This is a genomic window from Bradyrhizobium sp. CAR08 (assembly GCF_052871955.1).
The window spans coordinates 1-55,890 of the sequence record NZ_JBIXJX010000018.1; the positions used below are offsets into that span (position 1 = coordinate 1).

Annotated in this window: 52 protein-coding genes and 2 pseudogenes (1 of these 54 only partly in view); 22 read left to right on the forward strand and 32 right to left on the reverse strand. The window is 64.4% G+C overall.

The features are described 5' to 3' along the window. Positions 1 to 124, forward strand: a pseudogene (locus ACIPUD_RS30595) (IS481 family transposase); the annotation flags it as partial. A 162-nt stretch (positions 125 to 286) separates the two neighbouring features. Here the strand turns inward: ACIPUD_RS30595 and ACIPUD_RS30600 are convergent. Both ACIPUD_RS30600 and ACIPUD_RS30605 read right to left on the reverse strand, forming a co-directional pair. Continuing rightward, entirely contained in the window at positions 287 to 1,963 is a 1,677-nt protein-coding gene (locus ACIPUD_RS30600; RefSeq protein ID WP_446482167.1) for a mucoidy inhibitor MuiA family protein, read from the reverse strand. A gap of 167 nt (positions 1,964 to 2,130) precedes the next feature. Continuing rightward, positions 2,131 to 2,751, reverse strand: coding sequence for a response regulator transcription factor (locus tag ACIPUD_RS30605; RefSeq protein WP_085349165.1), 621 nt, complete (start codon positions 2,749 to 2,751; stop codon positions 2,131 to 2,133). 202 nt (positions 2,752 to 2,953) lie between these two features. Between ACIPUD_RS30605 and ACIPUD_RS30610 the strand changes: the two genes are divergently transcribed. Beyond that, positions 2,954 to 3,970, forward strand: a complete 1,017-nt coding sequence (locus tag ACIPUD_RS30610; protein WP_377829365.1) for an AraC family transcriptional regulator — start codon at positions 2,954 to 2,956, stop codon at positions 3,968 to 3,970. A gap of 13 nt (positions 3,971 to 3,983) precedes the next feature. On the opposite strand, the gene ACIPUD_RS30615 is transcribed toward ACIPUD_RS30610, so the two are convergent. Genes ACIPUD_RS30615 through ACIPUD_RS30625 form a run of 3 tightly spaced genes read right to left on the reverse strand, consistent with a single transcriptional unit; the run spans position 3,984 to position 6,015 of the window. Beyond that, a complete protein-coding gene (locus ACIPUD_RS30615; protein ID WP_446482168.1) occupies positions 3,984 to 4,619 on the reverse strand; it encodes a GNAT family N-acetyltransferase in 636 nt (211 codons plus the stop codon). A 22-nt stretch (positions 4,620 to 4,641) separates the two neighbouring features. Beyond that, entirely contained in the window at positions 4,642 to 5,292 is a 651-nt protein-coding gene (locus ACIPUD_RS30620) for a CoA transferase subunit B (RefSeq protein ID WP_007596236.1), read from the reverse strand. Between the two features lie 15 nt (positions 5,293 to 5,307). Then, a complete protein-coding gene (locus tag ACIPUD_RS30625; protein WP_085349162.1) occupies positions 5,308 to 6,015 on the reverse strand; it encodes a CoA transferase subunit A in 708 nt (235 codons plus the stop codon). 289 nt (positions 6,016 to 6,304) lie between these two features. Between ACIPUD_RS30625 and ACIPUD_RS30630 the strand changes: the two genes are divergently transcribed. The 4 genes from ACIPUD_RS30630 (at position 6,305) to ACIPUD_RS30645 (ending at position 11,624) form a co-directional block, all read left to right on the forward strand. Continuing rightward, positions 6,305 to 8,233 carry an AsmA family protein gene (locus ACIPUD_RS30630; protein ID WP_162496341.1) on the forward strand — a complete coding sequence of 643 codons (1,929 nt, stop codon included), beginning with the start codon at positions 6,305 to 6,307 and terminating at the stop codon, positions 8,231 to 8,233. Between the two features lie 208 nt (positions 8,234 to 8,441). Further along, positions 8,442 to 9,827, forward strand: a complete 1,386-nt coding sequence (locus ACIPUD_RS30635; protein ID WP_018453835.1) for an ABC transporter substrate-binding protein — start codon at positions 8,442 to 8,444, stop codon at positions 9,825 to 9,827. Between the two features lie 76 nt (positions 9,828 to 9,903). Further along, positions 9,904 to 10,776 (forward strand): carbohydrate ABC transporter permease, encoded by an 873-nt coding sequence (locus ACIPUD_RS30640; RefSeq protein WP_018453834.1) that lies wholly within the window; start codon positions 9,904 to 9,906, stop codon positions 10,774 to 10,776. After that, the gene (locus ACIPUD_RS30645; protein ID WP_018453833.1) at positions 10,773 to 11,624 is read left to right on the forward strand and encodes a carbohydrate ABC transporter permease; all 852 of its coding nucleotides are present in this window, start codon (positions 10,773 to 10,775) and stop codon (positions 11,622 to 11,624) included. The genes ACIPUD_RS30640 and ACIPUD_RS30645 overlap by 4 nt, the downstream gene beginning before the upstream one ends. Here the strand turns inward: ACIPUD_RS30645 and ACIPUD_RS30650 are convergent. The 6 genes from ACIPUD_RS30650 to ACIPUD_RS30675 all read right to left on the reverse strand — a co-directional run bounded on the left by ACIPUD_RS30650 (position 11,599) and on the right by ACIPUD_RS30675 (position 19,380). Continuing rightward, a complete protein-coding gene (locus ACIPUD_RS30650) occupies positions 11,599 to 12,033 on the reverse strand; it encodes a DUF6622 family protein (protein WP_446482169.1) in 435 nt (144 codons plus the stop codon). The two genes, ACIPUD_RS30645 and ACIPUD_RS30650, sit on opposite strands and share 26 nt — an antisense overlap. Positions 12,034 to 12,124: 91 nt before the next feature. Continuing rightward, positions 12,125 to 12,937 (reverse strand): ABC transporter permease, encoded by an 813-nt coding sequence (locus ACIPUD_RS30655; protein ID WP_018453831.1) that lies wholly within the window; start codon positions 12,935 to 12,937, stop codon positions 12,125 to 12,127. Between the two features lie 4 nt (positions 12,938 to 12,941). Next, positions 12,942 to 13,856, reverse strand: coding sequence for an ABC transporter permease (locus ACIPUD_RS30660; RefSeq protein WP_018453830.1), 915 nt, complete (start codon positions 13,854 to 13,856; stop codon positions 12,942 to 12,944). Beyond that, complete coding sequence (locus tag ACIPUD_RS30665) at positions 13,853 to 15,022, reverse strand: ABC transporter ATP-binding protein (RefSeq protein ID WP_204512207.1); 1,170 nt, start codon at positions 15,020 to 15,022, stop codon at positions 13,853 to 13,855. The genes ACIPUD_RS30660 and ACIPUD_RS30665 overlap by 4 nt, the downstream gene beginning before the upstream one ends. A gap of 75 nt (positions 15,023 to 15,097) precedes the next feature. Next, positions 15,098 to 16,555 carry a glycerol-3-phosphate dehydrogenase gene (locus ACIPUD_RS30670; RefSeq protein ID WP_446482194.1) on the reverse strand — a complete coding sequence of 486 codons (1,458 nt, stop codon included), beginning with the start codon at positions 16,553 to 16,555 and terminating at the stop codon, positions 15,098 to 15,100. 137 nt (positions 16,556 to 16,692) lie between these two features. Beyond that, complete coding sequence (locus tag ACIPUD_RS30675; RefSeq protein WP_085395158.1) at positions 16,693 to 19,380, reverse strand: sensor domain-containing protein; 2,688 nt, start codon at positions 19,378 to 19,380, stop codon at positions 16,693 to 16,695. Positions 19,381 to 19,582: 202 nt separating this feature from the next. On the opposite strand from ACIPUD_RS30675, the gene ACIPUD_RS30680 reads away from it, so the two are divergent. Then, positions 19,583 to 20,686 (forward strand): NAD(P)/FAD-dependent oxidoreductase, encoded by a 1,104-nt coding sequence (locus ACIPUD_RS30680; protein ID WP_018453826.1) that lies wholly within the window; start codon positions 19,583 to 19,585, stop codon positions 20,684 to 20,686. Between the two features lie 167 nt (positions 20,687 to 20,853). Here the strand turns inward: ACIPUD_RS30680 and ACIPUD_RS30685 are convergent, their stop codons facing one another. Both ACIPUD_RS30685 and ACIPUD_RS30690 read right to left on the reverse strand, forming a co-directional pair. Further along, positions 20,854 to 21,033 carry a YdcH family protein gene (locus ACIPUD_RS30685; protein ID WP_007596254.1) on the reverse strand — a complete coding sequence of 60 codons (180 nt, stop codon included), beginning with the start codon at positions 21,031 to 21,033 and terminating at the stop codon, positions 20,854 to 20,856. A gap of 111 nt (positions 21,034 to 21,144) precedes the next feature. Further along, on the reverse strand, positions 21,145 to 21,291 hold the full coding sequence (locus tag ACIPUD_RS30690; RefSeq protein WP_240543946.1) for a hypothetical protein: 147 nt from the start codon (positions 21,289 to 21,291) through the stop codon (positions 21,145 to 21,147). A gap of 69 nt (positions 21,292 to 21,360) precedes the next feature. On the opposite strand from ACIPUD_RS30690, the gene ACIPUD_RS30695 reads away from it, so the two are divergent. From ACIPUD_RS30695 to ACIPUD_RS30705, 3 genes are all read left to right on the forward strand, one after another. Next, complete coding sequence (locus tag ACIPUD_RS30695) at positions 21,361 to 21,567, forward strand: YdcH family protein (protein WP_007596255.1); 207 nt, start codon at positions 21,361 to 21,363, stop codon at positions 21,565 to 21,567. 119 nt (positions 21,568 to 21,686) lie between these two features. Beyond that, a complete protein-coding gene (locus tag ACIPUD_RS30700) occupies positions 21,687 to 21,905 on the forward strand; it encodes a hypothetical protein (RefSeq protein WP_007614210.1) in 219 nt (72 codons plus the stop codon). 22 nt (positions 21,906 to 21,927) lie between these two features. Further along, a complete protein-coding gene (locus ACIPUD_RS30705) occupies positions 21,928 to 22,179 on the forward strand; it encodes a hypothetical protein (RefSeq protein ID WP_007614211.1) in 252 nt (83 codons plus the stop codon). Here ACIPUD_RS30705 and ACIPUD_RS30710 read toward each other — a convergent pair whose 3' ends face one another. Beyond that, a complete protein-coding gene (locus ACIPUD_RS30710) occupies positions 22,180 to 22,941 on the reverse strand; it encodes a GGDEF domain-containing protein (RefSeq protein ID WP_085384897.1) in 762 nt (253 codons plus the stop codon). 141 nt (positions 22,942 to 23,082) lie between these two features. Here ACIPUD_RS30710 and purE point away from each other — a divergent pair, with 141 nt between their 5' ends. Together purE and ACIPUD_RS30720 are read left to right on the forward strand one after the other, a co-directional pair. Next, complete coding sequence (gene purE, locus ACIPUD_RS30715; RefSeq protein WP_007614214.1) at positions 23,083 to 23,571, forward strand: 5-(carboxyamino)imidazole ribonucleotide mutase; 489 nt, start codon at positions 23,083 to 23,085, stop codon at positions 23,569 to 23,571. Next, the gene (locus ACIPUD_RS30720) at positions 23,568 to 24,674 is read left to right on the forward strand and encodes a 5-(carboxyamino)imidazole ribonucleotide synthase (RefSeq protein WP_018453821.1); all 1,107 of its coding nucleotides are present in this window, start codon (positions 23,568 to 23,570) and stop codon (positions 24,672 to 24,674) included. The genes purE and ACIPUD_RS30720 overlap by 4 nt, the downstream gene beginning before the upstream one ends. A gap of 36 nt (positions 24,675 to 24,710) precedes the next feature. Here the strand turns inward: ACIPUD_RS30720 and aqpZ are convergent, their stop codons facing one another. Further along, positions 24,711 to 25,433, reverse strand: coding sequence for an aquaporin Z (aqpZ, locus tag ACIPUD_RS30725; RefSeq protein ID WP_018453820.1), 723 nt, complete (start codon positions 25,431 to 25,433; stop codon positions 24,711 to 24,713). A gap of 260 nt (positions 25,434 to 25,693) precedes the next feature. Here aqpZ and rpsU point away from each other — a divergent pair, with 260 nt between their 5' ends. Together rpsU and ACIPUD_RS30735 are read left to right on the forward strand one after the other, a co-directional pair. Continuing rightward, complete coding sequence (rpsU, locus tag ACIPUD_RS30730; protein ID WP_007614218.1) at positions 25,694 to 26,008, forward strand: 30S ribosomal protein S21; 315 nt, start codon at positions 25,694 to 25,696, stop codon at positions 26,006 to 26,008. A gap of 125 nt (positions 26,009 to 26,133) precedes the next feature. Beyond that, positions 26,134 to 26,784, forward strand: coding sequence for a tetratricopeptide repeat protein (locus ACIPUD_RS30735; RefSeq protein ID WP_026232602.1), 651 nt, complete (start codon positions 26,134 to 26,136; stop codon positions 26,782 to 26,784). 27 nt (positions 26,785 to 26,811) lie between these two features. On the opposite strand, the gene ACIPUD_RS30740 is transcribed toward ACIPUD_RS30735, so the two are convergent. The 11 genes and pseudogenes from ACIPUD_RS30740 to ACIPUD_RS30790 form a co-directional block, all read right to left on the reverse strand. Next, positions 26,812 to 27,774 carry a hypothetical protein gene (locus ACIPUD_RS30740; RefSeq protein ID WP_085349150.1) on the reverse strand — a complete coding sequence of 321 codons (963 nt, stop codon included), beginning with the start codon at positions 27,772 to 27,774 and terminating at the stop codon, positions 26,812 to 26,814. A 92-nt stretch (positions 27,775 to 27,866) separates the two neighbouring features. Continuing rightward, on the reverse strand, positions 27,867 to 28,151 hold the full coding sequence (locus tag ACIPUD_RS30745) for a cupin domain-containing protein (RefSeq protein ID WP_018453817.1): 285 nt from the start codon (positions 28,149 to 28,151) through the stop codon (positions 27,867 to 27,869). Between the two features lie 34 nt (positions 28,152 to 28,185). After that, positions 28,186 to 28,441, reverse strand: a pseudogene (locus ACIPUD_RS30750) (ionic transporter y4hA); the annotation flags it as partial. A 110-nt stretch (positions 28,442 to 28,551) separates the two neighbouring features. Further along, positions 28,552 to 30,033, reverse strand: coding sequence for a sodium:proton antiporter (locus tag ACIPUD_RS30755; RefSeq protein ID WP_204512213.1), 1,482 nt, complete (start codon positions 30,031 to 30,033; stop codon positions 28,552 to 28,554). Continuing rightward, the gene (locus ACIPUD_RS30760; RefSeq protein ID WP_018453814.1) at positions 29,987 to 30,784 is read right to left on the reverse strand and encodes an alpha/beta hydrolase; all 798 of its coding nucleotides are present in this window, start codon (positions 30,782 to 30,784) and stop codon (positions 29,987 to 29,989) included. The genes ACIPUD_RS30755 and ACIPUD_RS30760 overlap by 47 nt, the downstream gene beginning before the upstream one ends. A gap of 170 nt (positions 30,785 to 30,954) precedes the next feature. After that, entirely contained in the window at positions 30,955 to 32,352 is a 1,398-nt protein-coding gene (locus ACIPUD_RS30765) for an NAD(P)(+) transhydrogenase (Re/Si-specific) subunit beta (RefSeq protein WP_446482170.1), read from the reverse strand. A 42-nt stretch (positions 32,353 to 32,394) separates the two neighbouring features. Then, positions 32,395 to 32,712 (reverse strand): proton-translocating transhydrogenase family protein, encoded by a 318-nt coding sequence (locus ACIPUD_RS30770; protein ID WP_018453812.1) that lies wholly within the window; start codon positions 32,710 to 32,712, stop codon positions 32,395 to 32,397. A gap of 11 nt (positions 32,713 to 32,723) precedes the next feature. Continuing rightward, the gene (locus ACIPUD_RS30775; RefSeq protein WP_007596279.1) at positions 32,724 to 33,851 is read right to left on the reverse strand and encodes a Re/Si-specific NAD(P)(+) transhydrogenase subunit alpha; all 1,128 of its coding nucleotides are present in this window, start codon (positions 33,849 to 33,851) and stop codon (positions 32,724 to 32,726) included. Positions 33,852 to 33,988: 137 nt separating this feature from the next. Beyond that, positions 33,989 to 34,141 carry an aa3-type cytochrome c oxidase subunit IV gene (locus tag ACIPUD_RS30780; RefSeq protein ID WP_007596280.1) on the reverse strand — a complete coding sequence of 51 codons (153 nt, stop codon included), beginning with the start codon at positions 34,139 to 34,141 and terminating at the stop codon, positions 33,989 to 33,991. 185 nt (positions 34,142 to 34,326) lie between these two features. After that, on the reverse strand, positions 34,327 to 37,212 hold the full coding sequence (locus ACIPUD_RS30785) for a cell division protein (protein ID WP_026232600.1): 2,886 nt from the start codon (positions 37,210 to 37,212) through the stop codon (positions 34,327 to 34,329). 211 nt (positions 37,213 to 37,423) lie between these two features. Then, the gene (locus tag ACIPUD_RS30790; protein ID WP_085395165.1) at positions 37,424 to 39,331 is read right to left on the reverse strand and encodes a M3 family oligoendopeptidase; all 1,908 of its coding nucleotides are present in this window, start codon (positions 39,329 to 39,331) and stop codon (positions 37,424 to 37,426) included. Positions 39,332 to 39,458: 127 nt separating this feature from the next. Here ACIPUD_RS30790 and ACIPUD_RS30795 point away from each other — a divergent pair, with 127 nt between their 5' ends. The 3 genes from ACIPUD_RS30795 (at position 39,459) to ACIPUD_RS30805 (ending at position 45,404) form a co-directional block, all read left to right on the forward strand. Next, positions 39,459 to 40,952, forward strand: coding sequence for a sigma-54-dependent transcriptional regulator (locus tag ACIPUD_RS30795; RefSeq protein ID WP_085359452.1), 1,494 nt, complete (start codon positions 39,459 to 39,461; stop codon positions 40,950 to 40,952). A gap of 361 nt (positions 40,953 to 41,313) precedes the next feature. After that, positions 41,314 to 43,494, forward strand: a complete 2,181-nt coding sequence (locus ACIPUD_RS30800; protein WP_446482171.1) for a L,D-transpeptidase family protein — start codon at positions 41,314 to 41,316, stop codon at positions 43,492 to 43,494. A gap of 287 nt (positions 43,495 to 43,781) precedes the next feature. Then, a complete protein-coding gene (locus ACIPUD_RS30805) occupies positions 43,782 to 45,404 on the forward strand; it encodes a DUF882 domain-containing protein (protein WP_446482172.1) in 1,623 nt (540 codons plus the stop codon). 15 nt (positions 45,405 to 45,419) lie between these two features. On the opposite strand, the gene ACIPUD_RS30810 is transcribed toward ACIPUD_RS30805, so the two are convergent. The 3 genes from ACIPUD_RS30810 to ACIPUD_RS30820 form a co-directional block, all read right to left on the reverse strand. After that, a complete protein-coding gene (locus ACIPUD_RS30810) occupies positions 45,420 to 45,839 on the reverse strand; it encodes a hypothetical protein (RefSeq protein WP_085395168.1) in 420 nt (139 codons plus the stop codon). 60 nt (positions 45,840 to 45,899) lie between these two features. Beyond that, a complete protein-coding gene (locus ACIPUD_RS30815) occupies positions 45,900 to 46,172 on the reverse strand; it encodes a DUF2312 domain-containing protein (RefSeq protein ID WP_007596286.1) in 273 nt (90 codons plus the stop codon). A gap of 209 nt (positions 46,173 to 46,381) precedes the next feature. After that, a complete protein-coding gene (locus ACIPUD_RS30820; RefSeq protein ID WP_007596287.1) occupies positions 46,382 to 46,684 on the reverse strand; it encodes a DUF1244 domain-containing protein in 303 nt (100 codons plus the stop codon). A 178-nt stretch (positions 46,685 to 46,862) separates the two neighbouring features. Here ACIPUD_RS30820 and ACIPUD_RS30825 point away from each other — a divergent pair, with 178 nt between their 5' ends. Together ACIPUD_RS30825 and pyk are read left to right on the forward strand one after the other, a co-directional pair. Next, entirely contained in the window at positions 46,863 to 47,456 is a 594-nt protein-coding gene (locus ACIPUD_RS30825; protein WP_085359459.1) for a DUF1036 domain-containing protein, read from the forward strand. Then, on the forward strand, positions 47,453 to 48,889 hold the full coding sequence (gene pyk / locus ACIPUD_RS30830; protein ID WP_027570348.1) for a pyruvate kinase: 1,437 nt from the start codon (positions 47,453 to 47,455) through the stop codon (positions 48,887 to 48,889). The genes ACIPUD_RS30825 and pyk overlap by 4 nt, the downstream gene beginning before the upstream one ends. 151 nt (positions 48,890 to 49,040) lie before the next feature. Here pyk and ACIPUD_RS30835 read toward each other — a convergent pair whose 3' ends face one another. After that, positions 49,041 to 49,721: a helix-turn-helix domain-containing protein gene (locus ACIPUD_RS30835; RefSeq protein WP_026232596.1), complete on the reverse strand. Its 681-nt coding sequence runs from the start codon at positions 49,719 to 49,721 to the stop codon at positions 49,041 to 49,043. A 268-nt stretch (positions 49,722 to 49,989) separates the two neighbouring features. Here ACIPUD_RS30835 and ACIPUD_RS30840 point away from each other — a divergent pair, with 268 nt between their 5' ends. Beyond that, entirely contained in the window at positions 49,990 to 50,973 is a 984-nt protein-coding gene (locus ACIPUD_RS30840; protein ID WP_085359461.1) for a phosphatase PAP2 family protein, read from the forward strand. Between the two features lie 229 nt (positions 50,974 to 51,202). On the opposite strand, the gene ACIPUD_RS30845 is transcribed toward ACIPUD_RS30840, so the two are convergent. Further along, positions 51,203 to 51,367, reverse strand: coding sequence for a Flp family type IVb pilin (locus ACIPUD_RS30845; protein ID WP_007614256.1), 165 nt, complete (start codon positions 51,365 to 51,367; stop codon positions 51,203 to 51,205). A gap of 298 nt (positions 51,368 to 51,665) precedes the next feature. Between ACIPUD_RS30845 and ACIPUD_RS30850 the strand changes: the two genes are divergently transcribed. Further along, on the forward strand, positions 51,666 to 53,180 hold the full coding sequence (locus ACIPUD_RS30850) for a hypothetical protein (protein WP_085394682.1): 1,515 nt from the start codon (positions 51,666 to 51,668) through the stop codon (positions 53,178 to 53,180). 62 nt (positions 53,181 to 53,242) lie between these two features. Further along, entirely contained in the window at positions 53,243 to 54,427 is a 1,185-nt protein-coding gene (locus ACIPUD_RS30855) for a glycosyltransferase family 87 protein (protein WP_085394683.1), read from the forward strand. A 330-nt stretch (positions 54,428 to 54,757) separates the two neighbouring features. Here ACIPUD_RS30855 and ftsH read toward each other — a convergent pair whose 3' ends face one another. Then, positions 54,758 to 55,890, reverse strand: the 3' portion of a protein-coding gene (ftsH, locus tag ACIPUD_RS30860; protein ID WP_007596301.1) for an ATP-dependent zinc metalloprotease FtsH. Its footprint extends 790 nt past the window's final position; 1,133 of the gene's 1,923 nt are visible here — the last part of the coding sequence; the start codon falls outside the window, past its right edge; its stop codon occupies positions 54,758 to 54,760.

Sequence of the window (55,890 nt, forward strand, 5' to 3'; positions counted from 1 at the left end):
GCTCGACCGCGACGGCCGCTACGGAATCTTCTTTGCCAGTTGGCAGGTCGGATCAATCGACTTGACGCGCAGCCAAACTGTCAGTGATGTGTCCGAACAGGCGTCAGCTATGTCTCCGGTCTAAACACTCGACCGGGCGATCCAGTACGCCGCGGCGCCAGCGATCAAATCGTGAGGCCGCGGCGTACTAGATGCCCCGCCCTCGTGCGTAACTGCGCACTAGGCGGGACATGACGGACAGTGAGCGAGCACGAGGTAAAGACAACTCGCACCTCGGCGCCGCACATCAACCCGCCGGCACGATCACCATGCTCTTGTCCTTCGGCCAGCGAACGCGCCAGGCGAAATTGATGTCGCGGACCTCACCGGGCTTGGCGTCGAACGACCATTCCAGCACGCCGCGCCGGTCGCGAATGTTGCTTGCGGTCGGCGGCGTGGTCGCAGGCAGCATCTCGACGAGGATGTCCTCGTTCTCGCTGACCGGCAACTGATCCTCGATCGCGACCTTGATCGGGAAGTCGTGACCATTGCGGATCGTCGTCTTGAATGCGCGCTCGTCGGTCTTCGACGTCGTGACCAGGAGACCGGCCGAACCTTCGTTGCGCTTGAGCACCGCGCGCTCGATCCTGACCTTGTCGTCGGCGCCGAAGCCGAGCCGCACGATATCGTCCTTGGCCGAAGCCGAGAGTTTGCCGCGGCCGACGAAGGTTCCATCGCGATAGATTGCGACCTTGCCCGGCAACAGACTCGTGTCGTCGCTCTGCTTGAAGCTGGCTTCGAGGAAGGCGGTTGGATCCATCACCGGTGCCGCGCGCACCATGAGATCGGCGGGCACTGTCATCGAGGCGATGCGCAGGCTCTTGGCGCCCTCGGCAGCACCGAGGCTGACGCGGCCGGGAATTTTGTAGGTGGCCTGGAAGTCGCCGATCTCGGCGACCGCCTGCTGTTCTTCGGCGCGCTCGCGGATATCGTCGGCCGCCTTGGCCGCGGAAATTTCCATCTTTCGCTGCTGCATGGGCGCCGCCGCAGGCACTGCCGAATCCGAAAGCGAACCCAGCGCCCGCGGCTTCGGCACTTGCGGATACTGCGCGACCAGCGAGTTCAGCTCCGGCGCGCTGCCGCCGCGGCCGATGCGGACCGTGGAGACGCCGAGCGTGACATTGGACCAGTCCTCGCCGGTCGATTGCGTGACTTCGGCACGGCGGACAAGCTCGAGCTGTGGTTTGCGATCCTTCGCGCCGGTGTCGAGGCGGGCGTCGTAGAGCGGCAGCCAGCGCGCATTGCGCACATTGTAGGTGACCCTCAACGTCGCCTTGGTAGCCGCCGGCGCGGCGATGTCCATGCGGACTTCGAGCTTGCTCGGCGGCTTGGCCTTCCGCTCGACTTCGAGCTGGGCGATCTGCCGATCGATCTCGCGCATCTTGCGCGTGGCGTCGCGAACGGCGGTATCGGCGCTTGCAATTTCCTCGCCGACGGTGGCAAATGCCGTGCGCCATTCGGCAATCGGCCGCGCCTCGCCCTTGTCGCCGATGCCCGCAGGCGACGCTTCCGCAAAGTGCTCCGCGAATTTGCGCCGCGCATTGGCCGAGTCGATCGCGCCTTGCAGGTCGGCGCGTTGGTCGTTCAGCGCCTCGATGCGCTTGTCCAGCTCCGGCAGATTGACCGGCGCCGCACGCGGCGTTCGCGCATCGATCGTGCCGATGGTGAGCTTCGCTCCCCCCTCACCCTCCACCCGGATCGAGGAGGTGTCGAGACCAAGCGGGAAGTCCTTGGCAATGAGCGTCGAGTCACCAGACGGCAGGTCCACCGCGATGACGCGGGTGACGGTCGCGCCATCGGGGTAAACCGTGACGGTATCGATCGCCGATGTGGCGTCCAATTCGGCGGCCCATGACGACGACGCGAATGCCGTAGTCACCAGAACCAGGCTCGTCGTTGCCAAACATTTTGCGGTGATGCGCATCAAGTCCCTCCTCCAAGTCATCGCCGCCACCAGCCGGACGCGCGATCCAATGCCTCGCCAACATGGTTGGACGCGGCAGGGAAGGAACTGGTTCGATTGGGGTTTCCGTGGGGCCCGCCGCGGCGGCAGCAAGGCCCGGAACGTGTCGTCAGCCCGCGACGGAGCGCTTAATCCTGAGCGGACGAACCCTGCCCGAAGATGCGGCGGAGCAGATCGGTGACGTTCTTGGCGCCCGCCTTCCTCAGGATGCCGGCGCGATAGCCCTCGACCGTGCGTGCGCTCAGATGCATGCGCCGGGCGATCTCCTTGTTGGTCAGGCCGGCGGCGAGATGCTCGAGCACGTCGCCCTCTCGCGTGGTCAGGGGTTCGCAGCCGGGCAGCCAGCGCTGCCGGCTGGAGCCGGGCTGTGCGAACTCGTCGATGGCGGCATCGATCCGGTCGATGATGTCGCGGGTGCGGAACGGCTTCTCGATGAAGTCGGCCGCACCGCTCCTGATGGCATCCACCGCCATGGCGATGCTGCCGTTTGTCGCGGTCACCAGCACCGGCGCCATGCAGTTTTCCTCGCGCAGGCGCTTGAGCACGTCGAGACCGGAGCGATCGGCCGGCATCTCCAGCAGCACGCAGGCCGGCATCCGCGCCTTGGCCTCCGAGAGCAGAGACGCGCCGTCGGCGAAGCAGATCACGTTGTATGCGCTTTGTTGAAGCGCGGTGGAAAGTTGTTCGCGGGAGGCGGCATCGGTGTCGATGACGAATACCTCACCCTTGGAAAGCATGTCCCCCGGCATAATTCCGATCCAGCAATGTCTTGGGTCAAATGGTCCGAGACGGCAGCGGGGCCTCGTCGCGCCGCGCCGTCATATGCACGGCATTCACGCCCGTGCTTCGGTTTTACTTATGTATGTTCCACCCAGTTCCCGGATTTGACGGATCGGGACAGAAACTTTACATTTCGGGACATCTGCGGGATGTCAGGCAGGAACGGGTCGCATGACCGACCTCATTCGCAGCGCGGGCTTGAGCTATTACCCGGAGGTCGCCCGGTCGGTCGGGCTCGACCCCAAACACATGATGCGCAAGGTCAGGCTGCCGCTGGCCTGCCTCGACAAGCCCGACACGCCCATTGCCGTCACCGGTCTCCGCCGTCTGCTCGAATTGTCGGCCGAGGCGTCCGGCGCCGAAGATTTCGGCTTGCGGCTTGCTGAACGCGGCGGGCTGACCAATTTCGGCGCGGTCGGCCTGATCGTGCGCGAACAGGCGACCGTTGGTGAAGCCATCGAAGCCTTCTCGCGCTTCATCCCGATCCATCACGACGGCATGAAGCTGGACGTCACCCGCGACAAGCAGACCGTCAGCGTCACGCTGCACCTGCGCGGCCGGCAGCCGGCCGCGCCGCGCCAGTCGATCGACATGGCGCTCGGCAGCGTCCACCGCATCATCCAGTCGCTGTTCGGCAGCGATTGGCGGCCGCAGGAAGTGCACCTGCATTATCCGCCGCCACGCGACCGCAAGCGCTACCGCGAGTTCTACGGCTGCCGTGTGACCTTCAATGCGGAGGACGATTCGATCCTGTTGTCGGCACACGACATGGAGCGCCGGATCCCGAGCGCGCATCCGCTGATCGCGAGCTATCTGCGCAAGCGGATCGAGGCGATCGAGACGCGGCCGGCAAGCTGGGAGGAGAAGGTCGACGAGGTCGTGCGTCTCCTGCTCGCCGGCGGCGACTGCACGGTCGAGCGCGTCGCCGAACACCTCGCCTGCACCCGGCGCACCATCCACCGCCACCTCGCCGAAGCCGGCACCAGCTTCTCGGCCATTCTCGACGCGCAGCGCGCCGATCTCGTGGTCCAGCTCATCGAGGACCCCGGCCGGCCGCTGGCCGACATCGCCGTGCAGCTCGGCTTCTCCGCACAGAGCGCCATGGCCCGCTGGTTTCGCGGCCATTTCGGCTGCACCATCACCGCATGGCGCAAAGGCGCCCGGCCATTGGCGGCAACCGCGGCTTGATTTTCAAGACCGATCACATCGCCCGCGCGAACATGCGAAAGCCCGGCGCACCGATGATCGCCTCGAAGGCAGGATCGCGCTTCTCCTCGGCAAGGACAAAGCCGGCCTTGGTATAAGCGCGCTCGGCGGGCTCGTTGCCGATCAGGAACGATATTGTCGCCCGTGCACATCCAGCCGCTCGCCCCTTCTCCAGCGCATGCGCGATCAGTGACTGCACCAGGCCGCGGCCGCGATAGGCGGGATCGGTCGCGACATGCTCGATCATCCAATCGCCCTCGCCGCCCTGAACCCAGCAGGCGCGGGTGTAGCCGCCGCGTTGACGGATGGCCTCCAGCTCTGCCGCGGCGATTCCGGACGCGGCTGCGACTTCCTCGATCGCACGCCAAGCCGCTGGTCCCGTGCCGGCCGCCGGTAGCGCACACAAGGCGGCAGCAGGCTTGCCATCGATCTCGGCGACCAGAAATTGCGAGACGTGCCACATCGACACCGCGCGAGCGGCTGCGACGTGCGCGATGAATTCGCGGCACTGTGTTTCAGGCCAACCGAGCGCAACGTCGAACCAGCCGCGCGGCCGGTAGCCGCGCTGCGATGAAAGGATGGTTTGTGCGATGAAATCGGCGTCTTCGGGACGCGCAGACCGTATCGTCATGCGCGCCCCCTTCGCGAAAACCTTACGTGTTCTTCAGTGCGACGCGAAATTCGGCCTCGGTCTTGGCCTTGACCTCGTCAAGCGAGACGCCGTCGGCGAGCTCGATCAGCGCCATGCCGCCGCTGCCGTGCTTGTCGATGGTGAAGACGGCCAGGTCAGTCACGACCATGTCGACCACGCGCTCGCCGGTCAGCGGCAAATTGCACTGCTTCAGGAGCTTTGGACCGTCCTTGGCCGAATGCTCCATCACCACGACCACGCGCTTGACGCCGGCGACGAGATCCATCGCGCCGCCCATGCCCTTGACCATCTTGCCGGGGATCATCCAGTTGGCGAGATCGCCGTTCTGGGCCACCTGCATGGCGCCGAGGATCGACAGATCCATGTGGCCGCCACGGATCATGCCGAAGGAATCCGCGCTCGAGAAATACGAGGTCGACGGCAGTTCGCTCACGGTCTGCTTGCCGGCGTTGATGAGATCGGCGTCCTCTTCGCCCTCGTACGGGAACGGGCCCATGCCGAGCATGCCGTTCTCGCTCTGAAGGCTGACGTCCATGCCGTCCGGGATGTAGTTCGAGACCAGCGTCGGGATGCCGATGCCGAGATTGACGTAATAGCCGTCACGCAGTTCCTTCGCGGCGCGCGCAGCCATCTGTTCACGGGTCCAGGCCATCTTAGTCTCCTGATCTCAAGCTGCCGTGCGCGGGCGGGTGTTGCGGAATTCGATGCGCTTCTTGGCCGTTCCGACCTCGACGATGCGCTTGACGAAAAGACCGGGCGTGTGGATGTGGTCGGGATTGAGTTCGCCGGCCGGAACCAGATGCTCGACCTCGGCCACCGTGACCTTGGCGGCGGTCGCCATCATCGGGTTAAAGTTGCGCGCGGTCTTGCGATAGATGAGGTTACCTGCGGTGTCGCCCTTCCAGGCATGGACGATGGCGAGGTCGGCGAACAGGCCGCGCTCCATCAGGTATTTCTGTCCGTCGAATTCTTTCACTTCCTTGCCTTCGGCGATCAGCGTGCCGACGCCGGTCTTGGTGTAGAAGGCCGGAATGCCGGCGCCGCCCGCGCGGATGCGCTCGGCCAGCGTGCCCTGCGGATTGAATTCGAGTTCCAGCTCGCCGGCGAGGAATTGCTGGGCGAACAGCTTGTTCTCCCCGACATAGGACGAGATCATCTTCTTGATCTGGCGGGTTTCGAGCAGGCGGCTGAGGCCAATGCCGTCGACGCCGGCATTGTTTGAGACCACCGTCAGGTCCTTGACGCCGGAGTCGCGGATCGCGTCCGACAGCGTCTCGGCGATGCCGCAGAGGCCGAAGCCGCCCGACATGATCATCATGCCGTCTTTCAGAACGCCCTCGAGAGCCGACTTGGCGTCGGGATAGACCTTGTTCATGCAAATTACCTTCGAGTGAACCTTCGGCTTGCAGGCGTCGCGCCTTAGTGGCGGCGATTATTAGGCGAAATCGTCCGAAGCCGTCAATGATACGGGGTTCTCCGCTCCGCCCCTGGGTGATAGAAGCTGCCCAAGCCGTGGGAGCAACCGTTCCCGCGGCCTTGAAAGCGACAAGAAAACCCATCAAGTTGGGGCACTTAACACAATAGGTCTTGGGCGTGGGGCGCGCAGGTTTCCCGGCCCGCCTTCTGGCTCCAGCGACCAACTCGATCAGGACATGCCATTGACCATGGCCCAAGGAATGAAGCGCCTCGGGACGCCGATCGCGGCGCTGCTCGGCGTGGCGCTGATCGCCCTGATCGCGACCTCATGGCTCATCAACCGCGACGCACTGCGCAAGGCCGTGGAAACGCAGATCCGCGACGTCACCGGACTCGAGGTCAACGTCGCAGGCGCGATCGACATTTCGGTGCTGCCGGCAAGCTACATCTCCTTCCATGACGTCGGGCTGAAGGGCGGCGGCACCAGCGATCCCGCGCTCCATGTCGACGTTCTCACCGCGAACCTGCGGCTGCTGCCGCTGCTGCTGCAACGGTTCGAGATCGCCGACCTGACGCTGCTGCGGCCGCGCATCCATGTCAGCCTGAAGCCGGACGGTGAAAGCAACTGGACACCGTTCATCCAGACCATCGCGCGCACCATGAAGCCCGGCGCCGAGAATCAAGTGTCGTTCTCTGAGATCCGGATCCAGGACGGCGTGCTCAATTACGAGGACGCTGCCACGCACGGCACCGAGAAGCTCGAGGACATCGACCTGTCGCTGGCCTGGCCCTCGATCTCGCGCTCCTTCGCCGCGACCGGACAGTTCGACTGGCGCGGCGAACGGGTCGACGGCTCGATCAGCTTTTCCGATTTCGTCGCCGCCCTCTCCGGCGAGCGCTCGGGGTTGAAGGCGCGGATCGCGAGCGCGCCGCTCAAGCTCGCCTTCGACGGCAGCGTCGCCAACCGCACCAGCCCGATGATGGAGGGCACGCTCACCATCGACAGCCCGTCCCTGCGCAACGCGCTACGCTGGACCGGCCAACCGCAGCCCGCCAGCGGCGGCTTCGGCCGCTTCGCGCTGAAGGCGCGGGCCAATGTTGTCGGCGCGTCCATCGCGCTCACCAATGTCAATGTCGAGCTCGACGGCAACACCGCCGAGGGCGTGATGACCTACGCCAATAACGGCCGGCAGACGCTGCAGGCGACGCTCGCAGCCGACGCGCTCGACTTCACCCCCTATATCTCGACTTTCCGCCTGCTCGCGAGCGGCGCGCGCGACTGGAACAGGCAGCTGTTCGATCTCAACGCCTTGTCGACCACCGACCTCGACATGCGCCTGTCGGCCGCCAAGCTGACGGTCGGGACATCGAAACTCGGCCGCACCGCGATCGGCGCGAATCTCCGCAACGGCACGCTGGCGCTCTCGGTCGGCGAGGCCCAGGTCTATGGCGGCATCGCCAAGGGCTCGTTCGGCATCGCGCGCTCCGACACCGTCGCCGACATCAAGGCGCAATTCCAGTTCACCGACGTCGACCTTCAGGCCTGCGCCTCCGAGCTGTTCGGCATCAACAAGCTGTCCGGGCGCGGCAACATCAACGTCTCGCTCCTCGCGTCCGGCTCGAGCCCGTTCGGCCTCGTGCAGTCGCTCGACGGCAGCGCCACAGTGACCGGGCATGACGGCGCGATCGCGGGCTTCAATGCCGAGCAGCTCCTGAAGCGGCTCGAGCGGCGGCCGCTGTCCGGCGGCGGCAATTTCCGCAACGGCTCTACCCCTTACGACAATCTCACCATCGCGGTGAAGTTCTCCGACGGCGTCGCCACCGCCGAGGACATCCGCGTCGAAGGACCGGCGGCGAAGATCACCATGACCGGTACCGCCTCGGTGCCGACGCGCGAATACGACATGAAGGGCGTGGCCAGCCTCAACAGCGCGTCGGGGTTCGAATTGCCCTTCGTGGTGCAGGGCCCCTGGGACGACCCCCTCGTCTTCCCCGATCCGGAAAGCCTGATCCGCCGTTCGCCGGCCTCTGCGCCCCTGCTCGACATGCTGAAAGACCGCAAGCCGGGCGACGCGGTGCGCTCCGCGATCGAGCGCATCACCGGCACCGGAAAACGTCCCGCACCGGCCGAAGCGCCGACGGCGGAGAACGCCAAGGAAGGCGCGAAGTCCAATTAAGGACGGCGATCAAGCGGCGCCAGCAGATCGGCGCGAATTGATCAGGGCGAATTGATGCGGCGATTGGATCGATGCGCACGTTAAGCATCCCTCTCGCCCGACACCCCCACGACCTATGTCTGACAACAAGCCGCTAGATCGTATCACGGCCATGCGCTAGTGTTTTATACGACCGGTTAAAAACACCGGCCGTTTGAGGGAGAAAAACGTGAAATCCAAGGTTATTGGCGCAGTATCACTGGCGGTCGCTGCGGCCGGGCTGTTTGCAGCCGCTGCACCCGCATTTGCGCAGCAGAAGACGATTACGGTCTGGTGGGGCAAGGGCTTCTACCGCTCCGAAGACGACGCGCTGCTCGAGACAATCAAGAAGTTCGAAGCCAAGACCGGCATCAAGGTCGAATTGTCGCAGTACGCGATCCAGGACATGATTCCGAAGACGGTCGCCGCACTCGATTCAGGCACCGTGCCCGATGTTGCCTATTCCGACACCTACGACGTGCAGGTCCAGGGCAAGTGGGCCTACGAAGGCAGGCTCGAGGACCTCTCAGACATCATGGAGCCGATCAAGGATCGGTTCGTGCAGAACACGCTGGATGCGTCGATCCTCTATAACGACGTCACCAAGAAGAAGGCCTATTACGGCTTCCCGCTGAAGCAGCAGAGCATGCATGTCGAGATCTGGAACGACATGCTTGAGAAGGCCGGCTTCAAGCTCGCCGACATCCCGACCGACTGGGAAGGCTACTGGACATTCTGGTGCGACAAGGTGCAACCGGGGATCCGCAAGGCGACCGGCCAGCGCGTCTACGGCGTCGGCCAGCCGATGGGCGTGGAATCCACCGACGCTTTCCAGTCGTTCTACACCTTCATGGATGCCTATCACGTCAAGCTGGTCGACGACGACGGCAAGCTCACGGTCGACGATCCCAAGGTCCGCGAGAACCTGATCAAGGCGATGAAGGACTACACCGACACCTACATCAAGGGCTGCACCCCGCCGTCCTCGACGACCTGGAAGGATCCCGACAACAACGTCGCCTTCCACAACAAGACCATCGTGATGACCCACAACTTCACGATCTCGATCGCGGCGAAATGGTTCGAGGACTCCCAGAACCAGACGCTCACGCCCGAGCAGCGCGAAGCCGGCAAGAAGGCCTATGGCGAGGACATCATCACCGCGTCCTTCCCGAAGGCTCCGGACGGTTCGACGATCCGCTACCGCTCGGACGTCAAGACCGGGCTGGTCTTCTCCGTGGCCAAGAACAAGGCCGAGGCCAAGCAGTTCATCGCCTTCCTGCTCCAGGAGGAGAACGTCCGGCCCTATATCGAGGGTGCGCTCGGCCGCTGGTTCCCGGTGACGAAGGAAAGCCAAGAGAGCCCGTTCTGGCAGGCTGACCGGCATCGCAAGGCGGTCTACTCGCAGTTCAAGGGCGGCACCGCCGCGTTCGACTTCACCAAGAACTGGAAGTTCACCATCCTGAACAACGAGAACGTCTGGGCCAAGGCGATGAACCGCGTGGTCAGCGAGAAGGTGCCGGTGGACAAGGCGGTCGACGAGCTGATCGCCCGCATCAAGGCGGTCGCGGGCTGATCTCGGACTGCAATAAGGTATATGCTAATACCGGTCGCGGCTCTCCGCGACCGGTTGCTTTCGGTGGGTATGCGATATGGCGATCACACTTTCCGGCTCAGACACAATTCCGGCCCCTCCCCTGTCGGCGCGCCTGACCACGCAGCAGGTCTGGGGCATCTTGCTGCTTGTGCCCTATCTACTCGTCTTCCTGGCCTTCGTCGTCTATCCCGTCGGCTACGGCCTGTGGCTGGCGCGCAGTCCGGCGAACTATGTCGCGCTGTACAACGACCCGATCTTCGCGCGCGCCGCGGTCAACACGCTGATCTTCCTGGTCATCGGCATCAACGTGAAGATGCTGATCGCGCTGTTCCTGTCCGGCTTCTTCGCCCAGCAGCGCCCCTGGATCAAATGGCTGTCGGTGATCTTCATCCTGCCCTGGGCGGTGCCGTCGATCCCGACCATCCTGTCGGTCCGCTTCATGCTCAATCCCGAATGGGGCATGGTCAACCATTTCATCTTCTCTCTCACCGGCGATGACGGGCCGAACTGGCTGAACGATCCGACGGTCGCGCTGACCATGGCGATCGCCGTGCATATCTGGAAGTCGCTGCCGTTCTGGACGCTGATCCTGCTGACCGGGCGGCTCGCGATCCCGCAGGATCTGTACGAGGCGTCCGAGGTCGACGGCGCCAGTCCGTGGCAGAAATTCCGCTTCATCACCTGGCCGTCGATGCAGATGCTCTACGTCACCTGCACGCTGCTCTCGATGATCTGGACGCTCGGCGACTTCAACAGCGTCTATCTGCTCACTGGCGGCGGGCCGGCCGACCTCACGCACGTGCTGTCGACACTCGGCATCCGCTATCTCCGGCTCGACCAGCTCTCGCTTGCGATGGCCTCTATCGTCTGCGCGATACCGCTCGTGCTGCCGCTGATATACTTCATGATGAAACGGTTGTCGCGATGAAGCTTCCCACCCTCCGCGAAGTTGGCACCGAAGCCAAGCTCCTGCTGATCGGCATCCCGGTCTTCATCTGGACCATGATTCCGATCTACCACATGTTCCTGTTCGCGATCTCGCCCAAGGAGGACGCGTTCTCGGGCAAGCTGTGGCCGGATCATCCGACGCTGCACAACTTTCACATCGTGTTCTACCAAGAGCACTATTTCCTGCGAGACTTCTGGATCCAGTTCTGGAACTCGACGGTGATCGCGCTGGCCGCAGGCGCGCTGACCTTGTTCGTCGCGACCGCCGCCGCATTCTCGATCTCGCGGCTTAAGGCGCCGGGCGGCCGCTGGGTGATGAATCTCGCGCTGTTCACCTACTTCATCCCGGCGGCGTTCCTCGCCGTGCCGATGTACCGCACCATGGGCAACTACGGCCTGCTCAACAATCACTGGTCGCTGATCCTGGCGATGGTGACGATCGCTTCGCCTTACGCGATCTGGGTGCTGAAGCAGGCGTCCGACAAGCTGCCGGTCGAGCTCGACGAGGCCGCCGTGATGGACGGCGCGACCACGCTGCAGCTGTTCCGCCTGGTCTATGTGCCGCTGATGATGCCCTCGCTGGTCGCGATCGGCACCTATGCCGTGCTGCTGGCCTGGAACGAATATCTCTACGCGTTCCTGCTCTTGTCCAAGGACACCGATATCACGCTGCCGGTCGCGCTCGGCAACTTCCTCGCCGCCGACGACTCGCCGTGGGAGCTGTTGATGACCACCGGCTTCATCTACGCGCTGCCGCCGGCCGCGGTCTATTACGCCTTCAAGCGCTACATGGTGGGCGGGCTCACGGCCGGTGCGGTGAAGTCCTGAGATCCACGGCGCGCTTTCTTTGGTAGGCAACCAGCAGCGCGATCGTCGAGCCGATGAAATAGCCCGCGGTCGCGCCCGAAATCGCGCGGCCGACGACGAGTGCGAGTGCACGGTCGCTCGCATCGACCGTCGAGATCACGCCGACCGCATACTGCAGAGAGAATATGACGAGGTTGCGGATCAGCGCAAAGGCGCCACCCGCGCGGATGATCTCGCCTGTCTTGTGATCGACGTCGAACGGACGCGACGTTAATACGCCGATCGGCAACAACACCAATGCGGCCCCGCCCCAGACAACCAGCGGCCACGCGCTATCCTGCTGTCCGAAGCCAATCCGCGAAATGCCCCAGACGATGAATACGATCGGAACGATCAGCGCACGCCAGACCGGCGTCTTGCGCGGCTGCATCGCCTTGATGCCCTGCCTAGGCGAGCAAGGTCCAGACCCAGAGCGGCGTATGCACCAGGACCTGATAGGCAAACGTCATCATCGCCTCCCGTTATAGCGGCGCCGCGCTCTCGCCCTGCGAGCTCGACAGTTTCGAGGCGAGCGAGGCGATGACGATGACAACAGCAATCAAGGCGATCACCAGCGTGCAGATCGCGTTGATCTCGGGCTTCACTCCGAGCCGCACTTCCGAATAGATCCGGATCGGCAGCGTCGCCGAGCCGGGGCCGGTGGTGAAGCTCGCGATCACGAGATCGTCCAGCGACAGCGTGAAGGCGAGCATCCAGCCCGCGACGATCGCAGGCGCGATCAGCGGCAGCGTTACGGCCACGAACGCGCGCAGGGGGTCGTAGCCGAGATCCATCGCGGCCTCTTCCAAGGAGCGGTCGAGCGAGCCGAGGCGGGACTGCACGACGACGGCGACGAAGCACATCGTCAGCGTGGTATGGGCGATCGTCACCGTCCAGAAGCCGCGCTCCGCGTTTAGCGCCACGAACAGCAGCAGCAGCGACAGTCCGGTGATCACCTCCGGCATCACCAGCGGCGCATAGAGCATGCCGGAGAACAGGGTGCGGCCGCGAAACCGCTCGCCGCGCGACAGCGCCACGGCGGCGAGCGTGCCGATCAGGGTCGCAATGGTTGCCGACGAAACCGCGACGCGCAGGCTCATCCAGGCCGCCTCGATCATGGCGCGGTCATTGAAGAACTCGTGATACCAGCGCAGCGACCAGCCACCCCACACCGTCACCAGCCGCGAGGCATTGAAGGAATAGATCACGAGGATCAGGATCGGCAGATAGAGGAAGGCCAGACCCAGCGAAAGCGAGGCGACGTTGAAGCGGGACAGACGGGAGACCTTGCGCATCGCCTCACCGCCCCTGTTCCAGCTGCCGCTTCTGCAGCCGTTCGTACAGCAGCAGCGGGACCAGCAGCACCACCAACAACACGATGGCCGCGGCGGAGGCGACCGGCCAGTCCTTGTTAGTGAAGAATTCGAGCCACAAGGTCTGGCCGATCATCAGCGCATTGGAGCCGGCCAGGAGATCCGGAATGACGAACTCGCCGACGATGGGGATGAAGCACAGCAGCACGCCGGCGCCGACGCCGGGCAGCGACAGCGGGAAGGTGACGAGCCAGAACACCTGCCAGCGCGGCGCGCCGAGATCGGAGGCGGCCTCCTCCAGCACCGGCTCCATTTTGGCCAGCGTGGCGTAGAGCGGCAGGATCATGAACGGCAGGTAGGAATAGACGATGCCGATATACATCGCGCTGTCGGTGGAGAGCCACACCACGGGCTGACTAACCAGATGCAGCGCCAGCAGGATCTGGTTGAGCAGGCCGTCGTGCTGGAGGATGTTGATCCAGGCATAGATCCGGATCAGGAACGAGGTCCAGAACGGCACGATCACCAGCACCATCGCCACGGCCTGCCAGCGCGCCGGCAGCCGCGCCATGCCGTAGGCGATGGGATAGCCGATCAGGAGCAACAGCGCGGTCGCGGTGACGGCGACGGTGAGGCTACGCACATAGGCGAACACGTAGATATCGTCGGAGACGAGCAGCCTGAAATTGTCGATCGACAGCGCGGCAAAGGCGGCCTTCAGCGCCCCCCATCCCGCCATCAGGTCGAACACCGGCTCGTAAGGCGGCTGCGCGATCGCCGTCTGCGACAGGCTGATCTTCAGCACGAAGCCGAACGGCACCAGGAAGAACAGCACCATCCAGACATAGGGCGCGATCGCGGCAAAGTGAGCCGGTCGCGCAAAAATGCGGCGCCCGCTCATGACGGCAGCACCACGCAGTCGTCGGGCGTGAACCAGGCGACGACAGGCTGGCCCACGCTGTAGGCGTCGACGTCAAGGCGCGCGCTGTTGGCGACCGACGCCTGCACCGTCCCGCCGGCCTCGAGCTTCACCTTGTAAGTGGTGGTGCCGCCGAGATAGCAGATGTCGGCGATCACGCCGTCCAGCTGGTTGATCGCCGTCTCATGACCGGCCTCCCTCGCCGGCCCACGGCGCGACAGCTTGACCTTCTCGGGGCGGATCGCAACCGATAATCTGACCTCACCGAACGGCTCGCGCGGCTCCGCCACCACCAGCGGTCCCGCATCGCGCGTGCCTATGACCAGACGATGACCGTCGCGCAATTTGGACTTGGCGTCGAACAGGTTGATGTCGCCGACAAACTCCGCGATCCAGCGCGAGCGTGGCGCCTCGTAGAGTTCGCGGGGACTCGCGACCTGCGCCAGCCTGCCGTCCCTCATCACGCCGATCCGGCTCGCCATCGTCATCGCCTCTTCCTGGTCGTGGGTGACGATGATGAAGGTCATGCCGAGCCGGCGCTGAAGCTCCATCAGTTCGCCTTGGGTGCTTTCGCGCAGCTTCTTGTCCAGCGCTGCGAGCGGCTCATCGAGCAGAAGGAGCTGCGGGCGTCGCGCCAGTGCACGCGCCAACGCCACGCGCTGGCGCTGTCCCCCGGAGAGCTGGTCGGGCTTGCGCTTCTCGAGTCCGTCGAGCTTCACCAGCGCAACCATCTCCGCCACACGCGTGGCGATGTCTGCGCGCGCCATACCGGCGCGCTTCAGGCCGAAGGCGATGTTGTCGCGCACCGACAGGTGCGGAAACAGCGCGTAGTTCTGGAACATCATGTTGATCGGCCGCTCATGCGGCAGCGCCTGCGCGATGTCCTTGCCGCCGAGCAGAATGCGCCCTTGATCCGGCGCTTCGAAACCGGCGAGCATGCGCAGAAGCGTGGTCTTGCCGCAGCCGCTGGGCCCGAGCAGCGCAAAGAACTCGCCGGCCTTGATGTCGAGCGAGACGCCATCGACGGCCCGGAACGTCCCGAACGTCTTGGCGACGCCCTCGATGCGCAGCAACGGCTCGCCGGCCGCGAACTGCGTCTCTCCGACCGCAGCCGCAGCCGCGTCTGTTCTGGGCAACTCGTCAGTCATGGTTCCTGCCAACCCCAATCAAGCCGCACGCTAGCGGCCGATCGTCCCTCACTCAACCGGTTAGAGGCCGTTCGTTCACGCATTCGCCATGAACGCAGCCAGCGCATCGCATTCCCCCGCTGACATCGTCAGGCCGAGCTTGGAGCGGCGCCACAGGATGTCCTCGGGAAAACGCGCCCATTCGTGGGTCATGAGATAGCGCACCTCGGCCCCGGTCAGTTCGGGACCGAAGGCGGGGCCGAGATCGTCCCGGGTCTTCGCCTCGGCAAGCACAGCCGATAGCCGCGAGCCATAGGCCGCGACGAGGCGTTGGGCCTGCGCCTCCGAGAGAAAGCGCCAGCGGTCACGCGCAAGATCGGCCTCGGTGTCGAAACGATCCCAGGCAAAATCTCCGCCCGGCAGCGCCGCGCCTGCGGTCCAGGGCGGCGACATCGGATAGAACGGCGTCAACTTCGTCACCGCGCGCTCCGCCCGCAGGCGCGAGGTGGTGACGTCACCGCCAAACATCGTGATCAGCGGCGCCTTGCGCCGTCGCGCGTCGAACAGCGTCGTGCCATCACGCCCGCGCGCGGACGCCAGCGTCAGGTTGACGCCGGAGACCGCGCGCACCACGTCGGTCGGGGCAACGCGCTCGCGGAAATAGCGACTGGCCGCTTCGCAGAGATAGCTGACGTCGGCCCCCCGCATCGCGACGATCGCAGGATCGCCGGTGAAATCGTGCGTGACTGTTCCAATCAGGGTGAAATCGCGCGCGATAGGACTCGCCAAGATCAGCCGGCCATCGCTGTTCTGGAAGACGTAGACGTTATCGGAATCGAACAATCGCGGGACGATGATCTGGCTCATCTGCATCGCCGCCACGGCGGGTTGCGGCTGCCGCAGCACGGTCTCGGCGACCATCGACGTCCAGCCGCCGGTGGCGTTGGCCAGTGCCCGGGCCGTGATCGTGCGACGATGGCCGCGGTCGACCACCGCGAGCCGCCATGTGTCGGTTCGATCGGCGCGCACACAGCGCGCTCCAGTCCGAATCACGGCGCCGCGCTCGGCCGCATCCAGTGCCGTGAGCACCACCAGTCGGGAATCGTCGACGACGCAATCCGAATATTCGAAGGCCGTGCCGAATGGTCGTTTCAGCGCGTTGCCGACCGGATGATGCGTGATGTCGAGGGTCGCCGTTGCAGGCAGGCCGCTCCGGCTGGTGAGGCTGTCGTAGAGGAGCAGGCCGACGCGCAGCAGCCATGGTGGGCGCTCGTCGGAATGCGCCGGGATCACGAAGCGCATCGGCCGAACCAGATGCGGCGCGATCCGGAGCCAGATCCGGCGCTCAGCGAGCGCCCGGCGCACCCGGCGGAAGCCGCGCCGTTCCAGAACCGACAGGTCGCCGTGGATCAGCCGCGGCGTTGCCGACGACGCCGCGCCGCCCAGATCGCCCTGCTCCAACAGGATGACCCGCAGGCCGCGGCCGGCGGCATCGCGGGCGAGGCTGACGCCGTTCAGGCCGCCGCCGATGATCGCAAAATCGTAATCCGCCATGAAGCCGTCGAATGGGAGCGAAACGCTCGCCATCTCTAGAGCCATTTCCCTTCCGATGAAATCGGAACGGGGCTCTAGATTCTGGTTTGGCGCGTTTTCTTGACGCGAACCCGCATCCGCTGCGCTCGAAAAACGCTCTAGCCGGTCTTGAGCGCAAGCTCCATGACTTCGGCACGACCGACGAGGCCGGCATATTTCCCGATCGGCAGTGGCTTGCCGAGCAGATAGCCCTGCACGCCGTCACAGCCTTCCGCGGCGAGGAAGGCGAGTTGTTCCAGCGTCTCGACGCCCTCGGCGACGATCGACATTTCCAGGCCATGGCCGAGATCGATCACCGCGCGCACGATCGCCGCCGATTGCGGGTTGCGGCCGAGATTGATGATGAAGGCGCGGTCGATCTTGATCTTGTCGAACGGGAACGCCTGGAGATAGCTCAGCGAGGAATAACCGCTGCCGAAATCGTCCATGGAGATGCGCACGCCGAGCGCCTTGAGCCGGCGCAGGAGCGCCAGACCGCGATCGAAGTCCTCGATCAGCACGCCCTCGGTGATCTCGAGCTCGAGCCGACCGGGTGCGAGACCCGTCTCGAGCAGGATGGAATGCACGAGCCCGACCACGTCGCCGTGCATGAACTGCGCCGGCGACAGGTTGACCGCGATCTGAAGCGGCTTCGGCCAGGACGCGGCCTCGCGGCAGGCTTCGCGCAGGATCCACTCGCCCATCTCGACGATCAGGCCGCTTTCCTCCGCGATCGGGATGAATTCGGCCGGGGAGACTTGGCCGCGCACCGGATGCTGCCAGCGCGCCAGCGCCTCGAAGCCGATGATCTCGCTCTCGGCGACGCTGTGGCCCGCTGCTCCCTGCGGCTGGAAGGCGAGCGAGAGCTCGCCGTTCTTGATCGCCATCGAGAGATCCTGGTGCAGCACGCGGCGATCGCGGATCTGCTGGTCCATCTCCGGCTGGAACAGGCTGATCGTGCCGCGCGACTTCTGCTTGGCGCGGAACAGCGCCGCGCCGGCATTGGCGAGCAACGAGGCGGCGTCGGCGCCGTTGTGCGGGAAGATCGACATGCCGGTGGTGACGCCGGCGCGGACCGGGCGGCCGTCGATCTGGAATTCCTTAGCGACGGCATCACCGATCTGCTGCGCCAGCGCGAGACCTGCATCCGGCTGCTTACCGTCGATGATCAGGCCGAACTCGTCGCCGGACAGGCGCGCCACCACGCCGCCGCGCGCGGAGTCCTGGAGCCGCTGGGCCACCTCGACCAGTAGCTTGTCGCCGTGCGCATGACCGAAGACGTCGTTGACCTCCTTGAGACCGTCGAGATCGACGCACAGAACCGCGAACTCCTCGCCGGTGCCCTCGCAGGCCTCGATCATCTGGGTCAACGCCTGCAGGAAAGCGGCACGGTTCGGCAAATCGGTGAGGCCGTCGTGATAGGCCATGTGCGCCATGCGCGACTCGGTCTGCCGGCGATCGGTGACGTCCTCGTGGGTCTTGATCAGATATTGCGGCTCGCCGGTGTCGCTCAGCACGGTGGCACGGCGGGTGAGGAACAGCCGCAGCCCGTCCTTGGTGGAGATCGGGTGCTCTTCGGTGATCATCCCACGCTTCTTGATCGCGGCTTCGTCGCGCGCGATGATCAGCTTGGCTTCCTTGGGATTGAAGATGTCGGACGCGGTCAGGCCCGTGGCTTCCTCGCGCCTGCGGTTGAGGATCGTCTCGGCGCTGCGGTTGGCGAGCAGGTAGCGGCCGTCCTTGACCTGCTCGACGATTAGGGCCACCGGGATGTTGTCGACCACGAGCTCGAGGAACTTCTTCGTGCTCTCCAGCTCCTTCGACAGCGAGCGGCGATCGGTGATGTCCTCGAACACGAGCATCAGGAATTCGGGTTTGTTGCTCTCGTTGCGGACAACGATCCGGATCGAGGCAACCATGCGTCGCTCACCGGCGCGGTCGACCTCGAATTCGTTGCGAAACTGGCCGTCCGGCGAATCGAGTGCCGTGCGGTCGGTCGCCTCGATGCTGTCCGCCGAGATCGGCGCAAACAGCTCGCGCGCGTTCTTGCCGACGACATGGTCGCGCGAGAAGCCCCAGAACCGCTCATAGGCGCTGTTGGCGAAGATGTAGCGACCATCCTCGATGTTCTTTGCGGCCACGCAGGCCGGCACGTTGTCCAGCACCGTTTCCAGGAACTGCTTGGTGGAGGCGAGCTGCCGCGACAGCCTGCGCTGCTCGCTGACGTCCAGATGCGTCGTCACCGAGCCGCCGTTGGGCAGCACGAAATATTTCACGAGGATGGCCCGCCCGTCCGGCAGTTCGGTGATCAAGCCGTTGGTGCTTGCCGCCTTCTCGTAGAACTCCTCGTTGGAGGCGGCGCCGAGCACCCCGCGCTTGCGTCGCAGCTCAAGGAGTTCGTAGCCGTTCATGTTGGCCCAGAGATCCGACCGCGCCAGGCCGTAAATCTCGATATAGCGGTCGTTGCAGAAGATGACGCGCCGCTGCGCATCCGTCATCACCACGCCCTGGTTGAGATTGTTCATGGCGGAGGAGACGAAGGCATTGCGCCGCAGCTGCAGACGCCTGGTCCGGCGCAGCGAGGAATGGATCCACAGCGCGATCGCGATGAGGAACGAGCAGATCACGACGCCCGCGATCAGGGCTTCCCAGATCACGTTGGGATTGAGCTCGCCGAGATAGCTCGGCGGGGCGAAGCTGTCGGAAAGGGCAAAGGCGCGTGCAGGCGCGACCGCTGCGGCCAGGCACACGACGGCCTGCACCGCAATCGGAAGCGCGCTGCCCGCGTGCCAGTTCTTCTCCGCCATCAGCCACCCGCGATTTCAACGTCGGATTGTCTGGCCTCGCGAGTTTGGATCGGGTAAACGCCTGTACGCGCAACGGAACAATGTGGCATCAAATACGGCAATTGCCCTGACATGATAAATGCTTCCTTAACGGAAAAAGCCCCCGCGCCGCCCTCCCCAGGCGTGGGGCCATCGTCGCTTCGAGCGGACGTCCTGCACGACCATGGATAGGGTGGACTGCGTCGTCATCGGAGCCGGCGTGATCGGGCTCGCGGTGGCTCGAAAGCTGGCGCAAGCCGGGCGCGAGGTGATCGTGCTCGAGCAAGCCGAGGCCATCGGCACCATCACCTCCTCGCGCAACAGCGAGGTGATCCATGCCGGCATCTACTACCGCGCCGGAAGCTGGATGGCGCGCATGTGCGTCGACGGCAAGCACGCGCTCTATCGTTACTGTTCCGAGCGCGGCATCCCGCACAGGAATTGCGGCAAGCTGATCGTCGCGACCAATCCGAAAGAGACCGAGAAGCTGCAATCGATCAAGGCGCATGCCGAGGCCAACGGCGTGCTCGACATGCAGTTGCTCACGGGTGATGCGGCACGTGCGCTGGAGCCGGCGCTCGCCTGTGACGCCGCGCTGCTGTCGCCGTCGACCGGCATCATCGACAGCCACGCCTACATGCTCTCGCTGCGCGGCGAAGCCGAGGACGCGGGCGCGGCCTTCGCGTTTCACACCCCGCTGATCCGTGCCAAGGCGACCGCCGGCGTCATCGAGATCGAGGCGGGCGGCGAAGCGCCGATGACGCTGCAATGCAGCCTCCTCGTCAACGCCGCCGGGCTCTCGGCGACCACCGTGGCGCGCAACATCGAGGGCATGCCGCTGGAACGGATCCCGACGGCCTACCTCGCCAAGGGAAACTACTTCAGCTGCAATGCTAGGGCGCCGTTCTCGCGCCTGATCTATCCGGTGCCCGAGCCCGGTGGCCTAGGGGTGCATCTGACGCTGGACATGGCCGGGCAGGCCCGTTTCGGCCCTGACGTCGAGTGGATCGAGACGATCGACTATGAGGTCGACCCGTCACGCGCCGAGCGCTTCTACCCGGCGATCCGCAAATACTGGCCGACGTTGCCTGACGGTGCTCTCATGCCGAGCTATTCGGGCATCCGCCCGAAGATCGTGCCGCCGGCGGTGGCCACGCAGGATTTCTTGATGCAGGGCCCGCGCGATCACGGCGTCGAAGGCCTGATCAATCTGTTCGGCATCGAGTCGCCCGGATTGACGTCATCGCTCGCGATCGCGGATCACGTCGCCGAGCTCGCAAACATCTAGTGGTTTAAAGCGAATTGGATTCCGGTTGCGCGTAAAGAACTGCGTCCAGACAAGACGCTGGAGCCGCGCAAATCCTTGCACGCTGCGCGCCTTGCAGCAGGGATGAGCGCAAAGGCTCCCATCCCTGCCTGAAAGGGTGCGATCAACTCTACGCTGTTACGGGGTTACTAGTGGAGCGTGTCGCCGTGCCTGAGACGCTCGATCTGGTCCTTGACCATCAACTTCCGGCGCTTCAACTCAACAATTTGCAGGTCGTCTGTTGAAAGGTGCACGAGAGCTTCGTGCAATTCGTTTTCGAGAGTTTTGTGCTTCCGTTCCAATTCAACCAGATGTGCCTGAATTGTCATTCGAAACCTCCTCGGTAGGGGTGAACCTTGGATTCGACCGGACGAGGAAGTGTACATCACCGATTTGTTCTGTCGATGGATATCAGTCGTCGCGCTGTCATTTTTAGAAATTCATATGTAACGAAGCGTGAGTAAGGGAACAACGCGGGAAAAATCCGTGATATCAATGCGCTTGCGCAACGCCGGAGCGACCGCAGAAATATCTCGCGGGAGATCGGCGCGCGACAGCCCGAGATCGCTTGCGATCACGGCGCGCAAGGACGATAGTTTCCACAGGGCATCCACAGCCTTAATCTCACGCCTATCGGTTTTTCGGCCACCGCAGACATGACCAATGAAGATGCGCGCGAACTCGAATCCGAGCTCGCCCGGTTGCACCAGGAACACCGAGATCTCGATGTGGCGATCGATGCACTGCATCAATCGCCCGCCCCCGACCTGTTGCGGTTACAGCGGTTGAAGAAACGCAAGCTGTTGTTGCGTGACCGTATCGCGTTCATCGAAGACCAGATCACGCCCGACATCATCGCCTGATCCACGGGTAGAACTTTACGGCGGCCCCGCCGCACGTAAATCCGCTTGACTCGAAAGGAACAAAATAAGAACATTTGAGCACCCAACACCCCCGGGGAAACCGTCTAAGGAAAATGCAGATGTCGGCAACCGCCCTTCTCGACAACAGCCATTATGAACAAGCCTGCGATCAGGCGATCGCGATGTGCGACGGCAATCTGCGCAGCACCATCAAGGCGCTGATCATGGCCAATGAATATCTGGAGGCCGAGCTGGAAGAATTGCAGGCGGCGGTTTCCGCAGGCTGCATTCCGGAGACCTCGCGCAGCAAGATGCGGAGCAAGAGCAGCGCCGCCTGACTGTCAGCTATCGGAGCCGACCATGTCCGATGTCACCTATTACGTTGCATTACCTTTCCTGACCGACGAGGACGGATCGCCGGTCGCGGGTGCGGCCGAGGAATGCCAGAGCGCGGCGGCCGCGCTACGGCGCGCCGAGATTATGTCGCACGGCGCCGGCCACACCGGCGCGGTCGCGTTCAGCCGCAGCGGCGATCCCATGACCGGCGAATTCGGGGACGCAAAACTGCTCCGCAGCTTCGGCGACGTACCGAAAGACCTCGGCACGCTTTAACTAGCTGCTGACGAGCCTGATGTGCGGCTCGTGCCGCCGGTGCGCCTTGCGCACATACATCGCGGCATCGGCCTCCTCCAGGGCGCGCGTGGCGTCGGATTGCACTCCGAGCAGGGCGACGCCGGCGGAAGCGCCCGCGCTCACGTGCTGGCCGCGAAAGACAAAGGACAATTCGTCGATGGCCTGCTCGAAAGCCGCGGCCTTCGCCTTGGCGTCGGTCTCGCTGAGATTCCAGAGCAGCAGCGCGAACTCGTCGCCGCCGAGCCGGCCGACCACGTCCGAAGCGCGGATCTGCCGCGTCAGCGTGGTGGCAATCGCCTTCAGGACCTCGTCGCCGGCCGCATGGCCGAAGGAATCGTTGATCGGCTTCAACCGATCGACGTCGAGCACGATCAGCGCCCCGCTGGCGCGGTAGCGCTTCATGTAGGCGACGGCGCGGGCGAGCTCGCGTTCGAAGCCGCGCCGGTTCGGAATTTCGAGCAGGAAATCGGTGTCGGCAGCCGCCTCGAGCTCCGCGACCCGCCGCAGCGCCCCCCTGAGCTTGCTCCGGAGCTCGCGGATGGTCGCGTTGATGGCCGGCTCGATGGCCGCTTTGGCCCCGTCATCGGCAGACGCTGCCCGCTGCGACGGCCTGGTCGGACGCCGCGCCGGACCCTTGATCCGACGCTTGGCCGGACGCTTGAGAGCAACTTTGGAGCGGCCGGCACTGGCCTTCGGGCCCTTTTTGGCCTTCGCAGCGCTTGCCCTTTTTGGTTTCTTCATGGGCATCCTGCTCAATGAAGGCTTGCGGGGATTCACCAAGACAGGATAGTTCATTCCCTTCTCCTTGCCACCGCCTTGCGAGCCACCGGCCGGAACCTTTAGTCTGGCCTATCTTTCTGTTTTTCGAGAACAATTCACGTCATGACCGCGCCGATCGCCATCATCATGGGAAGCCAGTCGGACTGGGACACGATGCGGCATGCCGCCGACACGCTCGCAGGGCTCGGCGTTGCCGCCGACACCCGCATCGTTTCGGCCCACCGCACCCCCGACCGGCTGTTTACGTTCGCCAAAGGCGCCAAGACGGCTGGTTACAAGGTCATCATCGCCGGCGCGGGTGGCGCAGCCCACCTGCCCGGCATGGCGGCGGCTCTGACGGAATTGCCCGTGTTCGGCGTCCCCATCGAATCCAGGACGCTCAAGGGCATCGATTCGCTCTATTCGATCGTCCAGATGCCCGCAGGCATCCCGGTCGGCACCCTCGCCATCGGCAAGGCGGGCGCCATCAATGCGGCGTTGCTGGCGGCGGCCGTGCTGGCCTTGTCCGACCCGGCCTTGTCCGATCGCCTCGCCGCCTGGCGCAAGGCGCAGACCGAGGCCGTGGCCGAGCGCCCGGAGGACAAGGCGTGACTGACGCAAAGCAGGTGAAGCTGAAGCCCGGCGACACCATTGGCATCCTCGGCGGCGGACAATTGGGGCGGATGCTGGCCATGGCGGCGGCCCGGCTTGGCCTGCGCTGCCAGGTGTTCTCGCCCGATCCGGACTCACCGGCCTTCGACGTCGTCCTGAATGCGACCTGCGCCGAATATGCCGATGTCGAAGCACTCGAGCTGTTCGCCAACGACGTCGACGTCATCACCTACGAATTTGAGAACGTGCCGTCCGCGGCCGCGATGGTGCTGGATGCGCGCCGCCCGGTGCTGCCCAACCGCAAGATCCTCGAGACCACCCAGGACCGGCTCGCCGAGAAGGATTTCGTGACGCGGCTGGGCATCGGCACCGCAGCCTACGCCGACGTCACCTCGGTCCCGTCATTGCGCGAGGCGATCGCCAGGATCGGCCTTCCGGCGGTGCTGAAGACCCGTCGCTTCGGCTATGACGGCAAGGGCCAGGCCATCATCCGCGAGGGCGACGACGTCGCGAAAGTGTGGACCAGTCTCGCCACCAAATCGGCCATCCTGGAAGCCTTCGTGCCGTACGAGCGTGAGATTTCCGTGATCGCCGCCCGCTCGGCCACGGGCCAGGTCGAGTGTTTCGACGTCACCGAAAACGAGCACCGCGACCACATCCTGAAGATCTCCCGTGCGCCCGCCCGGATCCCGGACGTGCTCGCCGAGGAAGCGCGCAGTATCGCCGGCAAGATCGCGGGCGCGCTCGATTATGTCGGCGTGCTTGCCGTCGAGATGTTCGTGCTCGCCAACGGCACCGGACCCAAGGTGCTGGTCAACGAGATCGCTCCGCGCGTGCACAATTCCGGACATTGGACGCTCGACGGTGCGTCCGTCTCGCAGTTCGAGCAGCACATCCGCGCCATTGCCGGCTGGCCCCTCGGCAAGCCCGTGCGCCACGGCGAAGTCGTCACCATGACCAATCTGATCGGCGACGAGATCAACGAATATGACAAGTGGCTGAGCGTCGCGGGCGCAACGGTGCACATCTACGGCAAGGGCGCGCCGCGTCCGGGCCGCAAGATGGGACATGTCACCGAAGTGCGACCCACGACCGGCAAATAACGGGACCGCGGCGCATGCCGCGATCCCGCTTTGCAGTTATGCCGTCTTCGCGCCCGCGACGACGCCAGTGGGCTCTTCGCTGAGCCAACGATAGATCACCCCGCCCAGCGCGCCGCCGATCAGTGGCGCAACCCAGAACAACCAGAGCTGCGACAGCGCCCAGCCGCCGACGAACAGCGCGGGCCCCGTGCTACGCGCCGGGTTCACGGAGGTGTTGGTGACGGGGATGCTGACGAGATGGATCATCACCAGCGCGAGCCCGATCGCCAGCGGCGCAAAGCCGGCGGGCGCGCGGCCGTGAGTCGCGCCCATGATGATGAACAGGAACATCATGGTCATGACCACCTCGGTGAGGAAGCACACGATCATGCTGTACTGGCCGGGAGAATGGGCATCGTACCCGTTGGACGCGAACCCCTTGCTGACGTCGAAGCCGGGAGCTCCGCTTGCGATGACGTAGAGCAGCCACGCGGCCACGATCGCGCCGGCGACCTGCGCAATCACATAAGGCAGGATCTGTCCGGCCGGAAAACGTCCGCCGGCGGCAAGACCGACAGTGACGGCCGGATTGAGATGACAGCCTGAGATGTGGCCGATCGCATAGGCCATGGTGACCACGCTCAGTCCGAACGCGAGGGAGACACCGACCAGACCGATGCCAACCTGCGGAAAGCCGGCTGCGATCACCGCACTTCCGCAACCTGCGAATGTGAGCCAAAAGGTACCGATAGCTTCGGCCGCGTATTTCTTCATATCCATGTGTCGTCCCCTGCTTTCAAAGATTCCGGAACAAAGCTCCGGAAACGGCCCCACCCTTGGCGTCAAATCTCCCAAATCAGGGCCGCACAGAGGTATTTTGCCTCATTTAATGGCTGAACTTGGCCCGAAAACCCGCTTGGCCGGTGGACATCCCAAGTTTTGTCTGATACATCCGCGCCCTCAAGGTTAAGGGCTTGTGCGTTTCGCCATCCCCTTTGACTTACCAGAATTCAAATCCGATCCACTGAAGAGGATGCCGCGTGCAGGTTCTCGTTCGCGATAACAATGTCGATCAAGCCCTCAAGGCGCTGAAGAAGAAGATGCAGCGCGAGGGTATTTTCCGCGAGATGAAGCTCCGCGGTCACTACGAAAAGCCCTCCGAGAAGAAGGCCCGTGAAAAGGCCGAAGCCGTGCGTCGCGCACGCAAGCTGGCCCGCAAGAAGCTGCAGCGCGAAGGCCTGCTGCCGATGAAGCCGAAGCCGGTGTTCGGTGCTGGCCCCGGCGGTGATCGTGGCGGTCGCGGCGGCCCGGGTGCAGGCGCAGGTGCAAGTGCTGGTCCGCGCGGACCGCGCTGATTTACCCGACTTGAGAGATTTCAGTTTTCGATGACGCGGGCCCCTGGCCCGCGTTATTGTTTTGTGAGCGGTGCCTTGCTGGGATGGGGCACTACCGATGCGGCACTAGCGCGAGCGAACCGTAGATGGCCTCCCCTCTCCCCAAGCGCGGCTTGGCGCGGCTACGGCAGATCTTGCAGCAGCCGTTTGCGCTGGCCTTGATGGGGATTTCGCTATGCGGCTGCTCCTTCGACCTGGGGTCGCTGACGCCGGAGAAGGAGAAGCCGCAGGAGGCACCCAAGGCGGCCACGACCGCTGAGAACGTGGTCAGCGCCGGCAATGTCAGCGAAGCCCAAGCCCATACGGCAAAGGCCCAGGCTCTGGCAAAGTCCGGCGAGACGGCGGCCGCGCTCGATGAATTCAATCACGCGGTCGGACTCGATCCGTACAACGCGCAGGCGCTCTATGGCCGCGCCCTGATCTACCAGGGCAAGAACCAGCACGACTTCGCCATCGCCGATTTCAGTGCCGCGAGCGGCCTTAACCCGCAGAAGGTCGAGCCGCTGCTCGGCCGCGCCACCAGTTATCTCGCCGTCGGCAAGGTCAAGGAGGCCGCGGCCGATCTGGATGAGGCTTCCGAGGCCGATCCCCACAATGCCCAAGTCTGGACCATACGCGGGCAAGCCTATGAACGGCTGGGCGACAGGACCAAGGCGGCGGCGTCCTACACCAAGGCGGTCTCGCTTCGCCCACGCGACGACGCCGCCCGCAGCGGCCTCGCCCGCGTCGGCGGCTGACGAGTCTGGCGCAGCGCGGGCGCCGTCTTAATCCGGGGTGACGCTCTTCGGCAGAACGGAGTGGAACATGGACTTAACGCCCGACAGCATGTCGTCGGCGACATTGGTCTTCGGCCGCGGCATCGACGCGCCGGCATCGGCGCGCAGATCGAGCGGGGGCGCAATCATCGGGACCGGAATATCAGCCGGCGGCGTCAGCCGATTCGGGTTCTCGTTGCCGACCGACGCCGTGTAGGGCGGGCTCGGCTGCGACGAGCCGCCATTGCCATAGGCCTCGGCTGCGGGTGTCGAGACCGTGATCGGCGGCGGCAACGGACGCACCGATGACGTATCCACGGGAATGATACGCGGGGCCTCCGGAGTGCGGGCGGCTTCACGCACCGCAGGCTCCTGAGTCTTCTCGGGCGCCTTGGTCTCGGAAGACTTATTGTCGGAAGCCTTTGTGTCGGCAGCCTTTGTGTCGGAAGCTTTGGCCTCAGCCGCTTTGCTCTCAGGCGACTTGCGCAGGCGCTCGATCGCGGCGCGCACGAGATCGTTGGCGTCGGGGGTTGCGGCCGGCGCGGCAGCAGCGGGCGCCGAATTGGCCTCCACCACCGGGGTGGCGGGAGCGGCTGCACTGACGGCCGGCGTGGACTTGGCGACTGCCTTCTCGCGACCGGACGGCTTGCCGCGCGGGGCGGCCTCGGCCGGTGCCACGTCCGCCGTCGAGGTCTTCGACTCCGCGCCCGGATGATCGGCAGCCTTCTCGGCCGCTGGCTTGTCCGTCACGTTCTTCTCGGAGATGCCCTTGGCCTTGACGCCGGGCGCGGGGAGGTTGGCCACATCGGCGGGCTTGCCGTTCTTGCCGGCCTCGGCGGGCGCCGTCACGGCCGCGGGCGCATCCGCCGCCGGCTTGGCGTTGATGTAATGATTAACGATATACGCCCCGATGATCGTTGCGAGCACCGAGGGGAAGATGTCCATCGAGATTTTAGCGATGTATTTCAGCATTCCGGCCACTCCCCGCGCGATCTGATGCGGGAACTTTGAGGCATAGTGAGGGATCAACTGCGACGGATCAATGGCAAAGGGGTACGCCGGACTTACGACTTCAGCTCAACCTCAAGGAACACGATCTCGGTTGCGGTTTCGTTAAGCACGTCGTGCTGGACGCCGGCCTTGCGAAAATAGGATTTCCCGGCCGCAAGCTGTGCTTTGGACCGCTCGCCATCGGGCGCCACGATGGTCATTTCCCCTCCGACCACGGGAACAATGACGTAGTCCATGCCATGGGTGTGATGCCCGGTGGCGCTGTTTGGCGCGAGCCGCCACTCGGTCACCCGAACTTGCTCATTGTCGACCTGAACCTCGGACTCGGCGGCAAGCATCGGAACTCTCCTGGGGCATATCCGGAAAACCGGTTCAGGGCACGAAAACCACGAACACGTAGACGGCAAATACCACCTTATGGACCAGCCCGAACAGGACATTGGTCCTGCCCGTACCGAAGGTCAGCATGCTCAGGAAGAAGGTCAGGAGCAAAGGCAGGCGGCGCGCCGATCCTGGCCGCGACGGCATCGACCACCAGCGAGAATTTCTTGGACAGCAACACGACCGCCAGCAGCGCAATCAGCAGCAGCACGACGCTGAGCACCAAGGCCCGGCCCGACAGATGCGCCTCGCACGGCCAGCGCCGGAAAGATCCAGGCCGATCGAGGCGTCGGATTGTGCGCGCTCATCCATCGGCTCCAATTGTCTCAGCCGAGCAGTAGCAATCGCGCGGCAGATTCAATGCCAGCGCAGGATCGGAGCGAACGGCAGCAGCGTCAGCAGCACGAACAGCGGGATCAGCACCGCGCTGGCGCGCAGGAAATAACCGAAGAAGCTCGGCATCTCGATGCCGTTCTCGCTGGCGATGCTGCTCACCATGAAATTCGGCGCATTGCCGATATAGGTAAGCGCGCCCATGTAGACTGCGCCCATGGAGATGGAGGCGAGCGTGCCCGAGAGTTCGTGCATCAGCATCTGCGGGTCGCCGCCGGCGAGCTCGAAGAACAACAGATAGGTCGGCGCATTGTCGAGGAACGCCGACATCAGACCGGTGAACCAGAAATAGGCAACCTCGCGCGGCGTGCCGTCCGGAGCGGTCACGGCCGACAACAGCCAGGCGAACGCGCCGTGATGGCCGGCATCGAGCATGGCGATGACCGGGATGATCGCGATGAAAATGCCGGCGAACAGCTTTGCGACTTCGCGGATCGGCTCCCAGGTGAAGCCGTTGGCCTGCCGGTGCTCGTCCGGCGTCAACCACACCGACAGGCCCGCTATGGCCAGCAGCGCCGCGTTGCGGGCGATATCTTCCAGCTCCAGCCTGGTTCCGAGAATGTCGAAAGCGATGCCGGGCTTCCACATAGCCGAGGCCAGCAGGCTCGCGACGATGGCTGCAATCAGCACCAGGTTGACGAGGCCGCGGATGCGGACCGGCTTCGCGGCGCCGGCGGCGCCGAGCAAGGGTTCGCTGCGGAAGCGCCAGACGTCGATGACGACGAAGATCGCGAGCAGCAGTCCGGCAACGATCGCCGTCTGCAGCCAGATGGTCCGCGTGGTCCAGAAGAAGTCGACACCATGCAGGAAGCCGACGAACAGCGGGGGATCGCCGAGCGGGCTCAGCGCGCCACCGACATTGGCGACCAGGATGATGAAGAAGATGACGACATGGGCGTTGTAGCGCCGCGGCCGGTTGGCGCGGATCAGAGGGCGGATCAGGATCATGGCCGCCCCCGTGGTGCCGACGACACTCGCCATCACCGTACCGAGCGCGAGGATGCCGGCATTTGATGCCGGCGTCGCCTTGATGTCGCCCGTCACGAGAATGCCGCCAGCCACGACATAGAGCGAGAACAGCAGCACGATGAAGCCGAGATATTCGGCGAGCATGGCGTGAACGAGCGCCGCCAACGTCGCCATGCTCCCGGCCAGGATGACGAGCGAGGCGAGTGCCAGCAGCGACCAGGCCGCGGCGATCTTGCCGTAATGATGGTGCCAGACTTTTGCAAACAGCAGCGGCCCGAGCGCGATCGACAGCAGGAGGCCGGCAAAGGGCAGCGCATACGGCCAGCGCATCGCCGCGCCGTCGAGCCCGGTCGCCGCCCATGCGTGCTGTGGCAACAACACGACGAGGATCGCGGCGATGAACCCGCTCGCGCGCCGAACGACAAGCCGTCTAGAAAGCAATGAAGTGCCTCGCCGTTTCAATCGCACCGAACGCATCGAGATTGTCGTGTCCACCGCCCGCAAAGCGAACGAACTCCTTCGGTTCGTGCGCAAGCGCGAACAGACGCTCTCCGAACACGATGGAAATGGCAAGGTCATCGGTGCCATGCATCACCAATAGCGGCACAGTGACGCGCGGGATGCGCTCGTCGGAATGAAATGGATCTCGCATCAGCAGGCGGACCGGAACGTACCAGAACGATGAAGCTGCAATATCGGCCGTCGATGTATAGGGCGCTTCCAGGATGAGTTTTCCAACACGATGCTCCGAGGCGATCGCGACCGCCACGCCGGTCCCGAGCGAAAAGCCCCACGCGACGATTCGCTCCGCCGCGTAGCGCGCGGTGGTGAAGGCGTAGGCGGCCGCGGCATCGCGCAGCAGGCCCGCCTCGCTCGGCGCCCCGCTCGAGCCGGCATAGCCGCGATAGGACAGCGCGACCAGGCCGGTGCCGTCCGCCGTCATGGCCTTGAGGCGGCTGACGCGACCGGCGAGATAATCGCCATTGCCCGGAAAATACAGGATCACGGGCCGGCCTGGCTTCGCCGGCACGTGCCAGACGATGACATTCTCGCCATCGGAGGTAGTCAGGACGTGCTCTTCGGCCTCGGGGAAGCCTGCGGCGTCCGGCGTGGTGCGACCGACGGGCGGGATCGGAAACAGCATCTCGCGCTGCCTGACATACAGCACGAGGAGACCGGCGCAATAGACGGTCACGAGCAGGATGGCGATCCATTTGACGATGGTCATGATGACGCGACCCGGCCCCTGTTCAGGGTTTGCACCGGCTCGGCAGCAATTTCATGACATCGCCCGAGGCGGGCCGGAACGTCACGGCAGCCGCACGCCGCCTGGTGAGCGGTGTGCCACGCGACGCGCTGCTCGCGCGTCGCATTGGCAATGGCCCGCTTGCCTCCGCGCTACATCGCCTTGACGATGTTCTCGGTGACCTTCTTGGCGTCGCCGAGCAGCATCATGGTGTTGTCGCGATAGAACAGCGGATTGTCGATGCCGGCATAGCCGGAAGCGAGCGAGCGCTTGATGAACATCACGGTGCCGGCCTTCCAGACCTGGAGCACCGGCATGCCGTAGATCGGCGAGGTCTTGTCCTCTTCGGCCGCCGGATTGGTGACGTCGTTGGCGCCGATCACGAAGGCGATATCGGCCTGCGCGAATTCGGAGTTGATGTCCTCGAGCTCGAACACCTCGTCATAGGGCACGTTGGCCTCGGCCAGCAGCACGTTCATGTGGCCGGGCATGCGGCCGGCGACCGGGTGAATGGCGTATTTCACCTCGACGCCTTCTTTCTTCAGGATGTCGCCCATTTCACGCAGCGCATGCTGAGCCTGTGCCACCGCCATGCCATAGCCGGGCACGATGATGACCTTCTGCGCGTTCTTCATGATGAAGGCGGCGTCGTCGGCCGAGCCGAGCTTGGCCGGCTTCTGCTCGCCGCCGCCACCGCCGGCCGCCGCGGTCTCGCCGCCGAAGCCGCCGAGAATGACCGAGATGAAGGAGCGGTTCATCGCGTGGCACATGATGTAGGACAGGATCGCGCCGCTTGATCCCACCAGCGCGCCGGTGATGATCAGCGCGGAATTGCCGAGGGTGAAGCCGATGCCGGCCGCGGCCCAGCCCGAGTACGAGTTAAGCATCGAAATCACGACCGGCATGTCGGCGCCGCCGATCGGGATGATCATGAGGACGCCGAGCGCCAGCGCGATGATGACGATCAGCCAGAAGTCGAGCGCGCTGCCCGTCATGACCAGCCCGACGATGAAGACGACGAGCGCGATCGCGAGCGCAATGTTGATGATGTGGCGGAACGGCAGGATGATCGGCGCACCGCTCATGCGCGCGGACAGCTTCAGGAACGCGATCACCGAGCCGGTGAAGGTCAGCGCGCCGATGGCGACGCCGAGCGACATCTCGACCAGGCTCTGCGGATGGATGTTGGCGGGGCTGCCGATGTCGAAGGCCTCCGGCGCGTAGAACGCACCGGCGGCGACCAGCACCGCGGCCATACCGACCAGCGAATGGAACGCGGCGACCAGTTCCGGCATCGAGGTCATCGGCACCCGGCGGGCGATCACCGCACCGACGCTGCCGCCGATCGCGATGCCAAGGATCACGAGGATCCAGGCGAGGCCGTCCGCCGGCGGATGGCTGGCCAGCGTGGTGGCGACCGCGATCGCCATGCCGATCATGCCGAAGAAATTACCCTGCCGCGATGAGGCGGGGCTGGACAGCCCGCGCAGTGACAGGATGAACAGCACACCCGCCACGAGATACAGAACTGCAGCCAGATTGGCGTTCATCTCAGGTCCCCTTTGTCTTTGTCACCCCGAGGTGCACGCCGCTCACTTCACCTTCTTCTTGTACATCGCCAGCATGCGCTGGGTGACAAGGAAGCCGCCGAAGATATTCACGCAGGCGAAGATGAGCGCGATGAAGCCGAAGCCGCGCGCCCAGCCCGAGCCGCTCGAGATCATGCCGACCCCGACCGCGAGCAGCGCACCGACCACGATCACCGAGGAGATCGCATTGGTCACGCTCATCAGCGGCGTATGCAGCGCCGGGGTCACCGACCACACCACGAAATAGCCGACGAAGACGGCGAGAACGAAGATCGACAGCCGGAAGACGAAGGGGTCGACGACCTGTGCAACATGCTCCATGGCGGCTCTCCTTACGCTTTCGGCTGGAAGTTCGGGTGGATGACGGCGCCGTCTCGGGTCAGTGCTGTCGCTTTGACGAGTTCGTCGTCCCAGTTCACGGCCAGCGCCTTGCTGGTCTTGTCGACCATCGTTTCGATGAAGTTGAACAAATTGCGCGCGTAGAGGCTGGAGGCCGACGCCGCGACGCGGCCGGCGACGTTGGTGTAGCCGACGATCTTGATGCCATCGACCTCGGCGACCTCGCCCGCTTTGACGCCTTCGACATTGCCGCCGCGCTCGACGGCGAGATCGACCAGCACCGAGCCCGGCTTCATCGACTTGACCATGTCGGCGGTGACGAGCCTCGGCGCCGGCCGGCCCGGAATCAGCGCGGTCGTGATCACGATGTCCTGCTTCTTGATGTGCTCGGCGGTGAGCGCGGCCTGCTTGGCCTGATACTCCTTGGACATTTCCTTGGCGTAGCCGCCGGCGGTCTGTGCGTTCTTGAATTCCTCGTCCTCGACGGCGAGGAATTTTGCACCGAGCGATTCGACCTGCTCCTTGGTGGCGGGCCGGACATCGGTCGCTGTGACGACGGCGCCGAGACGGCGTGCGGTCGCGATCGCCTGGAGGCCGGCGACGCCGACGCCCATCACGAACACTTTGGCGGCGGGCACCGTGCCGGCCGCGGTCATCATCATCGGGAAGGCGCGTCCGAAGGCCTCGGCGCCCTCGATCACGGCGCGGTAGCCGGCGAGGTTGGCCTGCGAGGACAGCACGTCCATCACCTGCGCGCGCGTGATGCGCGGCATCAATTCCATCGCGAAGGCGGAGACACCGGCATCGGCGATCGTCTTCAGCGCGGCCTCGTTGCCGTAGGGGTCCATGATGGCGATGACGAGCGCGCCGCGCTTGTACTGCGCCAACTCGGAGGCTTCAGGGCGCTTCACCTTGATGATGATGTCGGCGTCCTTCAGCGCGTCGGCGCTGACGGTGGCGCCCACGGCGGTGAATTCGGAGTCCGGCAGGCCCGACTTGAGGCCGGCGCCCGGCTCGACGGCGATCTCGGCGCCCAACGCCTTGAACTTCTTCACCGTATCCGGCGAAGCGGCGACCCGCGGCTCCGATGGATCGATTTCCTTGGCAACGGCGATCTTCATAGGCCCTCCGGCGACGCGGGAAGAAGCGCGCACGCGAACTTAGCGTTACTCCCGCAACGTTGGATACCGGTTTTCAATCCGGCTTGATTGCAAATTTTATAGGCACCGACGACAGTGGCGGTGCTGCAGGGGATGGATCAGGTCAGGAAGATCGCCATCAGGATCACGATAAGCGCGACCGAGACCGTGCCGTACTTCACCAGCTTGATGAAGCCCTCGTAGGTCTGCTCGTGGGCAACGTAGTCGTTGCCGTCGGCGGTGCTGTACGCCACTTCGCTATGGTCAGCCATGAATTGTCCCCAGTCGAAAGTCGAATTTCGTGGCTGGGATACCGCAAACTTCCGGGCAGGGCAACGGCACGGAGGCGCGGTTTCCCGGCAAATCAGGTCATTTGGAATTCCAATGGGCGGGAATTCGGCTCAGACCGGTGATCCGCCCGTCAGAGGCGGTCTCCGATGCCACGAGCCGAGGCCTCTCAGCGCAGGCCGAGCGCACGGCGGACTGCGCCGATCGGCTCCACCTTGCTGTCGCAGAAGTTTCGCTTTGCGCAGCGTTCTCCCGGAACGTTGACGACGATTGCATCCGCGCCGGCATCCTCGGTGAGAAAACCGTGGCTCATGTGGAAACCCAGCGCGCGGTAGACCTCGAACTGCTCCTCCGAGAAGAACTGGTCACCGGTGGTTTCATGCGGGAAGGTGTCGTTGCGGCGTGCATAGTCGCGGATGTAGTCGTTCTCGTCTCCGGTCAGGGACGACTTGATGTACACGAGGTACCCCTTTTCCCCCGAGCCGTAGTCGATGGTGCCGACCGCCACGTGCGGTCCGCCCGCCGTGCGCCGGGCCGGGGATTTGGTTGCGTTGCACTTCATCCACTCGAGCGTGGTGTTGCGGATCGGCGTCCACGGCAGATCGATGATGATCCCGAGATCGATGCGCGCATAGCGCTGCAGCGTCACCAGGGATGAGAAATTCATGGGTGCATCGGCTTCGGCGTCAACCGCGATGATCACCTTGCAGCGTCGTCGCAACAACTCGTAGACACCGAGATTCTCGATGTGTCCGCCGTCCGTCAGGTAGACCGCATCGGCATTCTCGTAAAGCCGGCCCGAGATCTCAGACCATAGAAACAAAGGGGTCGAGTGGTGCTGCGGCTTGTCCTTTGTCGAGACCCAGCGCGGGTTCTTCAACCAGTACCCCAGGCGCACGTTGAGGAGCGCCAGGGTCGGGGTCAGCGAGCGGATCGACCCCGAGCCCATGTTCGACGAAGCGGCGGCCCCGGAGATTGCCATCGCGGTCGCAAGATCGAGGCCCGGCGCGACCTTCTCGAATGCCGGTGTATTCGCATAGCCAGTGGCCTCGCTGCCGACGTGCAGCGGCGAGAATATGAAGAAATCCGCGTTCCGTCCCCGCCGATTGGCGAAGTCGGATCCTTGGATGTTCAGCGCGGCGTTGATGATGGGATATGGCGAGGCCAGGCTGCATTTTTTCGATGTCGCGACCGTCATCGCTCCCGCTGGATCGACCCCGTAGACCATCTGATGTAACAGACCGCTCAGCTTCTCCTCGTCGAGCGGAAGGAAATCCCTCCCCTGGTCCAGGCTCGGCATGTTCCGCGACGGCTCCCCGTCGGCGTAATAGAGCGGATTGAACAAGAAGGCCTTGCTGAGGCGATCACGATAGAGCCGGTGCAACGAATTGGCATTCGGCCCGAGAACCCACGACAGGCCGAACATGGCCGAGCCCGACAAGAAGTAGAGCAGCATCATCCGCCAGCTGACACTGTTGCCGAACTGGTACTTCGACCAAGTGAATTTGTCCGGGGACTGCAATGACGCAACGGAAAACAGCCATGCGGGAATGTGCGAGATCGGCCCCACCGGCTTGGAGACGACGACCTTCGCTTCGCGATTGGTGATTTCGGCCGAGAGCTTGCGGGTCGCCGAGTCAAACTGGACATTTCCCTTGACATCGACACCGGCCGCGGGCGGCACGGGTTGCACGCCAGCCGCTCCCCACTCCTCGATCATGGGGTATTGACGGTAGGCGGCGTCGAGCGTCTTGTCGTTCGCGATGCCCCAATAGCAAAGATAGAGATATCCGACCCAGATCAGCAAGGGCAGCGCCAGTCCCGCGACAAGCACGGCTGCTTTCGCCGCATGGGCGAGCAGGCGTGATCCCAGGTCCGAGGCGCCGGCGCCCTTCAGCAGGTCGGCGAATTGCTGCCGGAACAGCGTGACAGCCGCCGCAACCGGCGCAGTGATGGCCGCAAGCGATTGGACCCACTTGATTGCAACGCCGCCAATGATGCCGCCGGACTGAGTCGTGTTAGCGTCGGCGACATCGAACATCTGGGCGATCATGAAGGGCTGAAATTCGAAGAAGCAGATGGCGGCAAGCAGAACGAGATAGGTCGCGCCGACCGTCGACGGATAGCCGCGGAATTCACCTCCCTTGGTCGACGAAATCGATCGCAGCACTGCCCAGCCAAAGAAAAGCGCAAGGCCGAGCAGGACCGCTGCAAGCGAAAGGCCAAAGTGATCGACATTCAGGCAGCTGGCGATCGCACAGATGAGACCCATCGCAAACGCAAGACCGGCCAGGTACCGAAACAGCTCGCGCCGCCCGACTTTGAAAAGGCGCCCGACCAACAAAAGCAGCAAGGCGACAACAAGGCCGACAAGAAAGAAGGCAGGCATCAATCCCAGGCTGGAGAGGGGACCAAGATTGTGGGTGTCGTCGACGCTCAGGCCGAAGAAATTGGTCGTATAGAGTGACGAGCGTGCGGCGTTGGACAGGATCGTGATCACTGCAACGAGCAGTACAACCGGCAGCGTCAGGCTCAGATTGGCAACGAGTCCACGCACGACGATTGCGACGCCGGTGATCAGGTCGCGCGCGCCGGCCGGAACGAGATAGTTCGAGTAATTCCGGATATGGCCCACCGCAGGCGTGTCACTGATCTCATTTGCGCTCTCGGCTCCAGGTGTCGGCGTGCTTCCGAAGACGAAATTCTGCGCCCGCGTCATGGTCGCCGTAAACGAACAGCCGGTGTAACCGCCGCCCGATACGGTCGACAGATAGTCGATGTGCTTGATGAGCCCGTGGTGATTGAAAGCCTGCAAGACGCCGAGGCAGATTGCGGAGGATCGGATCCCGCCGCCTGACAGCGCAAGGCCGACCGTGTCGATCGCCTTTTCGTCGCCAGGGTATGCAACGGGATCCATACCCTGGGCTAGGCGGCGGTTGTTGATGGCTGCGAGCTCGCGCTTGACGATCTTCCGGTGCTGCGTCCCCCACAGCTGCTGTTCCCCCACAGCCCGTGGCGGCTCTACCTTGGGGTCTGGGGCACTGATCCTGGCCATGTTCGCCTCCCTGGCCGAGCACACCGCGACGATCAACAATCACAGATTGCATTGCAGGTCGAACCCGCCTGCAAGAATTAGTCTGGTCCCGGGCACAAACGTTCAATGTGCATGGCGGGATCTTTACAACCCGCCTCCCCCGTTGTCGGAACAACCGGACACTCGGACGGCCGACCCGACCTGCTCGCTGCAGCGCTGAAGGCGGTTCGGCTCAGCCCATCGCTTCCAGTTCGTCGATCATGCCGGCGATGACGCTCAGGCCGCCGTCCCAGAACTTTGGATCCTTGGCATCGAGCCCGAACGGCCGCAGCAGTTCGGAATAATGCTTGGTGCCGCCGGCGGCGAGCATGTCGAGATAGCGCTCGGCAAAGCCTTCGGCCGCGTTCTCGTAGACGGCGTAGAGCGAGTTCACGAGACAATCGCCGAATGCATAGGCGTAGACGTAGAACGGCGAATGGATGAAGTGCGGGATGTACATCCAGTAGTTCTCGTAGCCCGCTTTGATCTCGATTGCCGGACCAAGGCTCTCGCCCTGCACCGAGAGCCAGATCTCGCCGAGCCGCGTCGCGGTGAGCTCGCCGTTCTTGCGTTCGGTGTGGACCGCGCGCTCGAAGGAATAGAACGCGATCTGCCGCACCACGGTGTTGATCATGTCCTCGACCTTGCCGGCGAGCAGCGCCTGGCGCTGCCTTGCGCTCCTGGTCTGCGCCAGCAGCCGCCGGAAGGTCAGCATCTCGCCGAACACGCTCGCGGTCTCCGCCAGCGTCAGCGGCGTCGGCGCCATCAACGCGCCGTTCCTGGCCGCCAGCACCTGATGCACGCCATGGCCGAGCTCATGGGCGAGCGTCATCACGTCGCGCGGCTTGCCCTGGTAGTTCATCAGCACGTAGGGGTGCGCGGACGGCGTGGTCGGATGCGAGAAGGCACCCGGCGCCTTGCCCGGGCGCACCGGCGCGTCGATCCAGCGGTCGGTGAAGAAGCGCTCGGCGATGTCAGCCATCTTTGGCGAGAAGCCGCGATAGGCGGTGAGCACCATGTTTCGCGCATCGCCCCAGCCGATCACGTCGGTCGCCGCAAAAGGCAGCGGCGCGTTGCGGTCCCAATAGGCCAGGCGCTTCCTGCCGAACCAGCGTGCCTTCAGCGCGTAGTAGCGATGCGACAATTTTGGATAGGCTGCGCGCACCGAGGCGACCAGCGCATCCACCACCTCGCGCTCGACGCGGTTGTTCAGGTGCCGGGAATCTGCGACGTCCTTGAAGCCGCGCCAGCTATCGGAGATGTCCTTGTCTTTGGCCAAAGTGTTGGTGATCAGCGCAAAGGTGCGCTCATTGGCCTTGAAGGTCTTTGCGAGCGCCTCTGCCGCGGCCTTGCGCTTGGCGCCGTCGCGGTCCTGCAACAGATTGAGCGTCGGCTCGATCGCGAGCTCCTTGGGCCCGACCTTGAAGCGCAGGCTCGAAATGGTCTGGTCGAACAGCCGATTGAAGGCGGAATAGCCGGTCTGCGCCTTCTCCAGGAAGAGCTGCTCGAGCTTGTCCTCGAGCTGGTACGGTTTCTCCTTGCGTAGATCCTCGATCCAGGGACGGTAGTGCGCGAGCTCGGTGGCCTGCATCGCGCGGTTCAAAATATCGTCATCGATCCGGTTGAGCTCGAGCGCGAAGAACAGCAGATGCGTCGATGCCGCCGTCAGGCGCTCGGAAACGTCGCCGTAAAACTTTGAAATCTTGGGGTCCACGCTGTCGCCGGCATGAACGAGGCCAGCGTACGAGCCGAGCCGGCCGGCGAGGTCGTCGATCGCCTCATAGCGTCGCACGGCTTCTGCGAGCCATTTTCCGCCATCTTCCTTTGCTGTTCCTGTTGCGAGCTTGCCCTTGTAGTCCGTCTCGAACGCGACGCAATCGGCATCCATCTTTGCGAGATCGCGCGCCACTTCCGGCGCATCGATCCCGGAATAGAGGTCGGCGAGGTTCCACTCCGGAAGCTTGCCGGTCTTGCTCGCAGGCTTTGCGGGTGAAGGTCTGGAGGACTTTGCCTTGATGACCGATTGCTTGGTGCCTGGTTTGCGGAGAGCAGACTTTTTGAGAGCAGACTTTTTGAGTGCAAGCTTGGAGCGCGAATTCATTGTGTGGGAAACCTGTGTTCAACAATCGCGACGGCGGGCGGGGGCATCAGGATTTAACAGTGCGTTAATCGGCTTCGGCCAGACTGCCCCGATTCGAGACAGATAGTAGTAGCGTGCGGGGAACACCATGGCTGCCAGTATTTTGATCGCCGACGACGACGCTGTAGCCCGCCGGCTGGTCGAAAACATGGTGCAGAAATGCGGCTATGAGACGATCGTGGTGGACTCCGGCGATGCGGCGATCGCCGCCCTCACCGCCCCCGACGCGGCCATCGACGGCGTCATCCTCGATCTCGTGATGCCCGGCCTCGACGGCATGGGCGTGCTGGCGAAAATCCGCGAAGCGGGTCTCAGCATCCCCGTCATCGTGCAGACGGCCCATGGCGGCATCGACAATGTGATCTCGGCGATGCGCGCGGGTGCGGCCGACTTCGTGGTCAAGCCGGTCGGCCTGGAGCGGCTCCAGGTCTCGCTTCGCAACGCGCTCAATTCGTCCGCGCTCAAGGGCGAATTGCAGCGCATCCGTCACAGCCGCGAGGGCCGGCTGACCTTCTCCGACATCATCACACGCGCCGAGGCGATGGCGGGCGTGATGCGCGCGGCGCAGAAAGCAACAAACTCCTCGATCCCGGTGCTGATCGAGGGCGAGTCCGGCGTCGGCAAGGAGATGTTCGCGCGTGCCATTCATGGCAGCGGCGAGCGCAAGGCCAAGCCGTTCGTCGCGGTCAATTGCGGCGCGATCCCCGACAACCTCGTCGAATCCATTCTGTTCGGTCACGAGAAGGGTGCCTTCACCGGCGCCACCGAACGCCACACCGGCAAGTTCGTCGAAGCTCATGGCGGCACGCTGTTCCTGGACGAGGTCAGCGAGCTGCCGCTGAGCGCGCAGGTCAAGCTGCTTCGCGCGCTCCAGGAAGGCGCGGTCGAGGCGGTCGGCGGCCGCAAACCCGTGAAGGTCGACGTCCGCATCATCTCGGCGACCAACCGCAGGCTGCTCGAGCGGGTCAAGCAGGGCCACTTCCGGGAAGACTTGTTCTATCGCCTGCATGTGCTGCCGCTGACGATCCCATCGCTGCGCGCCCGGCGCGAGGACATTCCGCATCTGCTCAGGCATTTCCTGGCGCGCTTTGCCGCCGAGGAGAACCGCCCCATCACCGGCATCAGCGGCGAGGCCGTTGCGCACCTCGCTCAGCTCGATTGGCCCGGCAACATCCGCCAGCTCGAAAACGCGGTCTATCGCGCCGTGGTGATGAGCGAGGGCGACCAGCTTGGCCTCGACGACTTCCCCCTGATCGCCTCGCAGCCGCATCCGGGAACAGACATTCCGACGGCGCCGCTGATGCTGGAGCCAATCGCGGCCCCCTCCGTCGTGTCGGGTAATGACATACCGATCGCACCGCTGCCGCAAGCGGGTGCTCTCTCCATGCTGACCGCGACCGGCGACGTTCGGCCGCTGGAGGACATCGAGAACGAGATCATCCGTTTCGCGATCTCGCATTACCGCGGGCAGATGTCGGAGGTCGCCCGCCGCCTCAAAATCGGCCGGTCCACCCTCTACCGCAAACTCGATGAGGCCGGGGTTCCCGGCCATGGCGGCAAAAGCGGTGAGGAGACGCACTGAGCCTGAGCGAACGGAGGTTCGTCCGGGCGGAGCGATACGACTGTAAGCCGTTCGTATGACGACGGAATTCGACTGCGATTTGAACCGTGACTTGGAAGTGACAGACACAGGGAAAAGCGCGTGGCAGAAGCGCACAATCCGTTGCCAAGAGGCGTGCTTGAAGTCAGTTTGTCGTGAGTTGTCCCGGGTAGCGCTGGCTGCGAAATCGGGGCCTGTATATCGTCCGCGTAAGATTCGTCTGCGTAGGAATCGTTGCGTGCAGGCGTGCAACTTTCGAGAGGCCGGCGCGGTTTAGCCGAAGCTCAATAGGCGATAACGAAGCTGTTCCACGGGGGACAGTTCACCCGAGGGGTGCGACACAATGCGTGACTGTTTGAACCACCGTGCAGGCTTTGACCGTGTCTTGTTCACGGTCGCGGCGACCTTCCTCACGGTATCGGCCAGCTCAGCCCTGGCGCAGGATCAGGCGCGCAGCAGCGCTGCCGAGCTCGCGATCGAAGCCGCAATCCCGCGCCCCGAACCCGCAAACGTCCCGCCCCCGACCGCATCAGACATCAAGGTCGACACCACCGCCACGATGGTGGACCCTGCTAAGGAGCCCGCCAAGGAACCCCTGAAGGCCGAATCCGCCCCCGCGCCGGACAAGGTCGAGACCAAGCCTTCCGACGTCGCCACCACGCCCGCCGCCGAGGCGACGAAGAGCGAGACGGCGAAGACTGAACCTGCCAAGACCGAACCTGCCAAGGCCGACACGGCGATCCCAACACCGGCCGCGCCCGCCACCGCTGCGGCTCCGGCCTCGGAGCCGGTAGGGGCCGCGAGCAACGTTCCCGCGGCCGACCAGCCGGTCGCCGACAAGCTCATGGACATCATTGGCGCAAAGGCCTCGCGCTATTTCGACCGTAAAAACGAACGCGCTGCGATCGAGAAGTTCTACGGTGCACGCGACTTCGCGCCGGTCTGGAGCCAGGGCGGCAGCCTGACCGCTGCGGCCAAGGGCGTGATCGCACGGCTGAAGGACGCGGCGTCCGACGGTCTCAATCCCGCCGATTACCCGGTGCCGGACTTCGCGGCCGCCACGACACCCGATACGCTCGCCGATGCCGAGCTCAAGCTCACCGCCAGCATGTTCGACTATGCGCGCCAGGCCCAGAGCGGCCGCATGCACTGGTCGCAGGTCAGCGGCGACATCCTCTATCCCGAGCATCCGGTCGATCCGAACGAGGTGCTCGCCAAGGTCACGACCGCGGCGGACGCCTCCGCGGCGCTCGACAGCTACAATCCGCCGCAAAAACTTTACAAGGAGCTGAAGGCGAAGCTCGCGGAGCTCCGCGGCCAGGGCAACGGCCCGGTGATCGAGATCGCCGATGGTCCGGCGCTGAAATACACCCCGGCCGGCAAGAAGCAGGCTGAAATCGTCGTTGAAGATCCGCGCGTGCCGCAGCTGCGCGCCAAGCTCGGCATCACCGAGAACGCCAGCGACACCCGCTATGACGCGGCGGTCGCCGAAGCCGTGCGCAAATTCCAGAACAGCGCCGAGCTCAAGGCGACCGGCATCCTCGACGACAAGACGGTCAGGGCGATCAACGCCCCGAAGCGCGACAAGCAGATCGACGTGGTGCTGGTGAACATGGAGCGCTGGCGCTGGCTGCCGCGCGACCTGGGCGCGCCCTCGCTGGGCGATGCCTATGTCATCCTCAACATTCCCGACTACACGTTGAAGGTGATGCAGCGCGGCCAACAGGTCTGGACCACCCGCGTCGTCACCGGCAAGCCCGGCACGCATGCGACCCCGCTGCTCACCGAGACGATGAAGTACATCACGGTCAATCCGACCTGGAACGTGCCGCCGTCGATCGTCTACAACGAATATCTGCCGGCGCTTCAGCAGGACCCGACCGTGCTCCAGCGCATGGGTCTCAAGCTCGAACAGAACCGCGATGGTTCGGTGCACATCTCGCAGCCGCCCGGTGAAGCCAACGCGCTCGGCCGCATCCGCTTCAATTTCCCCAACAAGTTCCTGGTCTATCAGCACGACACGCCGGACAAGAACCTGTTCGCCCGGGACGAACGCGCCTTCAGCCACGGCTGCATGCGCGTGCAGAACCCGGATCAGTACGCCTCGGTCCTGCTCAACATCGCGATGCCGAACGAGAAGTACACGCCGGAACGCATCCGCAGCATGTACGGCAAGAGCGAGATCGACCTGAAATTCCCGACCCCGATCCCGGTCAACATCACCTATCAGACCGCATTCGTGGACGATGGCGGCAAGCTGCAATTCCGCAAGGACGTCTATGGCCGCGACGCGACCATGATCAACATCCTGAAGAACGGTCGCGGCAAGGATCTCGAGAACGTCGTCGCGCACTCCCAGCCGAGCTATTCACGCCCGGCGACGACACTGCCGAACGGGGTGTTGGCGGCCAACAACGGCGGCTCGTCCGGGCCAAATTTCTTCGAGCGGCTGTTCGGAGCGCCCACCCCGCCGCCGGCCCCGGTCGGCCGCCGGCCGCAGCAGCAGCGGGTATTCACCCGCTGAGCCAGGCCGCCCGGCGCCTGATTTCCTGAAATTCTGCAGTAAAATCAGCGACCTCATCCTCTGGATGGGGTCGCTTAACGTTAACCATTCTCCACCTGACCTCAGGCAGCGGGCGTTTTTTTGCCACACTCACCCGGTTAGGTTCGCGATCTGACTTGGTTTGGGGGCGGGAAGGTCAACCTCGAATTAACCTTCTCGCTTTAACAAAGCGTTCATCCTCTTTCGCGCGCTAACGGGGTTAGCGGGAGAGTCCATTTTGAACGCTCGTCGACTGGGTGGGTTCTAACGTGCTGACTGGAATCGCACGCCAATTCGCTGTGCTGTCGTTGTCCCATGCGGGAGTGAAGGCCGGATCCAGAATCGGCCTCGCTGCCGTATTGCTGCTTGCTGCCGCGGGTTCAGTTCACAACGCCGCCGCGCTCAACGAGACCAAGACGCTCTCCTTCCACCACACCCATTCCGGCGAAGACCTCACCGTCACCTTCAAGCGCGACGGACGCTACGACGAAGCGGCGCTGAAGCAGCTCAACCACTTCCTGCGCGACTGGCGCAGCCAGGACGAGACGGTCATGGACCGTCACCTCTTCGACATCCTCTGGGAAGTCTACCGCGACGTCGACGGCAAGCAGCCGATCCAGATCATCTCCGCCTACCGCTCGCCCGCGACCAACTCCATGCTCCGCCGCCGCTCCTCCGGCGTGGCGCGCTTCAGCCAGCACATGCTGGGGCATGCGATGGACTTCTACATCCCGAACGTGCCGCTGGAGCAGATCCGCTTCGCCGGCCTGCGCCTCCAGCGCGGCGGCGTCGGCTTCTACCCGACCTCCGGCTCGCCGTTCGTACATCTCGACACCGGCAGCATCCGGCATTGGCCGCGCATGACGCATGACCAGCTCGCCCGGGTCTTCCCGGACGGACGCACCGTCCACCTCCCGACCGACGGCACGCCGCTGAAGGGCTATGAGCTCGCCAAGGCCGAGATCGAGCGGCGCGGCAGCGGCGAGGATTCCGGCAGCAAGTCGAATTTCTTTGCCGCCCTGTTCAAGGGTAAGCCGGCTCCGGCCGCGGCGAGCAACGACGAGGATGACGAGGGCGCGCCCGCCCCGTCCGCGAAGACTGTCGCGCCGACCGTGGTCGCCGCCGCGACCAAGCCGGCCGATCCGGTGCCGACGCCGCGCGCCAAGCCGTCAGTCGCGGCGACGATCCAGCTCGCCTCGGCCGATATGCAGATCGTCGCGCCGCCCAAACCGAAACCGGCGCCTGTGGCTGACAAGCCGGCCGCCGGCAAATCTGCTGACGCCAAGCCCGAGACCCCCGCCGACATCATCAATGCCCGCGGCTTCTGGGATACCCCGACTGCGCCGCAGCAGGCGACGCCGGCCCAAATTGCTGCGCTGAAGGCACGGCAGGCGCTTGCCGCCGCCACCGATCCGCAGCCGACCGCGAGCGTGTCCAGCGCCGCCTATCAGGCCCTGGCCTACGCGCCGGCGTCCGCCTCACCGGTCGACCGCGCCAACGTCGTCGCCGCCTCCGCGCCGATCCCGCGCTCCGCCCGTCCCGCCTCCGCGTCGCGTAACCTTGCGCCGGCGACCGAGATCAACACGGTAGTCGGTAAGCGCGTCGACGGCATGGTCGCAACCGCGACCCGGCTCTCCGCAGCCAAGGGCGAAAGCATCTGGCTCAAGATCGTGATGCTGTCGCCGAGCGCCAGCGGCGCGATGTCGGTCACGCTGATGGGTGAGCTCGACACCGCCGCAATGCGCGCCTACTTCGTCAAGCCGCAGTCCGTGATCGCCATGGGTTTTGCCGACGATCCGATGCAGGGCCTGTCCTGCGACAGTTTCTCGGGCACCGCCACCGCCAAACTCGAGACGACGTCCTTCGTCGTACGGACGAGTTCGCTGCGCTGACGTCTTCGCGCGCCGCTAACGCTTCCTCCGTCGATCCAGATGATACGTCAACGCCAGCGACAGGCAGACCGATAGGTCCTGCTTCGGCAGCTTGCCCGACACCGGCAACAGCAACGCCCTGGTCTGCCGATATTCGAACTGATCGGGAAAGCGTTCACGAAAGGTATCGACCAGCGTCGTCTTGCAGTTGAACAGAATCGCGGCGTGCGCGGAGTCCTTCAGGCGGCCGAGCCGGATCGTGCTGCCACTGCCGGTCTCTTCGGTCAGATAAGCAGGCTCGCCCCATTTCAACGTTTCGGTAAGACGGCCGATGCCTTCATGCGCCGCGGCGGCCGCGAAGATCAGCTCGCGTACCCAAAGCAGCCGCTTGCCGATCGGCGCCGGAAAAGCATCGTAGGCACGGCTTACCTCGCGCGGCAGCGGCGGCGCAGTCACCGCGGTCTCCTTCGATCGGCATGGTGTCGCCCTGGCGAAAGCCAGGACGACACCGATAGCTCAGATCATCCCCAGTGCTTGCATGTAGGTCTCGAGGATCGTCTCGGCCTCGGCGCGCTCGTTCGGGTCCTGCTTGCGCATGCGCACGATGGTGCGCAGCGCCTTGACGTCGTAGCCGTTGCCCTTGGCCTCGGCGAATACGTCGCGGATGTCGTCGGAGATCGCCTTCTTCTCTTCCTCCAACCGCTCGATGCGCTCGATGATGGACTTGAGCTGGTCCTTGGCAAATTTCGTCGCGGGCTCGTCGTCGCGGACGGCGGCGGAGGTGGCCATCTTGGTACTCCCAATGGAACTGGCAAAACGAGGTGACGCCGGCATCCTCACCGCGCGTGCTGGTTAGACCCTTAGGGTTCGGACCTCTCGCGTTCAAGGCAGCATCGCGCTCGTCCACAGCGCGCCCACACCTTCCTGCGGCGTGTCGAAGAAAGCGGTTGTGTGATGCGACTCAAAGGCACCGCATATCAGGCTGCCGGCGAGGCCGTTCAGTGCCCGGGATGAACCTTCTTCATGGCATCGAGCTGCTCAGGCGTGGCCGCGCCCTGGTATTTCGACTTCCAGGCCTCGTAGGGCATGCCATAGACGGCTTCCCGGCTCTCATCCTTGCTCAAGGCGACGCCCTGGGCGTCGGCGGCGTCCTTGAGCCAGTTCGACAGGCAGTTGCGGCAGAAGCCTGCGAGATTCATCAGGTCGATGTTCTGGACGTCCGTCCGCGTCTTCAAATGATCGACCAGGCGCCGGAAAGCGGCAGCCTCGAGTTCCGTTCTAGTTTTGTCGTCAATTGCCATGGCTGGATCCCTCGGCTTTGCGAATTGGCTGTGACCTTGATGGGTCACCCTTACGAGATCAGGTGGGGCCTGTCACAGATTTTGCCATATCGCGGCGCAAACGGGCGCGAAGCCGGCTTCAGGCAGTTCCCCGGGCCCTACGCCAAATCGTCAATGATCTGATATAGCTTCCGCGACAATGATCGCCGAATCTCCCCGCTCCCGTCTTCGCCTGCTCGCCCGGTTGGTCCCGGTGCTGGTGGTTGGCCTGCTGTGCCTCTGGGCCAGCCCGGCCTCCGCCGATTTCCGGCTCTGCAACAACACATCGAGCCGGGTCGGCATCGCGCTGGGCTACAAGGATGCCGAGGGCTGGACCACCGAAGGCTGGTGGAACATCTCATCGCGCTCCTGCGAGACCCTGCTGCGCGGAACTCTGGTGGCCCGCTTCTATTACATCTACGCCATCGACTATGACCGCGGCGGCGAATGGTCGGGCCAGGCTTTCATGTGCTCGCGCGATAAGGAGTTCACCATCCGCGGCACCGAGGATTGCCTTGCGCGCGGCTATGACCGGACCGGCTATTTCGAGGTCGATACCGGCGAGCAGCGGGCCTGGACGGTGCAGCTCACCGATGCCAACGAACAGCCGTCAAAGCAGCAGCGCGTGCCAGGCCTCCCCGGCCCGGTTGGCCCGGGGGTCCCGGGTTTGCCCAATGGCCCGCCCGGTGGTACGCCCCCCGCCGCGCCTGGCCTCCCGCCAGCTCCCTCGCCCCCGTCTGGAAATAAGCCATGAGGCGTCTTCGCCGTATCAAGATTCTCGCGACCCTTGGACCCGCTTCTTCGGACCTCGCGATGATCCGCCGCCTGTTCGAGGCCGGCGCCGACCTCTTCCGCATCAACATGAGCCACACCCCGCATGACAAGATGCGCGAGCTGGTGGCGACGATCCGCAACGTCGAGAGCAGCTATGGAAGGCCGATCGGCATTCTGGTCGATCTCCAGGGGCCAAAGCTCCGGCTCGGCGCCTTCGCCGAAGGCGCGGTCCAGCTCCAGAATGGCCAGACCTTCACGCTCGATTCCGACAAGGCGCCGGGCGACACCACCCGCGTCCAGCTCCCGCATCCGGAGATCCTGGCCGCGCTGCGGCCGGGCCATTCGCTGCTGCTCGACGACGGCAAGGTGCGGCTGATCGCCGAGGAGACCTCGAAGGAGCACGCGGTGACGCGCGTCGTGGTCGGCGGCCGGATGTCCGACCGCAAAGGCGTCAGCCTGCCCGACACCGACCTGCCGGTCTCGGCGATGACGCCGAAGGACCGCGCCGATCTCGAAGCGGCGCTGGTCACCGGCGTCGACTGGATCGCGCTGTCCTTCGTGCAGCGCGCCGACGACGTGCTCGAGGCCAAGAAGATGATCCGCGGCCGTGCGGCGGTGATGGCCAAGATCGAGAAGCCGCAGGCGATCGATCGCCTCGCCGACATCATCGACGCCTCCGACGCCCTGATGGTGGCGCGCGGCGACCTCGGCGTCGAGCTGCCGCTGGAACGCGTGCCGAGCCTGCAGAAGCAGATGACGCGCATGGCGCGGCGCGCCGGCAAGCCGGTGGTGATCGCGACCCAGATGCTGGAATCGATGATCCAGTCGCCGGTGCCGACCCGCGCCGAGGTCTCCGACGTCGCCACCGCCGTCTACGAAGGCGCCGACGCCATCATGCTGTCGGCGGAATCGGCGGCCGGCAAATTCCCGGTCGAGGCCGTCTCGACCATGAATCGCATCGGCGAGGAGGTCGAGCGCGACCCGATCTATCGCTCCGTCATCACCGCACAGCGCCCGGCCCCGGAAGCCACCGCCGGCGATGCCATCGCGGACGCTGCGCGGCAGATCGCCGAGACGCTCGACCTGCCGGCCCTGATCTGCTGGACCAGTTCGGGATCGACCGCCGTGCGCGTGGCGCGCGAGCGGCCGAAGCCGCCGATCGTGGCGATCACGCCGAACGTCGCGGCGGGACGCCGGCTGTCGGTCGTCTGGGGCATACATTGCGTGGTGGCAGAAGATGCGCGCGACCAGGACGACATGGTGAGCCGCGCCGGCCAGATCGCGTTCCGCGACGGCTTCGTCCGGGCGGGCCAGCGCGTGATCATCGTCGCCGGCGTGCCGCTCGGCATCCCCGGCACCACCAACATGGTGCGCATCGCCTCGGTCGGCCCCGAGGGCGAAGCGAATATCTAGCTCCGCCGGCACCCGGCAAACAAAAAATGTCGAAAACAACCCCATGCACAGTAGCCGGCGAGTCCGGCGGATGTGCTGAGGTTTTTTGAAAAGGCGAGCTCGAGCAACGGCCTGGGCGCGATCAGGTCCGCCGGTCGATCAGGATGACGTTTTAGGCCCCAACCAGCGCTTTCGCCGTCGGCAGCAGCGTCTGCTGCACGACGAGCCCCCTGGCGCGGGCGTCCATGACGCCGACCGCGCGGAGCGCCAGCAGCGTCACGGTCTGCACGGCATCGCGCATCCTGGCGGGATCGTCGAGATTGTCCGGCGCGAGCGGTCCGACCAGGGCCTCGTGCAGCGCGCCGAGCAGCGCGGTGGCAGCAAGGGCCGTGTCCTGCGCCGGCAGGTGGCCGGCGCGCACGGCGGCGTCGATCCGCGAGGCCATCTCGCCCGCGATCTCGCGCCGACTGGCGAGACGTGAAGCGCTGACATCGACATCGACCGGCTCGGCCAGGATGCCCCAGGCGAGCCTGCGCTGTGACAGGGTATGGACAGCCACGGTGGTGACCGCCGCCGCCAGCGCCGAGGACGGCCCCGGCGCGGCATCGGCGGCTCGCCGGATCGCCGTGAGCTCGTCGCGGGAGACTTCGGCAATCAACTCGGAGATCAAATCGGCCTTGGAGGGGAAGTAGCGGTAGACCGTACCCGCAGCGACGCCGGCGCGAACCGCGACTGGCGCAATCTGCACCGCCGCCATCCCGCCTTCCGCCGCCGCCTCCCGCGCCGCCGCCAGTATCGCACTGCGCCGGGCCGCAAGGCGCTTCACCACTTGATGCGTCCGCCGATAAACCATGGCGCGCTTCCTGTCCCACACGCCGGTCGCACGCCCTGCGGCCGAACGCTTCGTCACTGATATCGCAAATCGCCCCGCAAGGACTGAACAACTATTCAGAGTGGATGACAAGGTGCAAATGCATGAAGCGTCACGCAAAAAAAACGCGAGCTCAAACAGCTAAAAACGTCGCGAACTGCTTTGGTGAAGGGGTAACCACGATCGTTACCGCCATCTTAAACCTGCTCCGCGACTGTGCTGCGGTATCGCGATCCCACCTCGGTGCAGCATGGTCGACACGGACGCCCGGACCGCCTGGCAGCTCTTCCACCTGAACTGGCTTCCCATCGCAGCCATGGGCAGCCTGCTGGCGCTGGGCCTCGCCTTCACCGGCCTGAGCCTCGAACCAGTCGCCTATTGGGTGACGCTGGCAGTTGCTGCAGTCTTGCTCGCGCTGGCCTATGGTCATCGCATCGTCAAAGGCGAGCTTGCTGACCCGAAGCTGCTGTTTTCGCTCGGAACGATCGGACAGATCATTCTCACCTGCGCCATCGTCGGACCGCTCAGCTATGTCGCGGCCAAGCTGAACTGGCCGCTGCAGGACCAGGCGCTGCTTGCGATCGACCGTGCACTCGGCCTCGATCCTGAACCGATCGCGCGATACGTCAACGACCATCCCTGGCTCGCGGACTGCCTGGCTCGCGGATATGGGCTGATCAAATTGCCGCTGCTCGGCATTCCCGTCGTGCTGGCACTGACGGCGCACTATATGCGGCTGCAATTGTTCATGCTCGCGATGAGCCTCGCGCTCGCAGTCACCATCGCGATCTCCGCCGTCGTGCCCGCGATCGGCACCTATTGGGGGCTGCAGCTGTCCGCCGCGCATTTTCCCGAAATCAACACCGCGGTCTATGCCGGGCAGTTGCGCGACATCCTCGCGCTTCGCGACGGTAGCCTGCACGAGCTCCAGTTGTTCTTCCTCGCCGGCATTGTCTCGTTTCCGAGCTTCCACGCCGCATCCGCCGTGCTCTACATGTGGGCGCTGTGGCCGGTGCGCGGCCTCGGCGGCATTGCGGCTGCGCTCAATCTGCTGATGATTGCGGCAACACCGGTGATCGGCGCGCATTACGTCATCGACGTCGCCGGCGGAATCGCAGTCGCCGCAGCGTCGATCTGGGCGGCGAAATTCTATCTCGAATGGCACCGCCGCGCGCAGCAAACGTCTGCCGCGCCTGCGCCGTCGGCGGTCTGGCAGCCCGGCCTCGCGGAATGACAGCCGACAAGTTGCCCTAGGGTCCGCGCGTAGCGGCGTGCCCGCCGGCAACTTTCAATGTTCAATGTTCTCGACGGTGGGAACGCCTGCGCTTTCGGAGCCGCGGCAGACGCTTTGCCGCCCTACAAGCTTGCTACAGCTTCACGACTTCCCAGATCCGGAAATCGTCCGCCAAAAGAAAAGAGCCCCGTCAAGGACGGGGCTCTTTGAATTCGCGATTCGTACAGCGTTACTTGAGGCTGCTCGAGATCGAGGTGAATTTGGCGTTCAACGTGGTGCCCAGGTTATTGACGACAGTGATGATCGCCAGCGCAATGCCGGCGGCGATCAGACCGTATTCAATAGCGGTGGCGCCGGATTCATCTTTCGCAAAACGCGCAACGAGGTTCTTCATAAAGAGCTCCAAATGAGTACACGAGGCTACAACTGATCTGGTCTTTTGGGCTTCCCAGCGCCGCTTGACCATGGAACCGAACGTAGAGGCAAAGAATTGCGCCGCAGTTAATTCGACTGCGGAAACACAGAGCGGTTTGCGTGTATGCGTCGATGGTAAACCGAAATCTAAAACGATCCGTTAAATTGTCGAGACATCAAGCCGGCCCCGCCTCACCGGTTTACCCGGAATTATGACCGCCGTGGTCCAATGTCGATCGCTCGGCACAACGACAAAAACACCAGGACGACGAGGCGGCATGTCCCTTTCCTTTGCCAACAGCATCACGGTGCAGGGTCGTGCGCGAGCCCTGGTGCCGCTGTGCGTCGGTGCGAGCGCCTATCTCTTCTTCGTGTATGTCGGCGACACGCTGCTTCAGGACTCCGACTCGCTCTGGCAGATCAAGATCGGACAATGGATCCTCGATCACCAGGCGCTTCCCTACACGGACTTCTATTCCTTCACCCGTCCGGGGGCGCCCTGGGTTTCGACCTCATGGCTGTCGCAGGTCCTGTTCGCCCTCTCCTATGCGCAATGGGATTGGGCCGGCCCGGTGATCCTCACCGCGCTTGCGGTCGCATTGTCGGCGGCGATGCTGGTCGGCCTGCTCGAGGCCCATCTGGAAATTCCGCGAGCGGTCCTGTTCGCGATGTTCGCGCTGTTGCTGTCGCTGCACCACGTTCTGGCGCGGCCACACATGCTGGCGCTGCCCGTGATGATCGCGTGGGTCGGCGTATTGATGGCCGCAGCCGACCGCAAGGGCGCCCCGTCATGGTACTGGCTGCCGCTAATGTCCCTGTGGTCGAACCTGCATGGCGGCTTCGTGCTGGGCCTGGCGCTGATCGGCCCGATGTCATTTGTGGCGCTCTGGGGCATGGAGTCCGGCAAGCAGGTCCGACTGCTGTCGCGCTGGTTCCTGTTCGGTGTTGCGGCACTCGCCGCAAGCTGCGTCACGCCTTATGGCTGGCGCACATTGCTCGGCGCGATCAACATCCTCAATCTGGGCGAGCTGCTGACGATCATCTCCGAGTGGGCGCCCGCGAACTTCGCCTCCTTCAACGCATTCGAAGGCGCGCTGTTCGGCCTGATTGCGATCGGGCTGTATCGCGGCCTGACGCTCTCGCCCCCGCGTATTCTTCTGATCCTGCTTCTGACCTGGATGGCGCTCACCCACGTCAGGAGCATCGAGGCCTTCGCCTTCCTGGTGCCGCTGGTGCTGGCCAAGCCCCTCGGCGAACGGTCTGCGCTGCCGCAGCCTGGCACGCAGGGCGGCGAGAGTTGGGCTGCCCGTTACGTCACCGCGACAGGCGCGCTGATGATCGTGGCCGCAGGCTGGACCTCGACCTCACTCTACATGGCGCATCACCGCTTCACCTTCACGATGGATCAGACACCGGTCGCCGCCGTCGATCTGCTCGAGAAACGCAAGGCGCAACGCATCTTCAACGCCTACCAGTTCGGCGGCTATCTGATCTCGCGTGACATCCCGGTCTTCATCGACGGCCGCGCCGAGCTCTACGGCGAAACCTTCGCCATGGACGTCTTCAAGGCCGTGGAGCTCAAGAAGCTCGACAGTCTGACGCGGCTGCTCGACGCGTACCAGATCGACGCCACGCTCATGGTCGCGGACGCACCGGCCGCCCAGGTGCTGGACCACATCAAGGGCTGGAAGCGGCTCTACGCGGACAACATCGCCGTGATCCACGTGCGAACCGGCGGCACAGAGGCCGGCGCGATGCCGGAAGCGGAGTCCTCGAGGGAAGCCGTCAAGTGAGCGCGTCAGCTCAGCAGCCGATATCCGGTCCATCGCGCCGCTGGATCGGAATTCCTCTCGTGATGCTGCCAGCGTTTTCGATCGCAACGCTCTTCGCCTGGGGCGTCCTGATCTCCACCTTCACCCATCCCGGTTGGATCGGGCTGAACCACGTCGCTCCCGGCACCGACTGGATGGTGTTTTACGGCGCCGTCAGATCGTTGCTCGCCGGCAATCTTGCGCTGGTCACCGATGGTGACGCGTTCACGGCCTATCTCAACCAGTCGTTCGCATCATGGCTCACGGTGCCTCTGGAGTTCCGTCCATGGTTCTATCCGCCCGGCTTCCTCGTTCTGCTGCTGCCATTCGCGCCGCTTGGCTTCATCGGCTCCTATGTCGCATTCCAGGCCGCGACCGCAGGCTTCCTGGCCGGGGCGCTTCGCAACCGGTCCGATCAGCCGCAACTGACGCCCTACATCATCGCGGCCGTGCTGGTCTCGCCATCGGCATCTCTCAACCTGGCCGATGGACAATGCGCCTTTCTCGTTGCCGCACTGCTGGTCGCGGGCGTCAGGCTGCTCGGACCGCGACCGCTCCTGGCCGGGGCAATCCTCGGGCTGCTGAGTTTCAAGCCGCAATTCTTCCTGCTCGTCCCGCTCGCGCTAATGGGGGCGCGCCGCTATGGCAGCCTGTGCGCTGCTGCATGCTCGGCATTCGCATTGGCGGCTGCAAGTGCCATGATTTTTGGCGTCGAATTGTGGCTCTGGTGGATACCGCAGGCGTACAACAATCTGGTCAGCCCCGACGCGAAATGGCTGGCCTATGGCCGCATCTGGGGTCACAGCGTGTGGGCCTGCGCGATGCTGCTAGGCCTGCCGGAGCGGCTGGCCTCCATCCTGCAGCTGGCCGCGATCCTTTCGAGCGCGGCGGCAACGTTCGCGGTCTTTCGCTCCTCGCTCAGTACCAACAACAAGCTGATCGTACTGCTTGCGGCAACCGTGCTGGCAGCCCCGCATTCGGGCCCTTATGACGCGACGCTGCTGACGGTCGCCGTCGTGCTGTGGCTTGCCGCATCGATCGATGCTCCACGCTTTCGCGACTGGCTGATCGGGCTCGGCATCTGGATGGTGCCGTTGCTCAGCCCGGCGGTGTATATTCCGGCGGGACGACTATCGCCGCTCCTCATCGTCGCTCTCATCGGCGTCGTGTTCGGCGCGTTGCGCAGTCCGGCAGGGTCTGGCGAGCCGGCAATGTCGCCGCATTCCTGAATCCAATCTGCGGCTGGCGATGCGGGCGCCGAAGTGATGACGCAAACTCCAGAGCGTGTGCCACCACTTCTAGCGTGATTGGCGAGAGATGGTGGGCGCGGCGCTTAGGCACCTTTGCCTGCCGTACTTCTGAGTTTCCAGTGCAACTGTATCAAAATCGTCAATGCGAGCGCAGTGAAGCAAATCCAGACTGTCACCGCGGATCTATTCTGGATTTCTTCGCTGCGCTCGCAATGACGGGCGCTGAGTTGGCACCACCCGCAAATCACCATCACCAACAAAAAACGCGGCGTTTCCGCCGCGTTTTTCAATTCGATCTGCCGTACGCGATTACGCCTGCGGCTGCGGCTCCAGGCCGGGATCCGGATCGGGTCGCGGGCGCGACTTGCCGGCCGGCGGCACGGCCGAGGCGCGCGGTGTGGTCGGCTCGAGCACGGATTCGCGGTTCGGCTTCTTGCCCTTGAGCAGGTCGATGATCTCGTCGCCGGAGAGCGTCTCGAATTCGAGCAGGCCCTTGGCGAGAGCTTCGAGATCGGCGCGCTTCTCGGTGAGAATACGCGTTGCCTCGTTATAGCCTTCTTCGACGAAGCGCCGGATCTCGGTATCGATCTTCTGAACCGTCGCTTCCGATGCGTTCTGGGTGCGCGACACCGACATGCCCAGGAAAACCTCGTCCTGATTCTCGCCGTAGGACACGGTACCGAGCGCCTCGGACAGGCCCCAGCGCGTCACCATCATGCGCGCCAGACGCGTCGCCTGTTCGATGTCGGACGACGCACCCGAGGTTACCTTCTCGCGACCGAAGATCAGCTCTTCGGCGACGCGGCCACCCATCATGATGGCAAGGCGCGAGGTCATCTGCTCCAGCGACATCGACAGCTTGTCACGCTCGGGCAACTGCATGACCATACCGAGCGCACGCCCGCGCGGAATGATGGTCGCCTTGTGGATCGGATCGGTCGCGACGACGTTGAGGCCGACGATGGCGTGGCCGCCCTCGTGATAGGCCGTCAGCAGCTTCTCTTCCTCGGTCATGACGAGCGACTTGCGCTCGGCGCCCATCATCACCTTGTCCTTGGCTTCCTCGAACTCGGCCTGGGTCACCATCCGCTTGTTGCGGCGGGCGGCGGTGAGCGCGGCTTCGTTGACGAGGTTCATCAGGTCGGCGCCGGAGAAACCCGGGGTGCCGCGCGCGATGGTCTTGAGGTTGATATCCGGCGCCAGCGGCACCTTGCGGACGTGGACCTTGAGGATCTGCTCGCGGCCGACGACGTCCGGGTTGGGCACCACGACCTGACGGTCGAAGCGGCCGGGACGCAGCAGCGCGGGATCGAGCACGTCGGGACGGTTGGTCGCGGCGATCAGGATCACGCCCTCGTTGGCCTCGAAGCCGTCCATCTCGACCAGCAACTGGTTCAGCGTCTGCTCGCGCTCGTCATTGCCGCCGCCGAGGCCGGCGCCAC

What these genes read in the sequence shown, in the direction of transcription:
- ACIPUD_RS30600 (WP_446482167.1), bottom strand. Translation starts at nt 1,963, where the DNA reads ATGCGCATCACCGCAAAATGTTTGGCAACGACGAGCCTGGTTCTGGTG.
- ACIPUD_RS30605 (WP_085349165.1), bottom strand. Translation starts at nt 2,751, where the DNA reads ATGCCGGGGGACATGCTTTCCAAGGGTGAGGTATTCGTCATCGACACC.
- ACIPUD_RS30610 (WP_377829365.1), top strand. Translation starts at nt 2,954, where the DNA reads ATGACCGACCTCATTCGCAGCGCGGGCTTGAGCTATTACCCGGAGGTC.
- ACIPUD_RS30615 (WP_446482168.1), bottom strand. Translation starts at nt 4,619, where the DNA reads ATGACGATACGGTCTGCGCGTCCCGAAGACGCCGATTTCATCGCACAA.
- ACIPUD_RS30620 (WP_007596236.1), bottom strand. Translation starts at nt 5,292, where the DNA reads ATGGCCTGGACCCGTGAACAGATGGCTGCGCGCGCCGCGAAGGAACTG.
- ACIPUD_RS30625 (WP_085349162.1), bottom strand. Translation starts at nt 6,015, where the DNA reads ATGAACAAGGTCTATCCCGACGCCAAGTCGGCTCTCGAGGGCGTTCTG.
- ACIPUD_RS30630 (WP_162496341.1), top strand. Translation starts at nt 6,305, where the DNA reads ATGGCCCAAGGAATGAAGCGCCTCGGGACGCCGATCGCGGCGCTGCTC.
- ACIPUD_RS30640 (WP_018453834.1), top strand. Translation starts at nt 9,904, where the DNA reads ATGGCGATCACACTTTCCGGCTCAGACACAATTCCGGCCCCTCCCCTG.
- ACIPUD_RS30645 (WP_018453833.1), top strand. Translation starts at nt 10,773, where the DNA reads ATGAAGCTTCCCACCCTCCGCGAAGTTGGCACCGAAGCCAAGCTCCTG.
- ACIPUD_RS30650 (WP_446482169.1), bottom strand. Translation starts at nt 12,033, where the DNA reads ATGCAGCCGCGCAAGACGCCGGTCTGGCGTGCGCTGATCGTTCCGATC.
- ACIPUD_RS30655 (WP_018453831.1), bottom strand. Translation starts at nt 12,937, where the DNA reads ATGCGCAAGGTCTCCCGTCTGTCCCGCTTCAACGTCGCCTCGCTTTCG.
- ACIPUD_RS30660 (WP_018453830.1), bottom strand. Translation starts at nt 13,856, where the DNA reads ATGAGCGGGCGCCGCATTTTTGCGCGACCGGCTCACTTTGCCGCGATC.
- ACIPUD_RS30665 (WP_204512207.1), bottom strand. Translation starts at nt 15,022, where the DNA reads ATGACTGACGAGTTGCCCAGAACAGACGCGGCTGCGGCTGCGGTCGGA.
- ACIPUD_RS30670 (WP_446482194.1), bottom strand. Translation starts at nt 16,555, where the DNA reads ATGGCGGATTACGATTTTGCGATCATCGGCGGCGGCCTGAACGGCGTC.
- ACIPUD_RS30675 (WP_085395158.1), bottom strand. Translation starts at nt 19,380, where the DNA reads ATGGCGGAGAAGAACTGGCACGCGGGCAGCGCGCTTCCGATTGCGGTG.
- ACIPUD_RS30680 (WP_018453826.1), top strand. Translation starts at nt 19,583, where the DNA reads ATGGATAGGGTGGACTGCGTCGTCATCGGAGCCGGCGTGATCGGGCTC.
- ACIPUD_RS30685 (WP_007596254.1), bottom strand. Translation starts at nt 21,033, where the DNA reads ATGACAATTCAGGCACATCTGGTTGAATTGGAACGGAAGCACAAAACT.
- ACIPUD_RS30695 (WP_007596255.1), top strand. Translation starts at nt 21,361, where the DNA reads ATGACCAATGAAGATGCGCGCGAACTCGAATCCGAGCTCGCCCGGTTG.
- ACIPUD_RS30700 (WP_007614210.1), top strand. Translation starts at nt 21,687, where the DNA reads ATGTCGGCAACCGCCCTTCTCGACAACAGCCATTATGAACAAGCCTGC.
- ACIPUD_RS30705 (WP_007614211.1), top strand. Translation starts at nt 21,928, where the DNA reads ATGTCCGATGTCACCTATTACGTTGCATTACCTTTCCTGACCGACGAG.
- ACIPUD_RS30710 (WP_085384897.1), bottom strand. Translation starts at nt 22,941, where the DNA reads ATGAAGAAACCAAAAAGGGCAAGCGCTGCGAAGGCCAAAAAGGGCCCG.
- purE (WP_007614214.1), top strand. Translation starts at nt 23,083, where the DNA reads ATGACCGCGCCGATCGCCATCATCATGGGAAGCCAGTCGGACTGGGAC.
- aqpZ (WP_018453820.1), bottom strand. Translation starts at nt 25,433, where the DNA reads ATGGATATGAAGAAATACGCGGCCGAAGCTATCGGTACCTTTTGGCTC.
- ACIPUD_RS30735 (WP_026232602.1), top strand. Translation starts at nt 26,134, where the DNA reads ATGGCCTCCCCTCTCCCCAAGCGCGGCTTGGCGCGGCTACGGCAGATC.
- ACIPUD_RS30740 (WP_085349150.1), bottom strand. Translation starts at nt 27,774, where the DNA reads ATGCTGAAATACATCGCTAAAATCTCGATGGACATCTTCCCCTCGGTG.
- ACIPUD_RS30745 (WP_018453817.1), bottom strand. Translation starts at nt 28,151, where the DNA reads ATGCTTGCCGCCGAGTCCGAGGTTCAGGTCGACAATGAGCAAGTTCGG.
- ACIPUD_RS30755 (WP_204512213.1), bottom strand. Translation starts at nt 30,033, where the DNA reads ATGCGTTCGGTGCGATTGAAACGGCGAGGCACTTCATTGCTTTCTAGA.
- ACIPUD_RS30760 (WP_018453814.1), bottom strand. Translation starts at nt 30,784, where the DNA reads ATGACCATCGTCAAATGGATCGCCATCCTGCTCGTGACCGTCTATTGC.
- ACIPUD_RS30765 (WP_446482170.1), bottom strand. Translation starts at nt 32,352, where the DNA reads ATGAACGCCAATCTGGCTGCAGTTCTGTATCTCGTGGCGGGTGTGCTG.
- ACIPUD_RS30770 (WP_018453812.1), bottom strand. Translation starts at nt 32,712, where the DNA reads ATGGAGCATGTTGCACAGGTCGTCGACCCCTTCGTCTTCCGGCTGTCG.
- ACIPUD_RS30775 (WP_007596279.1), bottom strand. Translation starts at nt 33,851, where the DNA reads ATGAAGATCGCCGTTGCCAAGGAAATCGATCCATCGGAGCCGCGGGTC.
- ACIPUD_RS30780 (WP_007596280.1), bottom strand. Translation starts at nt 34,141, where the DNA reads ATGGCTGACCATAGCGAAGTGGCGTACAGCACCGCCGACGGCAACGAC.
- ACIPUD_RS30785 (WP_026232600.1), bottom strand. Translation starts at nt 37,212, where the DNA reads ATGGCCAGGATCAGTGCCCCAGACCCCAAGGTAGAGCCGCCACGGGCT.
- ACIPUD_RS30790 (WP_085395165.1), bottom strand. Translation starts at nt 39,331, where the DNA reads ATGAATTCGCGCTCCAAGCTTGCACTCAAAAAGTCTGCTCTCAAAAAG.
- ACIPUD_RS30795 (WP_085359452.1), top strand. Translation starts at nt 39,459, where the DNA reads ATGGCTGCCAGTATTTTGATCGCCGACGACGACGCTGTAGCCCGCCGG.
- ACIPUD_RS30800 (WP_446482171.1), top strand. Translation starts at nt 41,314, where the DNA reads ATGCGTGACTGTTTGAACCACCGTGCAGGCTTTGACCGTGTCTTGTTC.
- ACIPUD_RS30815 (WP_007596286.1), bottom strand. Translation starts at nt 46,172, where the DNA reads ATGGCCACCTCCGCCGCCGTCCGCGACGACGAGCCCGCGACGAAATTT.
- ACIPUD_RS30820 (WP_007596287.1), bottom strand. Translation starts at nt 46,684, where the DNA reads ATGGCAATTGACGACAAAACTAGAACGGAACTCGAGGCTGCCGCTTTC.
- ACIPUD_RS30825 (WP_085359459.1), top strand. Translation starts at nt 46,863, where the DNA reads ATGATCGCCGAATCTCCCCGCTCCCGTCTTCGCCTGCTCGCCCGGTTG.
- pyk (WP_027570348.1), top strand. Translation starts at nt 47,453, where the DNA reads ATGAGGCGTCTTCGCCGTATCAAGATTCTCGCGACCCTTGGACCCGCT.
- ACIPUD_RS30835 (WP_026232596.1), bottom strand. Translation starts at nt 49,721, where the DNA reads ATGGTTTATCGGCGGACGCATCAAGTGGTGAAGCGCCTTGCGGCCCGG.
- ACIPUD_RS30840 (WP_085359461.1), top strand. Translation starts at nt 49,990, where the DNA reads ATGGTCGACACGGACGCCCGGACCGCCTGGCAGCTCTTCCACCTGAAC.
- ACIPUD_RS30845 (WP_007614256.1), bottom strand. Translation starts at nt 51,367, where the DNA reads ATGAAGAACCTCGTTGCGCGTTTTGCGAAAGATGAATCCGGCGCCACC.
- ACIPUD_RS30850 (WP_085394682.1), top strand. Translation starts at nt 51,666, where the DNA reads ATGTCCCTTTCCTTTGCCAACAGCATCACGGTGCAGGGTCGTGCGCGA.
- ACIPUD_RS30855 (WP_085394683.1), top strand. Translation starts at nt 53,243, where the DNA reads ATGCTGCCAGCGTTTTCGATCGCAACGCTCTTCGCCTGGGGCGTCCTG.